This is a genomic window from Pseudomonas sp. NY15372 (genome assembly GCF_048068215.1).
In the GTDB taxonomy this organism is placed as follows: Bacteria; Pseudomonadota; Gammaproteobacteria; order Pseudomonadales; family Pseudomonadaceae; genus Aquipseudomonas; species Aquipseudomonas guariconensis_A.
Map to the genome: position 1 here is coordinate 1 of NZ_JBLUPY010000006.1, position 57199 is coordinate 57199.

Consider the following 57199-nt stretch of genomic DNA (forward strand, 5'->3'; position numbering starts at 1 on the left):
GGGCAAGCCCGCTCCCACAGGCCCTGTGTACGCTTGTTGCGGGAGGTCACCCAGCCCTTTGGGCTGCGCTGTCGAGCACAGAACAAACGGCCAGTGCTGACCCTCTGTGAGAGCCGGCTTGCCGGCGATTGGGTTGATACAGCGTTCGCCTCGAGTGTTAATAAATTTCTACATCGAAACCTTGAGCTGCTTGATATTTTCAACACTCAGCGCCTATGTTGTGCCCGACGAGCACACAACAACAAGGACAGCGTCATGAAGACCGAAGCCCCGCGCTCATTCGCCGAGCGCTTGACCGGCATCGACGAGATCGAATGTGTCACCCCCGACCTCAACGGCGTGCCCCGCGGCAAGGTGATGACCGCCGAAGGCTTTCTTGAAGGGCGCCGCCTGCAGATGGCGCGGGGCGTATTGCTGCAATGCATCATGGGCGGCTACCCGCCGGCGCGCTTCTATGGCAGCGACGATGGCGACCTGGCCTTGGTGGCCGACCCCGCCCAGGTTCACCGCCTGCCTTGGAGCGACGAGCCCCGGGCCTTGGCCATCTGCGATGCGGTCGAACTCGACGGCGTGCCGTCCGGGCTTTCCACCCGCGGCCAGCTCAAGGCCGTAATTGCCCGCTATGCTGCCCTCGGCCTGGCGCCGGTGGTGGCCACGGAACTCGAATTCTTCGTCTTCGCGCCCAATGCCGACCCAGGCCAGGCGTTCCTGCCGCCGGTGGGCAAGGACGGGCGCCGCGAACTCGGCCACTCGGCTTTCAGCGTCAGTTCCAACAATGGTTTGCGTCCCTTCTTCAACGAGGTCTACCAGTGCATGGCCGCCCTTGGCCTGCCCCGTGACACCTTCATGCACGAGATGGGCGTCAGCCAGTTCGAGATCAACCTTTTGCATGGCGACCCGCTGCTACTGGCCGACCAGACCTTCCTGTTCAAGCACCTGCTCAAGGAAGTGGCGCTCCGGCACGGCCTGACGGTGGTGTGCATGGCCAAGCCGTTGGCGCGGACCCCGGGTAGCTCCATGCACATCCACCAGAGCCTGGTGGAGATCGGCACTGGTCGCAACGTGTTCAGCGACGAAGCGGGACAGCCGACGGCGACCTTCCACCAGTTCATCGGCGGCCTGCAAGCGTGCATGGCCGACTTCACCGCGTTGTTCGCGCCCAACGTCAATTCCTACCAGCGCCTGTGCCACCCGTACGCCTCGCCCAACAATGCCTGCTGGTCCGAAGACAACCGTGCCGCCGGCCTGCGCATCCCGGCCAGTTCCCCCGTGGCACGGCGGGTGGAGAACCGCTTGCCTGGTGCCGATGCCAACCCGTACCTGGCCATCGCCGCGAGCCTGGCTGCCGGCCTGCACGGCATCGAGCAGGGCCTGCTGCCGACGCCTGCGATCCAGGGGGAATTCGACGTGCCGGAGCACCTGAGCCTGCCGTGTACGCTGCACGGCGCGTTGCAGCGGCTCAAGCGCAGTGCATTGGCGCGGGAACTGTTCGGCAGCGAGTTCATCGAAGGCTACATTGCCACCAAGACCCTGGAGCTGACCGATTTCCTCGACGAAATCACGCCCTGGGAGCGGCGGGTGCTGGCAGCACAGGCCTGATCGCGACACGACCGGCACTGGACGCGCCCCTGCTGCGCTATTTCGCCGTCAGGGGCCTGCGCCGCGGCAAATTTGCTTTTATGCTTGCCTGCAAGCCAACGCCATCTGACCCAAGGAGTTCGACGGGACGTATGCGCAACATCTGGAAGCCGTTTCAGTCGCTGTATTTCGCTGCCTTGATGATGCTGATCGGCTCGGGCCTGCTCAGTACCTACCTGGCCCTGCGCCTAGCCGCCGACCATGTGGACAGCCTCTGGGTCGGTGCCTTGATGGCCGCCAACTACTTCGGCCTGGCGGTGGGCGGCAAGATCGGCCACCGGCTGATCGGCCGAGTCGGGCACATACGGGCCTATGCCACGTGCGCCGGCATCGTCTGCGCAGCCGTGCTCGGGCATGGCATGACCAGTTGGTTGCCGGTCTGGGTAGGGCTGCGGATGATCGTCGGCCTGGGGATGATGTGCCAGTACATGGTCATTGAGAGCTGGCTCAACGAGCAGGCCGATGTGAAGCACCGCGGAGCGGTATTCAGCGGCTATATGATCGCCTCCTATCTGGGCCTGGTGCTCGGCCAGCTGATCCTGGTGGTGCACCCTGAGCTTGGCCCCGAGCTGCTGATGCTGGTCGCCATGTGCTTCGCCCTGTGCCTGGTGCCGGTGGCGATGACCCGGCGTATCCACCCGGCGCCGCTGCGGCCGGCACCGATGGAGCCCAAGTTCTTCATCAAGCGTGTCCCGCAGTCGTTGTCCACGGTGCTGGGTTCTGGCCTGATCGTCGGCTCGTTCTACGGGCTGGCGCCGCTGTATGCGGCCAACCAGGGGCTGACCACCGAGCAGGTCGGCCTGTTCATGGGTAGCTGCATTTTCGCTGGCCTGGTGGTGCAATGGCCGCTGGGCTGGTTGTCCGACCGCTATGATCGCGCAGTGCTGATTCGCAGTGCAGCCATCGGCCTGGCCCTGGCTTCGCTGCCGCTGGCGATATTGCCCAGTGTGCCGCTCGAGTTGTTGTTCGCCATCGGCTTTTTGATTTCGCTTTTGCAGTTCTGCCTGTATCCGCTGGCGGTGGCCTTTTCCAATGACCATGTGGAAAGCGAGCGGCGGGTGTCGCTGACCGCCATGCTGCTGGTGACCTATGGCGTGGGCGCCTGTATCGGGCCGTTGGCGGCGGGGGTGCTGATGAAAGCCCTCGGGCCGCAGATGCTGTATGCCTTCTTCCTGTTCTTCGCCTTGGTGCTGGTATGGCGTATCCGACCGAAGGCGGTCACCGGGTTGCATCAGGTGCAGGACGCGCCTCTGGGCCACGTGGCCATGCCGGCGGCCGGTTCGCCATTGTCGGCGGCGCTCGACCCGCGGGTGGATGAGGCGACCGTGCAGGAGGTGATGCAGGCGCCGGTGGCGGCGGAGGATACCGAGGCCGAGGAGCAGAAGACCAAGGCCGAGGAGGCCGAGCCGCAGGCTGAGGTCGATAAGTCGATCTAGGTGGCAGAGCCGCCGCAAAAACGAAAACGCCACCCGATTGGGTGGCGTTTTTCTTGCCCCTGCAAGGATCAATAATCGTCCTTGTCGAACCGCCGTGCTTCACGCTGCAACTGGTACACGAAGCTTTCGATCTTGCGCTGCAGTTGGCCGTTGAGGTTGTGGAAGCGTACCCCGGCAAAGGTGGTATTGGCGCGCTCCTCGAAGTGCAGGTGGCGCAGTTCCACCATCGCTTGCGGCATACCCAGCGGGGCTGCGGCGGCAAAGCGCTCGTAGACTTGGCCCAATTGCAGGCGATCTTCGACGTTACCCTCAAAGCGCAGCTTGCAACCGGTGGCGGAGATATCCAGCAGCTTGCCGCGCAGGGCGCCCTTGCCCTTGAGCTTTTCGCCGTCGAGCACGATATCGACCAACTGCGACAGCTTGAGCGCGGCGCGGAAGGCGTTGCGCCGCTGGTGGTAGGTCACTTCGCTGGGCAGGGCGCTGCGGTAGCAGCGGTGGCCGTTGATCTCGGTGATGGTCGGCGCGCTGTTGCATTCCCAGGCGATGCGCACCCCATCATGGAAACCTTCGATACGGAACGGTTCGCCGTTCTCGATGAATTTTTCCCCGTCTCGCGGAATCATCTCGTCCAACGCCAGGGTATTGCTGTCACGGTCCACGTGTACCACGTAGCTCTGGAACCGCTGGCTGCGCTCATGGAAGGTGATGATCAAGGGATCATGGCTATCTTGCAGCTGGCGCAGGTTGGCCGCGATCTCCAACGGTGTGGTCAGCACCTTTGGCGGTTGCGGGGCATCGGTCTCATTGAACACGGGTTCTCATTCTCCAGGCAAAAACGACACACGCAAGTAACGGCATTTTGCCAGTATGCTTCGTGCCTTGATAGCGGTAATCACACTTGGCTGATAGCCCGTGCCTTGGCCATGGGCGAAGTGGCGCCACGGCTGTCGTAGAGCGAGGGAGAATCGCCGCCATTGAGGATGCGGATTTGGTTGGCGGTGGCGAGCTGCTGCACCTGGATGATCCGGCCATTGGTCGCGTTGGCGGCCTGGCAGGCATCCATCAGTTGGGAGAGCGCGTCCAGTCGTTGCAGCAGGACCTCGCCAATGCTCGATTGTGCGGCCAGCGCCTGCACGCCCGCGCGATCAGCAGTGAAGCCGAGCTCGGTGAGCAGGTGATTACGACGCATACCTTGCTGTTCGAGCAAGACGATCAACGACTGCTTGCGTGCCAGGATCTGTTCCAGCAGCAGCATGTCGCGGCCATGCAGGGCGACGGTTTCCTTCTCGAGCAGCTCGAGCAGCTCCTGGGTAGGCGCGATGTCGTCTTCGATCAGTTGCAGCAGGGTGGTGTCGTGCATGGCTGGCTCTTGGCTCGTTGCGTCCCTTGAAGTCAGCGCCCCGAAGGGTTAGCGCTGGGCTTCGAAATCAAGCAGTTTGCTGGCGACCCGCTCGGCATCGACCTTGTAGCTACCCTCTGCGATGGCCTGCTTCAACTGGGCCACACGGGCGCTGTTGACTTCAGGTTGATCGCGCAGCTGGTCGCTGATCTTCTGCAACTGCTGGGCCTCCTGGCTGAGATGTACGGTTTCTCCGCTGGCGCTGGGCTTGCTCGCCTGGCCGGTTTCGCCGGCCTTTTCGGCGTTGCCGGTTGCGGTATTGCCGCGAACGCCACCCGTCACGGACGGCGCATTATTCAAACGACTGAAGTCGATGACCATGATTCAGAAACCTCTGGGAATTTGGACGCTTGCCTTGTTTTCGGCCAACCCGAAAAAAACTTTAGGCGCGAATTTGTCGGCGCCTGTGCGCAAGTTCACATAACCCGTTTTCTGACACAGTTTAGGAAAAGCGGTTCCTTGTCGCCAGCCTTCATGGCGTTTTCCTGGCAGGGCCAATCGCGGGGCCAGCCCACTCCTGCAGGGATGGGCCTTGCCAGGCAATGACAATATTACATGGCCACCTCGACCTGGCCCGGCCCGGTCACCCGCGCCTTGACCACTCGCTTGGAGTTGAGGTTGCGCACGCGTATCTGCTCCGACAGGCTGCCCTTGCTCAAGGCTTCGCCCGGCATGCGCACGCTCAGGCTGCCGCTGCGGGCGATGATCACCACGTGGTCGCCCTTGCGCACCACCTCGGCCTGTTCCAGGTGCTGTGGCGTGAGCACCTGGTCCAGTACCGTAGGGCGCAGCAGCTTCATGCCCAGGGCCTGGTCCAGGTCGGTAAGAAAGCCCTGGTTGAGCGTGCCCACGTCCCGTTCGCGCAGGCTCACGTCGCCTTCGCCGATGACGCTTTCGCGTTTGAGCGGGCGGGCCATCACCACCACATCGCGGAACAGGCGCACCTGGGCCGGGACGAACACCGTCCACGGCGCGCTGCCGGCGCAGCGCACCCGCACCGTGACCCGGCCCAGTGGTTGCGCCGGGCTTTCCAGCGAAGCGTCCAACTGCTGGCTGCATGCCGGCATGCGCAGGCGCGGGTCAAGGGGGTTGACCTGGATCTCGTAGCGGCCCGGCGTCTGGCTGGTGGCCAGGTAGTCTTCCACGGTGAATTCAAGAAACCCTTGGGTGACGCCGATAAGCTGTTCAGGCAAGGTAACCGCATCGGCCAGCGCCCGGTTGCCGGGGGCCAGCAGGCAGATCACGGCCAGCGAGCCGCCCAGCAGGCGCGTCAGACGTCGGAAAAATGTCGTTTTCATATACATGGCGCTCAAAAAAGCAAAGCCCGTGCCGATTCGGTGCATAGGCGAAAACTAGAGGAGTCTGGCATGGCTGGAGTCATGGATTCGGTCAACCAGCGTACGCAACTGGTGGGGCAGAATCGCCTGGAGCTGTTGCTGTTTCGCCTCAATGGCGAACAGCTCTATGGCATCAACGTGTTCAAGGTGCGGGAAGTGCTGCAGTGCCCGGAGCTGACCGTGATGCCCAAGTCCCACCCGGTGGTGCGTGGTGTGGCTAACATCCGCGGGGCGACCATTCCCATTCTCGACCTGTCGATGGCGACCGGGTTGCCCGGCCTGCGGGAAGAAACACGCAACAGCTTCGTGATCATCACCGAGTACAACACCAAGACCCAGGGCTTTCTGGTGCATTCGGTCGAACGCATCGTCAACATGAACTGGGAAGAGATCCACCCGCCACCCAAGGGTACCGGCCGCGACCATTACCTGACGGCGGTCACTCGTGTGGACAACCGCATGGTGGAGATCGTCGACGTAGAAAAGGTGCTGGCCGAGGTATCGCCGGCCTCCGAGGTGATTTCGGCCGGGGTGATCGATGCCGAGGTGCAGGATAAAGCGGTGATGCTGCGGGTGCTTACGGTCGACGATTCGTCTGTGGCGCGCAAGCAGGTCAGCCGTTGCCTGCAGGCCGTGGGGGTCGAGGTGGTGGCGCTCAACGACGGCCGCCAGGCCCTGGACTACCTGCACAAGCTGGTGGAAGAGGGCAAGCGCCCGGACGAGGAGTTCCTGATGATGATCTCCGACATTGAAATGCCGGAGATGGACGGCTATACCCTGACCGCGGAGATTCGCAGCGATCCACGCATGCAAAAGTTGCACATCGTGCTGCATACTTCGCTGTCCGGCGTCTTCAACCAGGCGATGGTCAAGAAGGTCGGCGCCGACGACTTCCTGGCCAAGTTCAAGCCGGACGACCTGGCCCAGCGGGTGGTCGACCGGATCAAGGCGACGCATTGAAACCGCCGGGGGCCTGCCCCCGGCACCAGTGATTGGAAAGAGGCGGCAGCATTGTCTACGGGTAATTTGGATTTCGAACAGTTCCGGGTCTTCCTGGAGAAAGCCTGTGGCATCTTGCTGGGCGAGAATAAGCAATACCTGGTCTCCAGCCGTCTCAACAAGCTGATGGAGCAGCAGGGCATCAAGTCGCTGGGCGAATTGGTGCAGCGTATCCAGAGCCAGCCACGGGGCGGTTTGCGCGAGCAGGTGGTCGACGCCATGACGACCAACGAGACCCTGTGGTTCCGCGATACCTACCCCTTCGAGGTGCTCAAGAACAAGGTCATCCCGGAGTTCATCAAGAACAACCCGGGCCAGCGCCTGCGTATCTGGTCGGCGGCCTGCTCTTCGGGGCAGGAGCCGTACTCGATCTCCATGGCCATCGACGAGTTCGAGCGCAGCAACCTGGGGCAATTGAAGATGGGCGCGCAGATCGTCGCCACCGACTTGTCCGGGTCGATGCTGACCAACTGCAAGACCGGCGAATATGACAGCCTGGCCATCGGCCGCGGCCTGTCCCAGGAGCGTCTGCAACGCTACTTCGATACCAAGGGGCCGGGCCGCTGGGCGGTCAAGGCACCGATCCGCAGTCGGGTGGAGTTCCGCTCCTTCAACCTGCTCGACAGCTATGCGGCGCTGGGCAAGTTCGACATCGTGTTCTGCCGCAACGTGCTGATCTACTTCTCGGCCCAGGTCAAGAAAGACATCCTGCTGCGCATCCACAGCACCCTCAAGCCCGGTGGCTACCTGTTCCTCGGCGCGTCCGAGGCGCTCAACGGGTTGCCGGACCACTACCAGATGGTCCAGTGCAGCCCGGGGATCATCTACCAGGCCAAATGAACGAAAGGGCAAGCCTAATACCGGTCAGTTAAGCCGTTTGGGCCATTTCATGGGGGCTGCTATGCAGCCCATCGCGGGACAAGCCCGCTCCAGAGCACTCGCCATTGGCAAGGTTTGCGTGACCCTGTAGGAGCGGCCTTGTGCCGCGAAAGGGCCGCAAGGCGGCCCCCGTTCGTTATTGGTCATTGCCGCTTTGCTGACGCCAAGCGGTAATCCATTGCCGCTTTTCTGGCATCCGGCTTTGCCGCCCACGCCCCAACCCCCGGTTTTACTGGGCCTCTGCCGCTTGGCACAAACCTTGCTCTAGCCTGCTCACGATTCTTCCGGTCAACCTTCGAAGGTTTCCCCGACATGAGCATCAGCTTCGACAAGGCGCTCGGCATCCATGAGCAGGCATTGAGCTTCCGCGCCCAGCGCGCCGAGGTGCTGGCCAACAACATCGCCAACGCCGACACGCCCAACTACAAGGCGCGTGACATGGACTTCTCGTCGGTGCTCGCCGCCGAGGCCGAAAAACAGCAGAACGGCCGCATCGCCCTGGACCGTACCAATACCCGGCACATTGAAGCCCAGGGCCTGGCCATGGGCGACGACACCCTCAAGTACCGCACGCCGATGCAGCCGTCGATCGACCAGAACACCGTCGACGCGCAGATGGAGCAATCGAACTACGCGGAAAACGCTATCGGCTTCCAGGCCAGCTTCACCCTGCTCAACAGTAAATTCAAAGGGCTGATTTCGGCCCTGCGCGGAGAGTGACCATGTCCCTTGCCAGTGTCTTCAACATTGCCGGTAGCGGCATGAGTGCGCAGAACACCCGCCTCAATACCGTCGCCTCGAACATCGCCAACGCCGAGACCGTTTCCTCGAGCATCGACCAGACCTACCGCGCACGCCATCCGGTGTTCGCCACCACCTTCCAGCAGGCCCAGGACGGCGCCGGACAGTCGCTGTTCCAGGACCAGGGCGAGGCGGGGCAGGGCGTGCAGGTGATGGGTATCGTCGAGGACCAGAGCAACCTCGAGGCGCGCTATGAGCCCAACCACCCGGCGGCGAACAAGGACGGCTATGTCTACTACCCGAACGTCAATGTGGTGGAGGAGATGGCCGACATGATTTCCGCCAGTCGCGCGTTTCAGACCAACGCCGAGCTGATGAACACCGCCAAGACCATGATGCAGAAGGTCCTGACCCTGGGTCAGTGATAGGACATCGACATGACCACGACCAATTCCACCACTGATGTCGGCAGCGCCTACCTGACTTCGCTGCAGAAGAAAGACACCAAGACCGACAGCAGTACCGGCACTGCCGGCAGTGCGCTGGGCAAGGATGCGTTCCTGCAGCTGCTGGTCACTCAGATGAAGAACCAGAACCCGCTGGACCCTCAGGAGAACGGCGAATTCGTCGCCCAGCTGGCGCAGTTCAGTAGCCTCGAAGGTATCCAGACGTTGAACCAGTCGGTCAACGGCATCCTCAGCGGCATGGGCTCTTCCCAGGCGCTGCAAGCGTCGTCCCTGGTCGGCCGTTCGGTGATCGTGCAGAACGATAAGGCGGTGGTCGACACCACCAAGAGCTTCACCGGCCAGGTGGTGCTGCCGCAGAACATCACCGAAGGCAAGGTCACCATCAAGGACAAGGACGGCAACGTGGTCAAGACCATCGAGCTGGGTGCGCAGAAAGCCGGTACCGCCGACTTCATCTGGGATGGCACCAACGACAAGGGCGAGAAAGTCGACCCGGGCAACTACACCTTCGCCGCCAGCACCACGGTTGATGGCAAGAGCGTGACGCTCGCCACGCTGCTGCCGGCGACGGTGAACAGTGTCAGCTTCCAGAACGGCGGCGAGATGATGCTCAACCTTGCTGGCATCGGCAAGGTCGGCATCTCCAAAGTAACTACCATCGGAATCTAACGCCGCGCAATCGGCAGAAGGAGCAAGTAAATGTCTTTCAATATTGGCCTGAGCGGGCTCTACGCGGCGAACAAGGCTCTGAACGTTACCGGCAACAACATCGCCAACGTGGCCACCACGGGCTTCAAGTCCTCCCGTGCCGAATTCGCCGACCAGTACTCGGCGTCCATCCGTGGCACCAGCGCCGGCAAGACCACGGTCGGTAGCGGTGTGAAGACCGCTGCGGTATCGCAGATGTTCACCCCGGGCAATATCAACGGCACTGGCCAGGCCCTGGACCTTGCCATCGACGGCAACGGCTTCTTCGCCCTGAGCGACAATGGCTCGAAGATCTACACCCGTGCTGGCGCTTTCTACAGCGACAAGGACGGCTACATCGTCAACGCCTCGGGCGCCAACCTGCAGGGCTATGCGGTCGATGCCGACGGTAAGATCGTTCAGGGTGTGTTGACCAACCTGCAGATCGACACCTCGAACCTCTCGCCGAACCCGACCGGTCGTATTTCCGAAACCGTCAACCTCAATTCCAGCGCCTCGACGCCGAGCGTGACGCCGTTCGATCCAACCAATGTCAACAGCTACAACTACACCTTCAACACCGACGTATTCGACAGCCAGGGCAATGCGCACCAGCTGAACCAGTATTTCATCAAGGACGCGGGCACCAACTCGTGGACCATGTACACCACCATCGACGGTCGTAATCCGACTGATCCAAGCCTTGATACGCCGCTGGTCAACAAACTGCCGTTCAAGTCCGACGGAACTCTGGACACCGCTGCCATGGCCTCGGGTGCCGTGCCCGGTGGCCTGGACATTGGCGATGACAAGACCTTCACCCTCAATGGCTGGGTGCCGGCGGAAAAGAACGCGGCGGGTGACTGGGTCGGCAACGGTGCTACCGCGCGCACGGGCGGCGTGACCCTGGACATGCTGGCGACCACCCAGTACAACGCAGCCTCCGCGACCACCGCCAAGAGCCAGGATGGCTATGCCACCGGTGAGCTCACCGGCCTGACCGTGGACCCGAGCGGCAACCTGTTCGCCAACTTCACCAATGGCCAAGACAAAGTGATCGGTCAGGTGGTGGTGGCCAACTTCGCCAACCTGCAGGGCCTCACGCCAGTGGGTGGCACCGCCTGGAAGGAGTCCTACGCCTCGGGCGTGCCGGTCATCGGCGAGCCTGGCACCGGTACCCTGGGCCAGATCGCGGGCGGTGCGCTGGAAGACTCCAACGTCGACCTCACTGGCGAGTTGGTCAACCTGATCAAGGCCCAGAGCAACTACCAGGCCAATGCCAAGACCATCTCCACTGAAAGCACCATCATGCAGACCATCATCCAGATGACCTGATGATTGGGCGGGTCTCTCTTGTGGCCCGATAGCGGGGCCCGCTCCCATGTTCTGTGGGGGCGGGCTTGTCCCGCGATTGGCCGCCGGGGGCTCGCTATCGAGGCGCCCTTGCCCATGAAAAAACTACTCCTGCTTGGTTTGTGCCTGTCCCTGCCGCTGTTCGCTGCCCCCGCGCCTTTCTACCAATGGCAAAGTCTGGCCACCGGTCGCTTCATGTGCTCGGCCAATAACCCGGGCGAAGGCTGGGTGCGTCACGCCGGCCCATACAACAATGCCGGTTGCCGTGACTACTGAGCAGTGCCTTGCCGCTGTCGGCAAAGATTCGCCGACAAACTGACGGTCAAGGTCGAGCCAGGCGCTACAGCCCCCGTAATCACTGGCTTGGCAACGTTGGTTCGATATTTGCTTATTCCTACTAAGCAAGCGCGCGGCAAGGGTGCGCGCAGAAGGAGAGACTGTGGACAAGATGCTTTACGTGGCCATGACCGGTGCCAGCCAGAACGCGCTGGCCCAGCGGGCCCATGCCAACAACCTGGCGAACGTTTCCACCAACGGTTTCCAGCGTGACCTGGAGCAGGCGCGCTCGATGCCGGTATTCGGTGACAGCTTTCCGGCGCGTGCCTTTGCCATGACCGAACGCCCGGCTACAGACTTTACCGCCGGTGCCTTGGTGGAAACCGGGCGCGAGCTGGACGTGGCGGTCAGTGGTGACGGCTTCATCGCCGTGCAGGCACCTGACGGCAGCGAAGCCTACGTGCGCACGGGCAGCCTGAACATTGACGCCCTCGGCGTATTGCGCGCCGGCAATGGCATGCCGGTGATCGGCAATGGCGGCCCGATCGCGATTCCGCCGGAGCAGAAGGTGGAGATCGGCGAAGACGGCACCATCAGTATTCGTGCCATGGGCGAAGACCCGCGAGTGATGGCCGAGGTCGATCGCATCAAGCTGGTCAACCCGGACACCAAGGGCCTGACCAAGGGCCTGGACGGCATGATCCACACCACCAGCGGGCAGCCGGCCGATGCCGACGTCAACGTCAAGGTGGTGTCGGGCTTCCTGGAGTCGAGCAACGTCAATGCCGTCGAGGAAATGACCTCGGTACTGGCCCTGTCCCGCCAATTCGAGTTGCACGTCAAGATGATGAACGCGGCCAAGGAAGGCGATGAAGCCATGGCTCGTGTTTTGCAAATCGGCTAATCACTTTTGAACGGGTGCCGTAAAACAGGCGCACGAGGAGAACACTAAATGCTTCCGGCTCTTTGGGTCGCTAAGACCGGCCTGTCCGCTCAGGACACCAACCTGACCGTCATCTCCAACAACCTGGCCAACGTCTCGACCACCGGCTTCAAGCGTGACCGCGCCGAGTTCCAGGACCTTCTGTACCAGATCAAGCGCCAGCCCGGCGCCCAGTCGACCCAGGACAGCGAGCTGCCTTCGGGCCTGCAGGTCGGTACCGGTGTGCGCATCGTCGGCACCCAGAAGAACTTCACCGCAGGCAGCCTGCAGACCACCGAGAACCCGCTGGACATGGCCGTCAACGGTCGCGGCTTCTTCCAGGTACTGCAGCCGGACGGCACCGTCTCCTATACCCGTGACGGTACCTTCCACCTGAACTCCGACGGCCAGATCGTCACCGCCAACGGTTTTGCCCTGGAGCCTGCGATCGTCGTGCCGCCGGATGCCCAGACCTTCACCGTCGGCCAGGACGGCACCGTGTCGATCACCACTGCCGGCAACCCGGCCGCACAGATCATCGGCAACATCCAGACCGCCGATTTCATCAACCCGACCGGCCTGCAGGCCATCGGCAACAACCTGTTCCTGGAAACCGCCGCCAGCGGTGCGCCGCAGATCGGTACCCCGGGCCTGAACGGCTTCGGCACCACCCTGCAGCAGACCCTGGAAAACTCCAACGTCAGCACCGTGGAAGAGCTGGTGAACATGATCACCACCCAACGCGCCTACGAGATGAACTCCAAGGTCATCTCCACTGCCGACCAGATGCTCTCGTTCGTCACCCAGCAGCTGTAAGCCCCAAGCCCGTTACACCGTGAGGTAAGCGTCATGAATCGTCTGTTGTCCGTCTTCGCCCTCGGGGGCGCGGTGTTGTTGGCCGGTTGCGTCGCGCCGACGCCAAAGCCCAACGACCCGTACTACGCGCCGGTGTTGCCGCGCACCCCGTTGCCTGCGGCGGCCAACAACGGTTCGATCTACCAGGCCGGTTTCGAGCAGAACCTGTACACCGACCGCAAAGCGTTCCGGGTGGGCGATATCATCACCATCACCCTCAACGAGCGCACCTCGGCGAGCAAGAACGCAGGTTCGCAGATCCAGAAGAACAGCAACGCCAACATCGGCCTGACCTCGCTGTTCGGCACCACCCCGAACACCAACAATCCGTTCGGCGGTGGTGACCTGTCGCTGGAGGCCGGCTATAGCGGCGAGCGCGCCACCAAGGGCGACAGCAAGGCGACCCAGGGCAACACCCTGACCGGTTCGATTACCGTCACCGTGGCCGAGGTGCTGCCCAACGGCATTATCGCCGTGCGCGGCGAGAAATGGCTGACCTTGAACACCGGCGAGGAGCTGGTGCGCATTGCCGGCCTGATCCGTGCCGACGATATCGCCACCGACAACACCGTGCCGTCCACCCGCGTGGCCGATGCGCGCATCACCTACTCGGGCACCGGCTCCTTTGCCGATGCCAGCCAGCCCGGCTGGCTGGACCGCTTCTTCATCAGCCCGCTCTGGCCCTTCTGAGTCGAATGACCATGTTCAACGTAAGGCAGCTGATCGCCGCGACCCTGCTCATGACCTGTGCCTTCGGCGCCCAGGCCGAGCGCCTGAAGGACATCGCCAGCATTTCCGGCGTGCGTACCAACCAGTTGATCGGCTACGGCCTGGTGGTAGGCCTGAACGGCACGGGTGACCAGACCACCCAGACCCCGTTCACCCTGCAGACCTTCAACAACATGCTCTCGCAGTTCGGCATCAAGGTGCCGCCAGGGTCGGGTAACGTGCAGCTCAAGAACGTGGCTGCAGTGTCGGTGCACGCCGACCTGCCGGCCTTCGCCAAGCCTGGCCAGGTGGTGGATATCACCGTCTCCTCGATCGGCAACTCCAAGAGCCTTCGCGGCGGTAGCCTGCTGATGACCCCGCTCAAGGGTATCGATGGCAACGTCTATGCCGTGGCCCAGGGCAACCTGGTGGTGGGCGGCTTCGACGCCGAAGGGCGGGATGGCTCCAAGATCACCGTCAACGTGCCGTCGGCCGGCCGTATCCCGGGCGGCGCCACCGTCGAGCGCGCCGTGCCGAGCGGCTTCAACCAGGGCAACAGCTTGACGCTGAACCTCAACCGCCCGGATTTCACCACCGCCAAGCACATCGTCGACAAGATCAACGAACTACTCGGCCCGGGTGTCGCCCAGGCTGTCGATGGCGGCTCGGTGCGCGTCACTGCGCCCATGGACCCGAGCCAGCGGGTGGATTACCTGTCGATCCTCGAGAACCTGGAGATCGACCCGGGCCAGGCCGTGGCCAAGGTCATCATCAACTCGCGTACCGGCACCATCGTCATCGGCCAGAACGTCAAGGTCTCGCCAGCGGCGGTGACCCACGGCAGCCTCACCGTGACCATCACCGAAGACCCGATCGTCAGTCAGCCTGGGCCATTCTCCAACGGCCAGACCGCCGTGGTGCCGCGTTCACGGGTCAACGCCCAGCAGGAAGCCAAGCCGATGTTCAAGTTCGGCCCGGGTACCACCCTGGACGAGATCGTCCGTGCGGTGAACCAGGTCGGCGCGGCGCCCAGCGACCTGATGGCGATCCTCGAAGCCCTGAAGCAGGCCGGCGCCTTGCAGGCCGACCTGATCGTGATCTGAGGACGCCTGCCCATGACTCCCAAGAGCCTGGTCTCCGGACACGCCGACAGCGGCGCCTATACCGACCTCAATCGCCTGAGCTCGCTCAAGCACGGTGATCGCGACAGCGACGCCAATGTGCGCAAGGTGGCCCAGGAGTTCGAGTCGCTGTTCATCAGCGAGATGCTCAAAGCCTCGCGCAAGGCCAGCGACGTGCTGGCCGACGACAACCCGATGAACTCCGAGACGGTCAAGCAGTACCGCGACATGTACGACCAGCAGTTGGCTGTGAGCATGTCGCGCGAGGGCGGCGGCATCGGTTTGCAGGATGTGCTGGTGCGCCAGCTGTCGAAGAACAAGGGCCCATCCGTCAATACCAGCCCGTTCCCACGCATCGAGGGGCACGCCCCTGCGTTGTGGGGTAACAAGGTGGCCGAGCCGGTGCACACCAGCGAATCGACGGCGACCCGCAATGACGTCGCGGCGCTCAATGCCCGCCGCCTGGCGTTGCCGGGCAAGCTTACCGACCGCCTGCTGGCCGGCATCGTGCCGTCGGCGGCCACCAGCAACACCGCCGCAGTGCCAGCCCGCGAAGGGCAGCAGGTCGCGCGCGCCTTCGCCGTGCCGGATAACGGCCTGCGCATTCTCGGCCGTGCCGTTGCCCAGCCACCGCTGGCGCCGAAGAAGGCCTTCGGCGACAGCGACGAATTCGTCGCCACCATGCTGCCGATGGCCGAGCAGGCGGCCAAGCGCATCGGCATCGACCCCCGCTACCTGGTGGCCCAGGCCGCCCTGGAAACGGGCTGGGGCAAGTCGGTCATGCGCAATGCCGATGGCACCAGCAGCCATAACCTGTTCGGCATCAAGGCCACGGGCAACTGGCAGGGTGGGCATGCGCGGGCGATCACCAGCGAATTTCGTGGCGGGCAGTTCGTCAAGGAGACCGCGGCGTTCCGCTCCTACGACTCCTACCAGGACAGTTTCCACGACCTGGTCAGCCTGTTGCAGAACAACGCGCGCTATCAAGATGCGGTGAAGGCGGCCGATAACCCGGAGCAGTTCGCCAGAGAGCTGCAGAAGGCCGGCTACGCGACCGACCCCGGCTACGCGCAGAAGATCATCAGCATTGCTCGGCAGATGCAGCCAACCCCGCAATACGCCATGGCTGGCAGAACCACGAATTTATAAGGATTGAAGCATGTCGAACCTGATTTCGATCGGCCTGAGCGGCCTGAATGCCAGCCAGGCGGCGTTGTCGGTTACCAGTAACAACATCGCCAATGCCGGCACCGCCGGTTATTCGCGCCAGCAGGCAATCCAGCATGCAGGGCCGGTGCAGAACATCGGCGCAGGCTTCCTGGGTACCGGCACGACCATTTCCGACGTTCGTCGCATCTACAGTGCCTACCTGGACAACCAGTTGCAGACCGCGACCTCGTTGCAGGCCGACGCGGTCGCCTACCAGGACCAGATCACGGCCGTGGACAAGCTGCTGGCTGACCGCGATACCGGTATCAGTTCGGTGCTCACCGCCTTCTTCTCGGCCCTGCAGACCGCTGCGGCCAAGCCTAGCGATGTAGCGTCCCGGCAATTGTTGCTGACCCAGGCGCAGACCCTGAGCAACCGCTTCAATTCGGTCTCTAGCCAATTGAGTCAGCAGAACGAAGTGATCAACTCGCAGCTCGACACCTTGGCCGGCCAGGTCAACAAGTTGACTGCCAGCATCGCCGAATACAACAAGCAAATCACCGAGCTGTCCGCCTCCGGCAACACACCCAACAGCCTGCTCGATGCCCGTAGCGAAGCTGTGCGCCAGTTGAACGAGCTGGTGGGCGTCACCGTGCAGGAGCGTGACGGTAACTACGACGTGTACCTGGGCACCGGCCAGTCGCTGGTCACCGGCTACCGTGCCAACACGCTGTCGGTCACCCCGGGCGTGGCGGACAAAAGCCAGTACGGTCTGCAGGTCAACTACGAAAACTTTAGCTCCGATGTTACCTCGGTGGTCAGTGGGGGGCAGATCGGTGGCTTGCTGCGCTATCGCAGCGATGTGCTGACGCCTTCGATGAACGAGCTGGGGCGCGTGGCTTTGGTTGTCGCTGACAGCATCAACAGCCAGCTGGGCCAGGGCCTGGACATCAACGGGCAGTTCGGCGGCGGCCTGTTCTCCAGCATCAACAGCGCCACGGCCATCGCCCAGCGCAGCCTGGCGTCTTCCAATAACAGCGCAGGCTCTGGCAACCTCGATGTGACCATCGCCGACAGCGGCGCGCTGACCACCTACGACTACGAAGTGAAGTTCACCAGCGGCACCCAGTACAGCGTGCGCCGCTCGGACGGCACCGACATGGGCAGCTTCGACCTCAATGCAGACCCGGCGCCGGTGATCGACGGCTTCAGCCTCAAGCTCAACGGCGGCAATCTGGCCGCTGGCGACAGCTTCAAGGTCATCCCTACTCGGGCTGCGGCCGGCTCGATCAGTACCGTCCTGACCGATGCCAACAAGCTGGCCTTCGCCGGCCCGATCAGCGCCACGGCTGGTAGCGGCAATGGCGGTACCGGCACCATCACCCAACCGGTGCTGGGCGACAACCTGGATATCTACGGCGGTGCCGACACCGCGCTGATCCAGAAGTCCATCCGCGATTCGATGCCGGTGCGCGTGGTGTTCCAGGCTGCCAGCGATGGGTCGCAGGGGTACGCGGTGTTCGACGCCAAGGGCACCCAGATCGGCACGGGCAGCATCGTCCCGGGGCAGGACAACGAACTGGCCATCGCCGTGCCCATGCTCGACAGTGCAGGTAACCCGATTATCGGCAGTGACGGCCAGCCGCGTTCGTTCACCGTGAACACGACCATTGGCGGCAATCCGACGGCTAATGACAGCTTCACCCTGTCGTTCAACGCCGAGGGCAAGTCCGATAACCGCAACGCCAATGCGTTGCTCGGCTTGCAAACCAAATCGACCGTAGGCACTGGCTCCGGTGGTGGCATCAGTTTCACGTCTGCCTACGCCTCGCTGGTCGAGCGGGTAGGGGCCAAGGCCAGTCAGGCCGGCATCGACAGCACGGCGACCGAAGCCGTGCTCAAGTCTGCCCGCGAAAGCCGCAGCGCCGTGTCCGGGGTCAACCTCGACGACGAGGCCGCCAGCCTGGTGAAATTCCAGCACTACTACACCGCGTCGTCGCAGATCATCAAGACCGCGCAAGAAACCTTCTCCACCTTGATCAACGCCCTCTGAAGGAGTAGCTGACCGTGCGTATTTCAACTGCTCAGTTCTATGAGACCAACGCCAACACCTACTCGAGGAACTTCTCCAGTACGGCCAAGACCATGGAGCAGATCACCTCCAAGTCGCGCATCCAGACCGCCGGCGATGACCCGGTGGGGGCTGCCCGCTTGTTGCTGCTGCAGCAGCAGAGCGCGCTGTTGGGCCAGTACAGCGCCAACATGACCACGGTGAACAATGCGCTGTTGCAGGAAGAGAGCGTGCTCTCGACCATCAACGACGCCCTGCAACGTGCCAGCGAACTGGCGATCCAGGCGGGTAACGGCGGCCTGAGCGACGCCGACCGCACCTCGATCAGCAAGGAGATCAAGGAGATCGAGGCGAACATCTTCGGCCTGCTCAACTCCCGCGACGCCAATGGCGACTACATGTTCGGCGGCTCCAAGACGTCCTCGCCACCCTATGTGCGCAACAGCGACGGCACCTACAGTTACCGCGGCGACCAGACCCAGCTCAGCCTGCAGGTGTCCGATACCTTGCACCTGGCCACAAACGACAGCGGCTATAGCATCTTCGACCAGGCCATCAACAACAGCCGCACCCAGTCGAACCTGGCCGCGCCGCTGCCCGACGACGGCCGTGTCGGTCTGTCCCAGGGGTTGCTGGGTTCGGTGAACACCTACAACGACAAGTTCGGAGCAGGGCAGCCGTACACCATTACCTTCAAGAGCGCCACCGAATACAGCGTCACCGACGCTATGGGCAACGACGTCACCAGCGAAACCCCGACCAACGGCAAGTTCGACCGTAACGCCGAAGGGGGCGATATCATTTCCTTGCGTGGTGTCGAGTTCGAGATCGACATCAATCTGCAGGAAGGCGACGACCCGGACACTGCGATCGCCAACCACAGCTTCATCGTCGAGGCCAAGCCCGACACGCTGACCGCCACCCGCAGCGCCGGTAACCCCTCGACGGTGCAGGTCACCGGTACCACCATCACCGATGGCGGCAAGTACCGCAGCACCTTCCCCAGTGACGGCGCGGTGATCAAGTTCACCAGCGACACTGAGTTCGCCCTGTATGCGCAACCGTATTCGGCCGACAGCAAGCCGGTGGCCACGGGTACTCTGGATGCGAGCAACAGCCTGACTGTGGCGGGTGTCACCTTCCAGCTCGACGGCCCGCCCGGCGAGGGCGACCAGTTCTCGGTCACCGCCAACACCCATCGCACTCAGAACGTGCTCGATACCCTGGGCCAGCTACGCAGCGCCCTGGAGCAGCCGGTGGACAGCCCCCAGGCGCAAGCCGCGCTCAAGTCGGCCACCGACTCGGCGATCTCCAACCTGGCCAGTGCCCGCGAGCGTATCGACATCACCCGCGGCTCCATCGGTGCGCGGGGCAACTCGCTGGAAATCCAGCTGCAGGAGAATACCAGCCTGGACCTGGCCAACAAGAGCACCCAGAGCGCCATCGGCGACACCGACATGGCCTCGGCCACCATCACCCTGACCTTGCAGCAGGCAATGCTCGAGGCCTCGCAGCTGGCCTTTGCGCGCATCTCCCAACTGAGCCTGTTCAACAAGCTCTGATTCAGCCGGCGCGCCCCTGTAGGAGCGGCCTCGTGCCGCGAAAGGGCCGCTCCGCGGCCCCGACGATATCCGTGGTGACGCTGAAAAGCCGGGGCTGCTACGCAGCCCTTTCGCGGCACAAGGCCGCTCCTACAGAGGCCGCATCTGCCCCTTGGCACGGCTTTCGTAGCATTTCAATGTGACTAATGAGTCAAAACGTTCATCTTCCCTGTATTCTATGCAGCAGCTGCTGCAGCATTTTGTTACCGGTGTGCGAGCGGCGTACCTGGTAGTCGGCCTGTCTCGAACCCACGGTGGCATCGCCCCGGTATTTGGCGCCCTCAATTCATCGAGTGGTGGTCTTTGGCTGTTTTCATTGGGAAGCCAGAATGATTGGCATCAAAAGCATCGCGAGTTACGTGCCCACCGCTGGCCTGGACAACTACGTCCAGGGTGCGAAGTTCGGCAAGGACGAAGCGTTCATGTTCGGCAAGATCGGTGCATCCTTCCTGCCGCGCAAGGATGAAGCGCAAGAAACCTCCGACCTGTGCGTCGAGGCCGCCAGGGCCCTGTTCGCCAACAATCCGGAGCTTGACCCGCAGTCGATCGATGTGCTGATCGTGGTCACCCAGAACGGTGACGAGGAAGGCCTGCCGCACACCGCCGCCATCGTCCAGGACAAGCTGGGCCTGTCCACCCGCGTGGCGGCCTTCGACGTGTCGCTGGGCTGCTCCGGCTATGTCTATGGTCTCTACGCCATCAAAGGCTTCATGCAGGCGACCGGCCTGAAGAACGGCCTGTTGATCACCGCCGACCCGTATTCGAAGATCGTCGACCCCGAAGACCGCAACACCACCATGCTGTTCGGCGACGCCGCCACCGCCACTTGGATGGGCGAGGACGCGGTCTGGCAGCTGGGCGAGGCCCGTTTCGGCACCGATGGTTCGGGTGCCGAGCACCTGAAGGTCAGCGATGGCACCTTCTTCATGAATGGGCGCCAGGTATTCAACTTCGCCTTGGTCAAGGTGCCGGCGCACTTGCACGAGCTGCTCGATGCCAGTGGCTTGAAGTCCGAGGACATCGACGCGTTCTGCATCCACCAGGGCAGCGCGGCGATCGTCGACGCCGTGGCGCGACGCTTCGAGGAAGAGAACCCCGAGAAGTTCGTCAAGGACATGCTCGAGACTGGCAACACTGTGTCCTCCAGCGTGCCGTTGCTGCTGCAGAAGCACATGTTCGATAGCACCTGGAAGCGCGTGGCCATCAGTGGCTTCGGTGTGGGTCTTTCGTGGGGGTCGGCGATTCTCTATCGCGACTGATCCCGGCTGTCGAAAAAAGCGCCTGGTGGGGTTTCCTGCCAGGCGCTTTTTTTATGCTTAGGGTTTTTCGGCCAAATCGCGGGACAAGCCCGCTCCCACAGGTTCACCGTTGGTCCTGAGGGGCGGTGAACCTGTGGGAGCGGGCTCGCCCCGCGATTGGCCGGCCCTGCCTCCGAGTCCTCATGCTTCTTCCCCATAACCCCCTGATTTTTCAGGGGTGGCACTGTAATGGCATTTTTTTTTGCAAAAAGCCCTCAAGCAACCGAGCCAGCCGACGATAACCATTACGAAGGTTCTCTAGGCCACACCCGGCGGTTGCCAAGGCCGGAAGCCGCTGTATCCATCCAACGAGGAATTCGTCATGGCTTTAACCGTTAACACTAACATCACTTCCTTGGGCGTTCAGAAGAACCTGAACCGTGCTTCCGACGCACTGGGTACTTCGATGTCCCGCCTGTCTTCCGGCCTGAAAATCAACAGCGCCAAAGACGACGCCGCTGGCCTGCAGATCGCCAACCGTCTGACCAGCCAGATCAAAGGCCTGAGCGTTGCCGTGAAGAACGCCAACGACGGCATCTCCATCGCCCAGACCGCTGAAGGCGCGATGCAGGAATCCACCTCCATCCTGCAGCGTATGCGCGAACTGGCCCTGCAGTCGGCCAACGGTTCGAACAGCGATGACGACCGTACCTCCCTGCAGCAGGAATTCACTGCCCTGTCCGGCGAGCTGACCCGTATCGCCAACACCACCACCTTCGGTGGCCGTAATATCCTGGATGGTTCGTTCCAGAACGTTGGCTTCCAGATTGGTGCCAACGCCAACGAAACCATCTCGTTTGGCATGAGCGACATCAGCGCTACTGGCCTGAAAGGTTCGTACAGCGAGGCGACTGTAGCGGGCACCGAAATGACTGGGCTGACTGCAACTGCTCTGGGTACCAAGCTCACTACTGGGCCAGCTGTTGCAACTGTAAATGTGGCTGCTACTGCTACCATGACCGGAGGCGTAGGTGCTGCCGATGATGGCAAAGGTTTTACTATTGCTGGTGAAGACGTAACGCTGACTACTGGTGATAAGGGCGCGGATATTGCCGCTAAGATCCAAAGCGCGCTCCGTACCGCTGGTGATGCAACTGCTACCGCTACGTACAACGATACTGATGGTTTGACCATTACGTCCAAAGCAGCATTTGCTCTTGCAGACGGTACAGGTACTCCAGCAGCTGGCGGTTTGGCACTCGTAGGCCTGACTGCTGGTAACAATGCTGTTGTTCCTGGTAGCGTAGGCGCGGCTACTGGCTCGACCACTATCGAGACGGATTTGCTGGCAAAAGATGGCGAGATTTCCGTTAACGGCACCAGTGTTAAGTGGAGCGCTGGTGATACTGTTGAAAGTGTCATTGATCAACTGGCAGGTGCTAATGGCGTAGCGAGCGCCAAAATCGCAGACGGTCGTATTAGCGTTACCTCGAAGGACGGAAGTGACGTTAAGTTGACAAACTCCCAGAGCGGATCGCTCGCTCAGTTGGGGTTGGCAGCTGGAACCTCCGAGGCTAAAACTAGCGAGGATACTTCAATCACTCTGAATGGCGTTGAAGTTAAGTTCGCCGCAGGCTCTACTGCTCAGAACGTTGTATCGGCCATCAACAGCGCCAGCACCGGTGTAACTGCCAGCCTGACTGACGATGGCAAGCTGTCGCTGTTCTCGGATAAAGACATCACCATTGCCGACGGTAGCGCTGGTACTGGGCTTGAGGCGTTGGGTCTGGATGGTGCTACCGCTGGTGCCAAGGCGATCGCGATGGAAACTACCGTTTCCAACCTGACTATCACTGACGCTAAAACATCTCAGGTCGCCATCCAGGCCCTGGACGCCGCCATCGCCCAGGTCGACAGCCAGCGCGCCCAGCTGGGTGCCGTTCAGAACCGTTTCGACAGCACCGTCGCTAACCTGAACAGCATCTCGGAAAACTCCACTGCTGCCCGCAGCCGTGTACAGGACGCCGACTTCGCTGCCGAAACCGCCGAGCTGACCAAGCAGCAGACCCTGCAACAGGCTTCCACCGCGATCCTGTCCCAGGCCAACCAGCTGCCGTCGTCGGTACTGAAACTGCTGGGCTGATCCTGATCGCTCGAGTAGTTGACGGAGGGGTGCGGCGACGCGCCCCTTTCGTCTTTTCATTCACAAGAGGTGCCAGACATGGACATGAGCGTGAAACTGGGCCTGTCCTACGCAACGCCTGCCGCAGCCGAGACATCGTCGGCCAAGCGCCAGGAGCCCGTCCAGCCCGCCCGCGAGCCGGACGACAAGCGAGACCCGCCTGCGGACCGTGCCGTCCTCGAGCAGGCCGTTAGTGCCATCCAGGAATTCGTGAAAGCCTCGGAGCGGCAACTCAATTTCTCGATCGATGACTCCACCGGCCAGGTGGTGGTCAAGGTCATTGCCCGTCAAAGCGGCGAAGTCATTCGCCAGCTGCCGTCCGAAGTGGCGTTGAAGCTGGCACAGAACCTCAAGGACGCCAACAGCCTGCTGTTCGATACCCAGGCCTGAGTTGGCACGGCTTTTGTTGTAAAGCAGCACGGACGCGTTTTCGTCGGAAACACGACGGTCACCGAAAAAGGAGAGTGAAGATGGCGAGCACAACCGTCAGTGGTATTGGTTCCGGGATCGACACCCAGGCCATCGTCAAGGCCCTGGCCGATGCCGAGAAGGCGCCCAAGCAGCAGCAGATCAATACCCAGACCACCACCGCCACCACCACGTTGTCGGCTATCGGCACCATTAAAAGTGCGCTGGAGACCTTCCGCGCGGCCATTGCCAAGCTCAATACCCAGGCGAGCTTCAACGGCCTTGCCGCGACGTCCTCGGATGACAAGGTGGCCAAGATCACCTTGGCCGACGGCGCTTCTGCCGGCAACTACGCCCTTGAGGTCACCCAGCTGGCAACCGCTTCGAAGATCGCCAGCAAGGTCTACAGCGGCACTTCCACCTCGGTGAACAGCTCGGGCGAGGCGCAAACCCTCACCATTGGCCAGGGCGATGCCACCTACAGCGTCAGCATCGCGGCCGGTGCGACCCTGCAGCAGGCGCGCGACACCATCAACGGGCAATTGCAATCGAAGGGCATCACCGCCAACATCGTCACCGATGCCAGCGGTTCGCGCCTGGTGTTCTCGTCCACCAAGATGGGGGAGGGGACCGACCTGACCCTGGGCGGGGATTCGGAGCTGGCGACTGAGACCCAGGTGATCGCCAAGCCGCAGAATGCCAAGTACACCCTCGATGGCTTGGCTTTGGAGTCGAAGTCCAACACGATCACCGGCGCCGTCAGTGGTGTGAACATCGAACTGGTCGCCGCCGGTAAATCCAGCCTTTCGGTGTCGACCAACAACGATACCCTCAAGGCGTCGGTGCAGTCGTTCGTGACCGCCTACAACGCCTTGATGACTGCCATCAATACGCAAACCAAGGTCACTACCGGCGCTAACGACGAAAGTGCCAAGGGTGCTACCTTGACCGGCGATTCGACCATGCGCTCGCTGGTCAATTCGATCCGCAGCGAAGTGTCCCGCAGCATGGGGTCCGGTGGCCTGCGTACGCTGTCGCAGCTGGGCATCAATACCGTGCAGAAGACCGGCTTGCTGGAGCTCGACGAGAAGAAGTGGGATGCCGCGGTCAAGACCTACGGCGCCGACATCAGCGGCCTGTTCACCGGCAAGGAAGGCTTGCTCAGCCGCATGACCGCCGCCACCGACGACTACACGAAGGCTGGTGGCATCCTCGCCACACGCCAGGACAGCCTGACCAAGCAGCTCAAGGAACTCGAAGAGTCCCAGGCCTCCCTGGATCGTCGCATCGAGACCCTGACCCAGACCCTGAGCAAGAAGTACAACGCCATGGACACCTTGGTCGCCCAGCTCAAAGGCACCAGCGACAGCGTGATGACCACGCTCAATGCCTTGAACAACCCTAACAAAGACCGCTAAAGAAAACCCGCGAACGGCCGATCCATTGGGTATCCGGCCTGTTCGCTGCCCCGTTCGATGAGGAACCACCATGCACCCGATGAGAGCCCTTCGTCAGTACCAGAAGGTCAATTCCCACGCCCAGGTTTCCGAGGCCACGCCGCACCGCCTGGTGCAGATGCTGATGGAGGGTGCGCTCGATCGCATGGCGCAGGCCAAGGGCGCGATCAGCCGGGGCGATGTGGCGCAGAAGGGGCTCTTGCTGGGCAAGGCGATCGATATCATTGGCGGTCTGCGTGAAGGCCTGGACAAGGAAAAGGCACAAGATCCGGCCGATGTGGAGCGTATCGACGCGCTCTACGAATACATGTCGACCCGCTTGACCCAAGCCAACCTGCACAGCGACCTGTCAATCATCGACGAAGTCGCGCAGTTGATGATCACCGTCAAGAGCGGCTGGGACGCCATCGCCAGCGCCGAGCAATAAGGCGAGAGGACACCGATATGAGCGCACTGCAGCGAATCGAAGCGACCCGCCAAGCCCTGGGCGAAGCCCTGCTGGCCCGAGACTGGGCGGTGATCGGCGAGCTGGACCTGGCTTGTCGGGACGCGGTGAATGAACTGCTGCAGGATGAGGTTGGGGAAGGGGGGGCGGTGCAGGAGGAGCTCGAAGCTTTGCTCGACGTCTATCGCCAACTAATTGAAATTGCAAGTGGTGAACGTCAATCGATAGTCGACGAGATGACTGCGATCACCCAAGCGAAGAGCGCCGCAAAGGTATACCATCTGTTCAGTTGACGCTGGACAGGTACAGAGAATCGCGCGCCATTAATTTGACTGTGCGCGGTTTTTTGACTTAACTAGTGACTGTTTTCGCAAATTCAGACGTCCGAGCACTGAATCATTTCAGTCGGAATGATGTCGAACACGCCCTTGGGCGTCGAAATGACTAGGGAAGTTGCTAACGCATGTGGCGTGAAACCAAGATCCTCCTGATCGATGACGACAGCGAACGCCGCCGCGATCTGGCGGTGGTCCTGAATTTTCTAGGCGAAGAAAACCTCTCCTGCTCCAGCCAAGATTGGCAGCAGGTGGTAGAGTCTTTGTCTTCGAGTCGTGACGTGCTGTGCGTGCTGATCGGGACCGTGAATGCTCCTGGCGGTGTGCTGGGGCTCCTTAAGACAGTGGCAACCTGGGATGAGTTCCTTCCGGTTCTGCTTTTAGGTGAAATTTCTTCTGCGGAGTTCCCGGAAGACCTGCGCCGTCGCGTTCTGTTCAACCTCGAGATGCCGCCGAGCTACAGCCAGTTGCTCGATTCGCTGCACCGTGCCCAGGTCTACCGCGAAATGTACGACCAGGCCCGCGAGCGCGGCCGCCAGCGCGAACCGAACCTGTTCCGCAGCCTGGTGGGGACCAGCCGGGCCATCCAGCATGTGCGGCAGATGATGCAGCAGGTGGCGGACACCGATGCCAGCGTGCTGATCCTCGGCGAGTCCGGTACCGGCAAGGAAGTGGTGGCGCGCAATCTGCACTACCACTCCAAGCGTCGTGAAGCGCCGTTCGTGCCGGTCAACTGCGGGGCGATCCCAGCCGAGTTGCTCGAGAGCGAGCTGTTCGGCCACGAGAAGGGGGCCTTCACTGGGGCGATCACCAGTCGTGCGGGGCGCTTCGAGCTGGCCAACGGCGGTACCTTGTTCCTCGACGAGATCGGCGACATGCCGCTGCCGATGCAGGTCAAGCTACTGCGCGTGTTGCAGGAGCGCACCTTCGAGCGGGTGGGCAGCAACAAGACCCAGAGCATCGATGTGCGCATCATCGCGGCGACCCACAAGAACCTCGAAACCATGATCGAGGAGGGTACTTTCCGCGAAGACCTGTACTATCGCCTGAATGTCTTCCCCATCGAGATGGCGCCGCTGCGGGAGCGGGTCGAGGATATTCCGCTGCTGATGAACGAGCTGATCTCGCGCATGGAGCACGAGAAGCGCGGTTCCATCCGCTTCAACTCGGCGTCGATCATGTCCCTGTGCCGCCATGGCTGGCCGGGTAACGTGCGCGAGCTGGCCAACCTGGTCGAGCGGATGGCGATCATGCACCCGTATGGGGTGATCGGGGTTTCCGAGTTGCCGAAGAAATTCCGCTACGTCGATGACGAGGACGAGCAGCTGGTCGACAGCCTGCGCAGCGACCTCGAAGAGCGGGCGGCGATCAACGGCCATGCACCGGGCTTCTCCAGTCATGCGATGCTGCCGCCTGAAGGGCTGGACCTCAAGGATTACCTGGGCAATCTCGAACAGGGGTTGATCCAGCAGGCATTGGACGACGCCAACGGCATCGTCGCGCGGGCCGCCGAGCGCCTGCGTATCCGCCGCACCACGCTGGTGGAGAAGATGCGCAAGTACGGCATGAGCCGCCGAGAAGGGGACGGCCAGGCGGAAGGTTGACGCCTGTTGCTTTTGCACAATCGGGGCTGCTTTGCAGCCCATCGCCGACAAGCCGGCTCCCACAGAGGCCGAACACGCCTAACCTTGTGGGGCCGGCTTGCCGGCTCCCACAGGGGCCGAACACGCTGAACCTTGTGGGGCCGGCTTGCCGGCTCCCACAGGGGCCGAACACGCTGAACCTTGTGGGAGCCGGCTTGCCGGCGATAGGGTCAGAGCAGGGTGTCCCGGGGACGCATACCCGGCACGCCTATTGCTACATCGCTGGCAACATACCGGTTTTATGACGGTCAGCCACGCGAGAGAGCACGATGCCCCAGGCCGCCCACATCTCCCGAATTCCCGACCCGCACGGGCGCAGCCCGGTCGAGCAGGCCAGCCGCCAGGGCCTGGAGCAGGCGTTTGCCTTGTTCAGCCAGGTGTCCAGCCAGCTCAGCGAGTCCTACAGCTTGCTCGAAGCGCGCGTCAGCGAGCTCAAGGGCGAGTTGGCGGTGGTCAGCGCCCAGCGCATGGCCGAGCTGGACGAGAAGGAGCGCCTGGCCAATCGCTTGCAGAACCTGCTCGACCTGCTGCCCGGCGGGGTGATCGTGATCGATGCCCAGGGCTACGTGCGCGAGGCCAACCCGGCCGCCTGCGAGCTGCTCGGCGAACCGCTGGTGGGTGAGCTGTGGCGGCAGGTGATCGCGCGCAGTTTCGCGCCGCGCAAGGATGACGGTCACGAAGTCTCCCTGCGCGATGGCCGACGCCTGTCCATCGCCACCCGTTCTTTGGATGCCGAGCCCGGGCAGTTGGTGTTGCTCAACGATCTGACTGAAACCCGTCGCCTGCAAGACCAGCTGGCGCGCCACGAGCGCTTGTCGTCCCTGGGGCGCATGGTCGCCTCCCTGGCCCATCAGATTCGCACGCCCTTGTCGGCGGCGATGCTCTATGCCAGCCACCTGGCCGATGGCGAGAAGGAGCTGCCGCAGGAAACCCGGCAACGCTTTGCCGGTAACCTCAAAGAGCGCCTGCATGAGCTTGAGCACCAGGTCCGCGACATGCTGGTGTTCGCCCGTGGCGAGCTGCCGCTGGGTGATCGCATCAGCCCCAAGGCCTTGTTCCAGGCCCTGCAACAGGCAGCTCAGGCCCATGTCCAGGGGCATGCGGTGCGCTGGCAGTGCGACAGCCATCTGGGTGAGCTGCTGTGCAACCGCGACACCCTGGTCGGTGCCCTGCTCAACCTGATCGAGAACGCCTTGCAGGCCAGCCAGGGTCCGGCGCGCCTCAAGGTCCACCTGTATCGCCGCGGGCAGGCCTTGCACCTGTGCGTCAGTGATGCCGGCAGCGGCATCGATGCCGACCTGCTGGCACGCCTGGGCGAGCCTTTCCTCACCACCAAGACTACCGGCACCGGCCTGGGCCTGGCGGTGGTCAAGGCCGTGGTGCGTGCGCACCAGGGCAACCTGGGTATTCGTTCGAAGGTCGGGCGCGGCACGTGCGTGCAGGTGGTCTTGCCGTTGATCGACGGTCGGCCAGGGGAGGTCGTGTGATGGCCGTGAAGGTCCTGCTGGTGGAGGACGACCGTGTCCTGCGCCAGGCGCTTGGCGATACCCTGGAAATCGGCGGTTTCGCCTACCGCGCCGTGGGCAGTGGCGAAGAAGCGCTCGAAGCGGTAGCCGGCGAGGCATTCAGCCTGGTGGTCAGTGATGTGAACATGCCGGGCATGGATGGGCACCAGTTGTTGGCGCAGCTACGCAGCCTGCATCCGCAGCTGCCGGTGCTGCTGATGACGGCCCATGCGGCCGTGGAACGGGCAGTCGAGGCGATGCGTCAAGGAGCCGTCGACTACCTGGTCAAACCGTTCGAGCCCAAGGCGCTGATCAGCCTGGTGGAGCGTCACGCTGCCGGCCGCGTGGGCGGTACGGACGAAGAGGGGCCGGTGGCCTGCGAACCGGCCAGCCGGCAGTTGCTGGAGCTGGCGGCGCGGGTGGCGCGCAGCGATTCCACCGTGCTGATCTCTGGCGAGTCCGGCACCGGCAAGGAAGTTCTGGCACGCTACATCCACCAGCAATCGCCCCGTGCGGCGCAGCCCTTCGTGGCGATCAACTGCGCGGCGATCCCCGACAACATGCTCGAGGCGACCCTGTTCGGCCACGAGAAGGGAGCTTTCACCGGTGCCATCGCCGCCCAGGCGGGCAAGTTCGAACAGGCCGACGGCGGCACCTTGCTGCTCGACGAGATTTCCGAAATGCCCCTGGGCCTGCAGGCCAAGCTCCTGCGTGTGCTGCAGGAGCGGGAGGTCGAGCGGGTGGGGGGGCGCAAGCCGATTACCCTGGACATCCGCGTGCTGGCCACTACCAACCGCGACCTCGAAGGCGAGGTGGCCGCCGGGCGCTTCCGTGAAGACCTCTACTATCGCCTGTCGGTCTTCCCGCTGGCCTGGCGCCCGTTGCGCGAGCGCAGCGCCGATATCCTGCCGTTGGCCGAGCGCCTGCTGGCACGTCACGTGGCGAAGATGAAACATGCCCCGGTGCGCTTGTCGGTCGAGGCGCGGGCCTGCCTGCAAGGGCATGCCTGGCCGGGCAATGTGCGCGAGCTGGACAATGCCCTGCAGCGGGCCTTGATCCTGCAGCAGGGCGGGGTGATCGAGGCGGCGGATTTCTGTCTGGCGGGTGTCATCCCCCTGTCGGCGCCCCTGCCTATTCCGACGCACGCCGTGAACGAAGCGCCTGCCGAGCCGGGCGGGCTGGGCGATGACATGCGTCGCCACGAATTCCAGATGATCATCGACACCCTGCGTGCCGAGCGGGGCCGGCGCAAGGAGGCCGCCGAACGGCTGGGAATCAGCCCGCGTACCCTGCGCTACAAGCTGGCGCAGATGCGTGATGCCGGGTTCGACGTCGAGGCCAGCCTGTACGGCTGAGCCATAAGCCGCAAGCAAGCACATTGGGGCTGCTACGCAGCCCAATCGCCGGCAAGCCGGCTCCCACGGGTGCAGTGCTGCCCTCGGAGTCGAGGAGGTTACTTGCAGCTTGCCGCTGGAAGTTTTGCAGGGCTGGCACTCTTGTTGCTAGTTCCAGCCCATTCGCTGCATGAGCGTCAAAAAAATGCGGCCGCCGGAGAGAGAAATCCATGACCCAAGGTGTTGAATTCAATCGTCTGATGCTGGACATGCGTGCCATGCAGGCCGAAGCCATGTCCCAGCCCAAGATCGCTGCCGCGCCGGAGCTGGCCCCGGGCCAGAGCAGCTTCGCCGACATGCTCGGCCAGGCCATCGGCAAGGTGCACGAGACCCAGCAGGCATCCTCGCAGCTGGCCAACGCCTTCGAGATCGGCAAGAGCGGTGTCGACCTGACCGACGTGATGATTGCTTCGCAGAAAGCCTCCGTATCGTTCCAGGCCCTGACCCAGGTGCGTAACAAACTGGTCCAGGCGTACCAGGACATCATGCAGATGCCGGTTTGAGGGCAGGGTGAGTCATGGCCGAAGCAGTCGTCGATAACGCCCCCGCCAAGAGCGGTCCGCCAGCGGCCAAGCCGCCGCTGTTCGGCATGGCGTTCCTGGAAAACATCTCGCAGATGCCCATGCTGCGTCAGGTCGGCCTGTTGGTCGGGCTGGCCGCCAGCGTGGCGATCGGCTTCGCCGTGGTGCTCTGGTCGCAGCAGCCGGACTACCGGCCGCTGTACGGCAGCCTGGCGGGCCTGGACGCCAAGCAGGTCATGGATACGCTGGCCTCGGCCGATATCGGTTACCGCGTGGAGCCCAACTCCGGTGCCTTGCTGGTCAAGGCCGACGACCTGTCCCGCGCGCGCATGAAGCTCGCGGCCGCAGGCGTTGCGCCCAGCGATGGCAACATCGGCTTCGAGATCCTCGACAAGGAGCAAGGCCTGGGCACCAGCCAGTTCATGGAGGCCACCCGCTACCGCCGTGGCCTGGAAGGCGAACTGGCGCGTACCGTCTCGAGCCTGAACAACGTCAAGGCCGCTCGCGTGCACCTGGCAATCCCCAAGAGCTCGGTATTCGTGCGTGACGAGCGCAAGCCCAGCGCATCGGTACTGGTCGAGCTGTACCCAGGCCGTGCCCTGGAAGCCGGGCAGGTAATGGCCATCGTCAACCTGGTCGCCACCAGTGTGCCGGAGCTGGACAAGTCCCAAGTTACCGTGGTCGACCAAAAGGGCAATCTGTTGTCCGAACAGTTGCAGGACACTGCCCTGACCATGGCCGGCAAGCAGTTCGACTACAGCCGCCGCATGGAAGGCATGCTGACCCAGCGTGTGCACAACATCCTGCAGCCGGTGTTGGGCAACGACCGCTACAAGGCCGAGGTGTCCGCCGATGTCGACTTCAGCGCGGTGGAGTCCACCTCCGAGCAGTTCAACCCCGACCAGCCGGCCCTGCGCAGCGAGCAGTCGGTGAACGAGCAGCGCACCAGCAGCCAGCCGCCGCAAGGTGTGCCGGGTGCCCTGAGCAACCAGCCGCCAGCCGGTGCCGCGGCCCCTGAAAACGCCACGGCCGCCGCACCGCCTGCGGGCGCGATCCAGCCTGGGCAACCGCTGGTCGATGCCAATGGCCAGCAGATCATGGACCCCGCCACCGGCCAGCCGATGCTCGCGCCGTACCCGGCCGACAAACGTCAACAGACCACCAAGAACTTCGAGCTGGACCGTTCCATCAGCCATACCCGCCAGCAACAAGGGCGCCTGACCCGCTTGTCGGTGGCGGTGGTGGTGGACGACCAGGTCAAGGTCGATGCCGCTACCGGCGAGACCACCCGTGCGCCCTGGGGCGCCGAAGATCTGGCGCGCTTCACTCGCCTGGTGCAGGACGCGGTCGGCTTCGATGCCAGCCGCGGCGACAGCGTGACCGTGGTCAACGTGCCGTTCTCCGCCGACCGTGGCGTGGAGCTGGCCGACATTCCGTTCTACTCGCAGCCGTGGTTCTGGGACATCGTCAAGCAGGTGCTGGGCGTGGTGTTCATCCTGGTGCTGGTATTCGGCGTGCTGCGCCCGGTGCTCAACAACATCACCGGCGGTGGCAAGCAGGCCGCCGCCACCGACAGCGACATGGAGCTGGGCGGGATGATCGGTCTGGATGGCGAACTGGCCAACGACCGCGTCACCCTCGGTGGCCCGCAAAGCATTCTGTTGCCTAGCCCCAGCGAGGGCTACGAAGCACAGCTCAACGCAATCAAGGGCCTGGTGGCCGAAGACCCGGGCCGCGTGGCCCAGGTCGTGAAAGAGTGGATCAACGCCGATGAGTGACAACCGAGCCGTTACCGCCAAGCTGAGCCGCGTCGACAAGGCGGCGATCCTTCTGCTGTCCCTGGGCGAGACCGACGCCGCCCAGGTGCTGCGTCACATGGGGCCAAAGGAAGTGCAGCGGGTCGGTGTAGCCATGGCGCAGATGGGCAACGTGCACCGTGAGCAGGTCGAGCAGGTGATGAGCGAGTTCGTCGAGATCGTCGGCGACCAGACCAGCCTGGGCGTGGGTTCGGACGGCTACATCCGCAAGATGCTCAACCAGGCCCTGGGCGAGGACAAGGCCAACGGCCTGATCGACCGCATCCTGCTCGGTGGCAACACCAGCGGCCTGGACAGCCTCAAGTGGATGGAGCCGCGTGCCGTGGCCGACGTCATCCGCTACGAGCACCCGCAGATCCAGGCGATCGTGGTCGCCTACCTGGACCCCGACCAGGCCGGCGAGGTGCTGAGCAATTTCGACCACAAGGTGCGCCTGGACATCATCCTGCGCGTGTCTTCGCTCAACACGGTGCAGCCGGCGGCGCTCAAGGAGCTCAACCAGATTCTCGAGAAGCAGTTCTCCGGCAACTCCAACGCCGCGCGCACCACCCTGGGCGGCATCAAGCGGGCGGCCGACATCATGAACTTCCTGGACAGCTCCGTGGAAGGTCAGCTGATGGACTCGATCCGCGAGATCGATGGCGATCTGTCCGAGCAGATCGAAGACTTGATGTTCGTCTTCAACAACCTGGCCGACGTCGACGACCGTGGCATCCAGGCGCTGCTGCGCGAGGTGTCCTCCGACGTGCTGGTGGTTTCGCTCAAGGGCGCCGACGAGAAGGTCAAGGACAAGATCTTCCGCAACATGTCCAAGCGTGCTTCGGAGCTGCTGCGCGACGATCTGGAGGCCAAGGGCCCGGTGCGGGTCAGCGACGTGGAAACGGCGCAGAAGGAGATCCTCACCATTGCACGACGCATGGCCGAGGCGGGCGAAATCGTGCTCGGCGGCAAGGGCGCCGAGGAAATGATCTGATCCAGCCCCCTGTAGGAGCGGCGCGAGGCCGCTCCTACACAGGATTGCGTTGCTCGTTGATGAGTATCTGAAGAACATGCCCACCAAAGAATCCCACCCCAGCGACCTGATCCGCGCCCGTGACCTCGAGGGCGTCGATGTCTGGGCGTTGCCCAGCTTCGATCCGGAGCCGGACCCTGAACCGGAACCCGAGCCTGAACCTGAGGCCGTCGAGGAAGAAATCGAGGAAGTGCCGCTGGAGGAAGTCCAGCCGCTGACCCTCGAGGAACTCGAGGCCATTCGCCAGGAGGCCTACAACGAAGGCTTCGCCACTGGCGAGCGCGAGGGCTTTCACAGCACTCAGTTGAAGGTACGCCAGGAGGCCGAAGCAGCCCTGGCGGCCAAGCTGGAAGGCCTGGAGCGGCTGATGGGCCACCTGCTCGAGCCGATTGCCGAGCAGGACGAGCAGATCGAAAAGAGCCTGGTTCACCTGGTGGCGCACATGGTGCGGCAGGTGATCGGCCGTGAGCTGCGCATCGATTCGAGCCAGATCACCCACGTGCTGCGCGAGGCGCTTAAGCTATTGCCGATGGGCGCCGAGAACATCCGCATCCACCTCAATCCTCAGGACTTCGAGCAGGTCAAGGCCCTGCGCGAGCGTCACGAGGAGCGCTGGAAACTGCTCGAGGACGAGGCCCTGCTGCCAGGGGGGTGCCGCATCGAGACGCTGCACAGCCGCATCGACGCGACCATGGAAACGCGTACCGAGAAAGCCTTGGCGCAATTGTTCGACCAGTTGCACGAGCAAGGTCTGCACCCGGCCGCGCCGGACCTTTCGGTCGACCTGGAGCACGGCGATGCGTCTTGAACGCACCAGCTTCGCCAAGCGCCTCGGCAGCTATGCCGGGGCGGTGAAGCTGCCGGACCAGCCGATCGTGGAAGGCCGCCTGTTGCGCATGGTCGGCCTGACCCTGGAGGCCGAGGGCCTGCGCACGGCCGTGGGCGGGCGTTGCCTGGTGATCAACGATGACAGCCATCACCCGGTCCAGGTCGAGGCCGAGGTGATGGGCTTTGCCGGTTCGAAGATTTTCCTCATGCCGGTCGGCAGCGTCGCCGGCATCGCCCCGGGCGCCCGTGTGGTGCCGTTGGATGACGGTGGTCGCCTGCCCATGGGCATGAGCATGCTCGGGCGGGTGCTCGACGGTGCTGGCCGCGCCCTGGACGGCAAGGGCGGGATGAAGGCCGAGGACTGGGTGCCGATGGACGGCCCGATCATCAACCCGCTCAACCGCGACCCGATCAGCCAGCCGCTGGACGTGGGCATTCGCAGCATCAACGGCCTGCTCACCGTCGGCCGAGGCCAGCGCCTGGGCCTGTTCGCCGGTACCGGCGTCGGTAAATCCGTCCTGCTGGGGATGATGACCCGCTTCACCGAAGCCGAGATCATCGTGGTCGGCCTGATTGGCGAACGGGGCCGCGAGGTGAAGGAGTTCATCGAGCATATCCTTGGCGAAGAAGGGCTCAAGCGCTCGGTGGTGGTAGCCTCGCCCGCCGACGATGCGCCTTTGATGCGCCTGCGCGCAGCCATGTACTGCACGCGTATCGCCGAGTACTTTCGCGACAAGGGCAAGAACGTGTTGTTGCTGATGGACTCGCTGACCCGTTTCGCCCAGGCGCAGCGGGAAATCGCCCTGGCCATCGGCGAACCGCCAGCCACCCGCGGCTACCCGCCGTCGGTGTTCGCCAAGCTGCCCAAGCTGGTGGAGCGGGCAGGTAACGGCGAGCCCGGGGGCGGTTCGATCACCGCGTTCTACACCGTATTGTCCGAAGGCGACGACCAGCAGGACCCCATCGCCGACTCGGCGCGTGGAGTGCTTGATGGCCACTTCGTGCTGTCCCGGCGGCTGGCCGAAGAAGGGCATTACCCGGCCATCGATATCGAGGCTTCGATCAGCCGGGTCATGCCCCAGGTGGTCGATGCCGAGCACCTGCGCGAGGCGCAGAAGTTCAAGCAGCTGTGGTCGCGCCTGTCCCAGAGCCGCGACCTGATCAGCGTGGGGGCCTATGTCGCCGGCGGTGACCCGGAAACCGACCAGGCCATCGCCTTGCAGTCGCGGTTGGTGGGCTTCCTGCGCCAGGGCTTGCAGGAAGATGTCGGCATGACACAGAGCCGCGAGCAGCTTCACGGCATCTTCGCCGCGCCCGTGGGAGGCTGATAGATCATGGGCCTGCCCAGTCGAGCCGCGCGTCTGGCACCGGTGGTGAACATGGCCGAGGAGGCCGAGCGCAAGGCCGCTCAGCGCCTGGGGCATTTCCAGCAGCAGGTGGCGTTGGCCCAGGCCAAGCTGGCCGAGCTCGAGCGTTTTCGCGAGGACTACCAGCTGCAGTGGATTGACCGCGGTGGGCAAGGAGTGAACGGCAACTGGCTGGTCAACTACCAGCGCTTCCTGGGCCAGCTGGAAACCGCCATGACCCAGCAGCGCCAGAGCCTGACCTGGCACCAGAACAACCTCAACAATGCCCGCGACACCTGGCAACAGGCCCATGCCCGGGTGGAAGGCCTGCGCAAGCTGGTGCAGCGCTACCACGACGAGGCCCGACGCGCCGAGGACAAGCGTGAGCAGAAGTTGCTGGATGAGTTGTCCCAGCGCTTGCCGCGCGAGCGGCATCTGTAACGCGTTTCGGCCCCATCGCGGGACAAGCCCGCTCCCACAGAATTTCGCAGCCCGCCAAGGCGGCTGAGCACCTGTGGGAGCCAACTGTCTTGAGTTGCTTGCCCCGGTCCTATCGCTGGCAAGCCAGCTCCCACAGGTACGGCGGTGTCACTGAAAACAGCGCAGGCCTGGTGGGAGCGGGCTTGTCCCGCGATGGGGCCCGCAAGGCCCCCGCAAACCCAACTTGCGGACACCAGGCCCGGCTGCTACACCTTCTAGGATCGTATTCGCCATCTTCATCGAAGGAATCGCTGGCATGGCTGTGGAGTCCGATTTTTCACAGGACGAGAAAAAACTGACGATCAAGGTCAAGGGCCGTTTCGATTTCGGCAGGCATCAGGAGTTTCGCAATGCCTACGAACGCCAGCCCGTGCGGCCGCATTCGGTGGTCGTCGATCTCAGGGAAGCCACCTACCTCGATAGCTCCGCCCTGGGCATGCTGTTGTTGCTGCGTGACCACGAAGGCGGCGAAGATGCCTGCATCAGCGTGATCAACACCAGCCCTGACGTGCGCAAGATCCTCGCCATCTCCAACTTCGAAAAACTGTTCGATATCAGCTGAGCCCATCATGCCGGCCGAACGGGCGCTGAGCGTGTTGGTTGCCGAGGACGGCGCGGCGGACCGGCTTTTGCTGGCGCAGATCGTCCGGCGCCAGGGGCATGAAGTCTTCACCGCGCAGAATGGCGCCCAGGCCGTGGCAATGTTCGCCGAGCAGCGTCCCCACCTGGTGTTGCTCGATGCGCTGATGCCGGTCATGGATGGCTTCGAAGCGGCGCGGCAGATCAAGGCACTCGCCGGCGAGGCCTTCGTGCCGATCATCTTCCTCACCTCGTTGAACGAAGAAGACGCGCTGGTGCGCTGCCTGGAAGCCGGTGGCGACGATTTCATGGCCAAGCCCTACAGTGCAGTGATCCTGGGTGCCAAGATCCGCGCCATGGATCGCTTGCGTCGCCTGCATGCCACGGTGCTGGAGCAACGTGACCAGATCACCCGGCATCACCATCACCTGCTCAACGAACAGCGCGTGGCCAAGGCCGTGTTCGACAAGGTAGCCCATTCCGGTTGCCTGCGTGCGCCCAACATCCGTTACCGGCAGTCGCCCTACGCCTTGTTCAACGGCGACCTGCTGCTGGCCGCCTATACCCCTTCCGGTGACATGCAGGTGCTGCTCGGCGATTTCACCGGCCACGGCCTGCCTGCGGCGATCGGTGCGATGCCGCTGGCCGAAGTGTTCTATGGCATGAGCGCCAAGGGCTATGGCGTGGCACACACCTTGCGCGAGATGAACGCCAAGCTCAAGGGCATCTTGCCAGTAGACATGTTTTGCTGCGCAGTAATGCTCAACCTGAGTTTCGAGCGCGGCCGGGTGGAGGTGTGGAATGGCGGCATGCCGGACGCCTACCACCTGTCGGCCACCGGTGAGGTATTGGCGCCGCTGGTGTCCCGTCACCTGCCGTTGGGGATCCTGGCGCCTGATCGGTTCGACGACAGTACCGAGGTGTTGCCGCTGGCGGTCGGCGAGCGATTGCTGTTGCTGTCTGACGGCGTGGTCGATACGTGTGACGACCAGGACCAGCTGTTCGGGGTGTCGCGCCTGCAGCAGGTCATGGCGGGCAAGGGTGACTCGGCTCGCCTGCTCGATGACATCATGCAGGCCCTGGAGCGTTTCGGCGGGCGCCCGCGGGACGATATCAGCCTGTGCGACATCGGCATGATCGAGCCGCAGCGGCACGGGCCGATACCGGCGGACTACGCCGACAATGGCCATGGCAGCCCGCTGAATTGGTCGCTGCACTTCGAGTTGCAGGCCGAGAGCTTGAAACGTTTCAATCCCGTGCCATACCTTGTGCAGCTGCTGCAGGAAGTCCATGGCTTGCGGCCAAGCGGCGGGCTGTTGCATACCGTGCTCAGCGAACTGTACGCCAATGCCTTGGAGCATGGCGTGCTGGGCCTGGATTCACGGCTCAAGCGCAACGCCCAGGGTTTCGCCGAGTATTACCGCCAGCGTAACCTGCGCCTGGGGCAACCGCTGGATGGCTTCGTACGCATCGACCTGGAAGTTGAACCCTTGCCTGAAGGTGGGCGTCTGACGGTAGAGGTACGCGACAGTGGCGCGGGTTTCGACGTGGCGCGGGTGATGTCCCTCCAGCCTGCCGAGCAAGGGCTGAGTGGGCGAGGCGTACAACTGGTGCGCAGCCTCTGCCAGGGCGCCGAATGGCTGGAAGGCGGTCGTTGCGCGCGAGTGGTATTCTGCTGGTAAGTGTTCGGCGCGGGCCCTGCGCACGCTACAATCGAGCTTGATCAAGGAGTGAACAAGTGACTGACATGCACATCGATCAGAAGATCCTCGCGGATCTGCAAGAGGTCATGGAGGATGGTTACCTGCAACTGCTGGAGACCTTCCTCGAGGATTCCGAGCGGCGCCTTAACCAGCTGCATGGGGCCAGGAGCACCGAGGAGCTGGGCCAGGCCGCGCACAGTTTCAAGGGTAGCAGCAGCAACATGGGCGCTGTTGGGCTCGCTGAACTGTGCCGCGAGCTCGAGGAACGGGTGCGGCAGCGGCCCTTGTACGGGATCGAAGACCTGATCAACCGTATCGACCAGGAATACCTGGAGGTGCAGCGCTTCTATCGCGGTGAGCGACAACGTATTTCCGCCGGCTGAACAAACCTGGCGCGAGTCTTGCCTGTCTTTGCCTGGACGATTCCACGATTTCCGGCGCGGAGACCTTTCAATGCCTGTCGCACCCAACCCACTGTTGCAAGCCAATGCCCTGGCCAAACCGACGCGCGCCAGCGCTGCAGCGGCCGACAAGCCGCAATTGGCGGGCAATCAGGGGGCAGGCTTCGACCAGGTCATGGCGCGCCAAGGGCATGATGACAAGGCAGCCCAGGCCAAGCCGAAGGACAAGCGTGACGATGCCGCTGGCGGCAATGTACAGCCCAAGGAAGCGCAACCGGTTGCCGAAGCCGGCAATAGCTTGCCAACTGCCGGCTCGGCGCAAGACACGGCCGATAGCAGTTCCCTCGATGCCAGCCTGGTGGCTGGTCAGGTCACCGACGCGCAGCCCGGTGCGCAGTTGATCCAGGCCCAGGCCGAAGCGGTGGCGCCAGTACTGCAGGCGGCTGCGCAGTTACCGGCGCAGCCGTTGCCCGAAGAGCAAGCGGATGCCCAGCCGTTCGATCCCGAGGCAGACCCACTGGCCAACCTGCCGACCCTGCGCCTGGCCCTGGAACACACGGCCCAGGCCAAGGGTACGACATCCGCCCATGCTGCCACCCCAGGCGATGCGGCCCAGGCCGAGGATGGCCAAGCCTCCGTCAATACCTTGGCGAACCTGGTCGACCCGGTGGAGGCCGAGCGCGGGCAGTCACAGCCGGGTGACAAGGCGTTCGGCGAATTGCTCGAAGATGGCCTGACGGACATCAAGGGTGCCGGCAGCGACACCCGCGTCGATGACTTTGCCGACCGCCTGGCCAGCCTGACCCAGGCCGCCACGCCGAAAACCGCCAATGCCGTGCCGGCCAGCCCGCTGCACCAGCCGCTGCCGATGAACCAGAACGCCTGGGCCGAAGGGCTGGTGAACCGGGTTATGTACCTGTCCAGCCAGAACCTGAAGTCCGCTGATATCCAGCTCGAGCCCGCCGAACTCGGCCGCCTGGACATCCGCGTCAATGTCGCGACGGACCAGTCCACCCAAGTCACCTTCATCAGTGGCCATGCAGGTGTGCGTGATGCCCTGGACAGCCAGGTGCATCGCCTGCGCGAACTGTTCGCCCAGCAAGGGCTGGCGCAGCCGGATGTGAATGTCGCCGACCAGTCTCGGGGGCAGCAGCAACAGTCGGGGCAGCAGGACGGTTCGAACCTGTCCGGGGTCGCGGCGCGACGGGCCATGGCCGGTGGCGGGGAGGAGGGTGAGGTGGCCGAAACGTCGCGGCCTGTCGAGCAGCAGGTGGTCATCGGCGACAGTGCGGTGGACTACTACGCCTGACATTCCTTCCAGGCTCGATCCGGCGCAATCGCCGGCAAGCCGGCTCCACTGGTGCAGCGCCAACCACACCCTGTGGGAGCTGGCTTGCCAGCGATTGGGCCGGACCTGCCATCCGCCGGATAGGCACCGCATCAAATCTGGCATAACACTTGCTCAACCCCCGTCATCCTCCCTTGAAACCCCGATGGACGACGGATTATTGGCATGGCGAAAAGCGAAGCAGTCAAAGACCCCGCCACAAAAGGCAAACTCAAGCTGATCCTGCTGTTGGTGCTGGCCCTGCTCCTGGCGGTCGGCCTCTCCGTGGGCGCCACCTGGTTCGTCATGCACAAGAGCGAGTCGGCCCCCGAGGCCGATCCCGCCCAGGCCAACGCCAAGCCAGCGGCGATCTATGAGCCCCTGGCCCCGGCCTTCGTGGTCAACTTCAACCAGAACGGCCGCCAGCGCTACATGCAGGTGAGCATCACCCTGCAGGGCCGCAACCAGGCCGACCTGGATGCCCTCAAGGTGCACATGCCGGTCATTCGCAACAACCTGGTGATGATGTTCTCCGGTCAAGGCTTCGACACCCTGGCCGCCAGCTCGGTGGGCCAGGAGATGCTGCGCCAGAAGGCCACCGCGGTGGTCCAGGAAGTGGCACAGAAGGAAGTCGGCAAGCCGGTCATCGACCAGTTGCTATTCACCAATTTCGTATTGCAGTAGGAGCCCCAGATGGCCGTGCAGGACCTGCTGTCCCAAGATGAAATCGACGCCCTTTTGCATGGCGTCGACGATGGGCTGGTACAAACCGAAAGCGCCAGCGAACCCGGCGGCGTCAAGAGCTACGACCTGACCAGCCAGGACCGGATCGTCCGCGGACGCATGCCGACCCTGGAGATGATCAACGAGCGCTTCGCCCGCTACACCCGCATCAGCATGTTCAACCTGCTGCGTCGCTCCGCCGACGTGGCGGTCGGTGGCGTGCAGGTGATGAAGTTCGGCGAATACGTGCATTCGCTGTATGTGCCGACCAGCCTGAACCTGGTCAAGATCAAGCCCCTGCGCGGCACTGCGTTGTTCATCCTCGACGCCAAGCTGGTGTTCAAGCTGGTGGACAACTTCTTCGGCGGCGACGGGCGTCACGCCAAGATCGAGGGGCGCGAGTTCACCCCGACCGAGCTGCGCGTGGTGCGCATGGTCCTGGATCAGTGCTTCGTCGACCTCAAGGAAGCCTGGCAGGCGATCATGCCGGTCAACTTCGAGTACATGAACTCCGAGGTCAACCCGGCCATGGCCAACATCGTCGGCCCCAGCGAGGCGGTGGTGGTGTCGACCTTCCACATCGAGCTTGACGGCGGAGGCGGTGACCTGCACGTGACCATGCCGTACTCGATGATCGAGCCGGTGCGCGAGATGCTCGACGCGGGCTTCCAGTCCGACCTGGATGACCAGGACGAGCGTTGGGTCAAGGCTCTGCGCGAGGACGTGCTGGACGTCAGCGTACCGCTGTCGGCCACCGTGGCCCGTCGCCAACTGAAGTTGCGCGACATCCTGCACATGCAGCCCGGCGACGTGATCCCGGTCGAGCTGCCCGAGCACCTGGTGCTGCGGGCCAACGGTGTGCCGTCGTTCAAGGCGCGCCTGGGCTCGCACAAGGGCACCTTGTCGCTGCAGATCATCGACCCGATCGAACGCCGCTGACGGCGTGCCGGTCGCTAATTCCGAATTGAATGCCTGTCGAGGACATCATGGCTAACGAAAACGAGATCACCTCCCCGGAGGAACAGGCCCTGGCCGATGAGTGGGCTGCTGCCCTGCAGGAGACCGGCGACGCCGGCCAGGCCGACATCGATGCGCTGCTGGCGGCCGACAACGGCAAGCCAGGCGCTGGCCGCCTGCCCATGGAAGAATTCGCCAGCTCCCCGCGGCCCAGCGACAACGTCAGCCTCGAAGGGCCGAACCTGGACGTGATCCTGGACATCCCGGTGAATATCTCCATGGAAGTGGGCAGCACCGAGATCAGCATCCGTAACCTGCTGCAGCTCAACCAGGGTTCGGTGATCGAGCTCGACCGTCTGGCGGGCGAGCCGCTGGACGTGCTGGTCAACGGCACCCTGATCGCTCACGGCGAAGTGGTGGTGGTCAACGAAAAGTTCGGCATCCGCCTGACCGACGTGATCAGCCCTAGCGAACGCATCAAGAAGCTGCGCTGAGTGAAAGGCGCGATGCGGGGCCTGACGGCCCTCGGTACCTTGCTGGCCAGCGAGGCGGTGATCGCGGCAGCCCAGCCTGCCGCGCCGACGCCGGCCAGCCCTGGCAGCCTCGGTGGGCAACTGGCGCAGATGGTCTTCGGCCTGCTGCTGGTGGTCGGCCTGATCTTCTTCCTCGCCTGGCTATTGCGCCGTATGCAAGGCGCGACGCCGCGCGGCACCCAAGTGATCGATATCGTCGGCAGCCGCGCCATCGGCCCGCGTGACCGTCTGCTTCTGGTGCAAGTGGGCAAGGAACAGATTCTCATCGGCCATACCCCCGGCAGCATCGAGGCGTTGCATGTGCTGGCAGAACCGGTGGAGGTGCCCGCCAGTGCCCGCCCGGCCACGCCGGAGTTCGCCCAGCGGCTGCTCGAGCTGATGGGCAAGGACCAGAAGGACAAGACGTGATGAGTGGCGCTCTGCGCATCCTGTTGAGCACTTTGTTGCCGATTGCGCTGCTGCTGGCTGCGCCGTTGGCGGTGGCCGCCGACCCGTTGTCGGTGCCGGCCATCACCCTGTCCAGCGGCCCGGACGGGCAGCAGGAGTATTCGGTCAGCCTGCAGATCCTGCTGATCATGACGGCGCTGAGCTTCATCCCGGCGTTCGTCATCCTGATGACCAGCTTCACTCGGATCATCATCGTCTTTTCCATCCTGCGTCAGGCCCTGGGCCTGCAGCAGACACCCTCCAACCAAGTGCTCACCGGGATGGCGTTGTTCCTGACGCTGTTCATCATGGCCCCGGTGTTCGACCGGGTGAACCAGGATGCCCTGCAGCCCTACCTGAACGAACAGCTCACTGCCCAGCAGGCCATCGACAAGGCCCAGGGGCCGTTGAAGGACTTCATGCTGGCGCAGACCCGGCAAAGCGACCTGGACCTGTTCATGCGCCTGTCCAAGCGCACCGACATCGCCAGCCCCGACCAGGCGCCGCTGACCATCCTGGTGCCAGCTTTCGTCACCTCGGAGCTCAAGACCGCATTCCAGATCGGCTTCATGATCTTCATTCCGTTCCTGATCATCGACATGGTGGTCGCCAGCGTGCTGATGGCCATGGGTATGATGATGCTGTCGCCGCTGATCATCTCGCTGCCGTTCAAGATCATGCTGTTCGTCCTGGTCGATGGCTGGGCGCTGATCATGGGCACCCTGGCCGGCAGTTTCGGTGGCGTGTGACGCCGTCAAGGAGAGCCTTGCATGACACCTGAAGTGGCCGTAGACCTGTTTCGCGACGCCCTCTGGCTGACCACCCTGATGGTCGCGGTGCTGGTGGTGCCGAGCCTGTTGGTCGGCCTGGTGGTGGCGATGTTCCAGGCCGCCACGCAGATCAACGAGCAGACCCTGAGCTTCCTGCCGCGCCTGCTGGTGATGCTGGTGACGCTGATCGTCGCCGGCCCTTGGCTGGTGCAGAAGTTCATGGAGTACTTCATCGGCCTGTACACCAGCATTCCGCAACTGATCGGTTGAGGCCTTCATGCTGGAGCTGACCGACACGCAGATCGGCACCTGGGTCGCCACCTTCATCCTGCCGCTGTTCAGGGTGGCTGCCGTGCTGATGACCATGCCGATCTTCGGCACGCGCATGCTGCCGATGCGCATTCGCCTGTACGTGGCCCTGGCGATCACGGTGGTGATCGTTCCGGGGTTGCCGCCGTTGCCCGAGATCGACCCGTTAAGCCTGCGCGGCGTGCTGCTGTGTGGGGAGCAGATCATCGTCGGTGCGTTGTTCGGCTTTGCGTTGCAGTTGTTGTTCCAGGCCTTCGTCGTGGCCGGGCAGATCATCGCGGTGCAAATGGGCATGGCCTTCGCGTCCATGGTCGACCCGGCCAACGGGGTCAACGTGGCGGTAGTCAGCCAGTTCATGACCATGCTGGTGAGCATTCTGTTCCTGGTGATGAATGGCCACCTGGTGGTGTTCGAGGTGCTGACCGAAAGCTTCACCACCTTGCCGGTGGGCAACGCCCTGGTGGTCAATCATTTCTGGGAAATGGCCGGGCGCCTGGGTTGGGTGTTCGGCGCCGGGCTGTTGCTGATCCTGCCGGCGATCACGGCGCTTTTGGTGGTCAACATCGCCTTCGGCGTGATGACCCGGGCGGCACCGCAACTGAACATCTTCTCCATCGGCTTCCCGCTGACCCTGGTGCTGGGCATGGGCATCTTCTGGGTCGGCCTTGCCGATGTACTTTCCCATTACCAGGCATTGGCCAGCGAAGCGCTGCAATGGCTGCGTGAACTGGCACGGGCGCGCTGATCATGGCAGAGAGCGAAAGCGGTCAGGACAAGACAGAAGAACCCACCGACAAACGCAAGCGCGATGCGCGCGAAAAAGGTGAGATCGCCCGTTCCAAGGAGCTCAACACCGTGGCGGTGACCCTGGCGGGCGCTGGCGGTTTGTTGGCGTTCGGTGGCTACCTCGGGGAGACGTTGCTGGACCTGATGCGCCTGAACTTCAGCCTGCCCCGCGAAGTGCTGGTGGATGAAAGCGCCATGGGCGTGTTCCTGCTCACCTCTGGCAAGATGGCGATCTGGGCGGTGCAGCCGGTCTTGATCCTGTTGTTCGTGATTGCTCTCCTCGCACCGGTTGCCCTGGGCGGGTTCCTGTTCTCCGGGAGCCTGTTGCAGCCGAAGTTCAGCCGCATGAACCCGTTGTCGGGGATCAAGCGCATGTTCTCGATGAACTCGTTGACCGAGTTACTCAAGGCCCTGGCCAAGTTCTTCGTGATTCTCGTGGTGGCCCTGCTGGTGCTGGCCAATGACCGCCAGGCGCTGCTGGCAATCGCCAACGAACCAATGGAGCAGGCCATCATCCACAGTGCCCAGGTGGTGGGCTGGAGTGCGTTGTGGATGGCGGCCGGTTTGCTGTTGATCGCTGCGGTGGATGTGCCGTTCCAGCTGTGGCAGACGCACAAGAAGCTGAAGATGACCAAGCAGGAAGTCCGCGACGAGTACAAGGACTCGGAGGGCAAGCCTGAGGTCAAGCAGCGCATCCGCCAATTGCAGCGGGAGGTGTCGCAGCGCCGGATGATGGCCGCGGTACCGGATGCCGATGTGATCATCACCAACCCCACCCATTATGCCGTGGCACTCAAGTACGACCCGGAGAAGGGCGGGGCGGCGCCGTTGCTGCTGGCCAAGGGGACCGACTTCATTGCCCTGAAGATCCGCGAGATCGGCGTCGAGCATAAGGTGCAGATTCTCGAGTCGCCGGCCTTGGCGCGGGCGATCTACTACTCCACGGAGCTCGAGCAGGAGATTCCGGCGGGGCTGTACTTGGCAGTGGCGCAGGTGCTGGCCTATGTGTTCCAGATTCGCCAGTACCGGGCGGGCAAGGGCAAGGCGCCGGAACCGCTCAAGCCTGATTTGCCGATTCCGCCTGATTTGCGGCGGGATAGCTGAGGGGCGGCAGGGTATAGGGCGGTAGGGCGTCAGCGCCGTCCAGCGCCGCCCGCGCGGCGCTGGATTTCATTGGCGCCGATTATTTCAAGACGAATCTCAACTGCCTTCAATCCAAAGTTGGAAGGCTTCTTGCAAAGCCACCGCCAAACCGTCCAATTGCGTCAAAGTTTTGCTTCATAGAGGACTCCCGGTGGATCGCACCCAGCTCATCAACAGCGCCCGAAACAACCTGGCCGGCCTCGGTCGGGGCAACATCGGCGTGCCGCTGTTGCTGTTGGTGATGATGGCAATGATGATGTTGCCCATCCCTCCGTTCCTGCTCGACGTCTTCTTCACCTTCAACATCGCCCTGTCGATCGTCGTCCTGCTGGTGTGCGTCTACGCCTTGCGCCCGCTGGACTTCGCCGCGTTCCCCACCATCCTGCTGGTGGCCACGCTGCTGCGCCTGGCGCTGAACGTCGCCTCCACGCGCGTGGTCATGCTTCATGGCCACGAAGGTCACCAGGCCGCGGGCAAGGTGATCCAGGCCTTCGGTGAGGTGGTGATCGGCGGTAACTACGTCGTTGGTGCCGTGGTCTTCGCCATTTTGATGATCATCAACTTCGTCGTGGTGACCAAGGGTGCCGGCCGTATCTCCGAGGTCAGTGCGCGCTTTACCCTCGACGCCATGCCCGGCAAGCAGATGGCCATCGATGCCGACCTCAACGCCGGCCTGATCGACCAGGGGCAGGCCAAGGCCCGCCGCGCCGAGGTCGCCCAGGAAGCCGAGTTCTACGGCTCCATGGACGGCGCCAGCAAGTTCGTGCGTGGCGACGCCATCGCCGGCCTGTTGATCCTGTTCATCAACCTGATCGGCGGCATGCTCATCGGCATGCTGCAGCATGGCATGCCCGCAGGCGAGGCCGGCAAGGTGTATGCGCTGCTGACCATCGGTGACGGTTTGGTGGCGCAGCTGCCATCACTGCTGCTGTCCACCGCTGCCGCGATCATGGTCACCCGTGCCTCCAGTTCCGAGGACATGGGCAAGCTGATCAATCGGCAGATGTTCGACTCGCCCAAAGCCCTGGCGGTTTCGGCTGCACTGATGATCGTCATGGGCCTGGTCCCGGGCATGCCCCACGTCGCCTTCCTCGGCCTTGGCGGGTTGGCCGCCGGTGGCGCCTACCTGGTCTGGCGCAAACAGCAGCAGGCCAAGCTCAGGGCCCAGGAAGAAGCGCAGCGCCAGCAGGACCTGCTGCCCTCACCGCAGCGCGCGTTGGAAACCAAGGAGCTGGGCTGGGATGACGTGACGCCCATCGACATGATCGGCCTGGAAGTAGGCTATCGCCTGATCCCGCTGGTCGATCGCAACCAGGGCGGGCAGTTGCTGGCGCGGATCAAGGGCGTGCGCAAGAAACTGTCCCAGGACCTGGGTTTCCTCATGCCTACCGTGCACATCCGCGACAACCTCGACTTGCAGCCCAGTGCCTACCGCCTGACGCTGATGGGGGTGATCCTCGCCGAAGCCGAGATCTATCCGGACCGCGAGCTGGCCATCAACCCCGGCCAGGTGTTCGGCACGCTCAACGGCATCGCCGCGCGCGACCCGGCGTTCGGCCTGGAGGCCGTGTGGATCGATGTCGGTCAGCGCGCCCAGGCGCAGTCGTTGGGCTACACAGTGGTCGATGCCAGTACCGTGGTGGCTACCCACCTCAACCAGATCCTGCAGAAGCACTGCCATGAACTGATCGGCCATGAAGAGGTCCAGCAATTGTTGCAGGTGCTGGCCAAGGGTTCGCCTAAACTTGCTGAAGAACTGGTGCCGGGTGTCATTTCCTTGTCGGGCTTGCTCAAGGTCCTGCAGGCGCTGCTGTCCGAGCAGGTTCCGGTACGTGACATCCGCAGTATCGCCGAGGCGATCGCCAACAATGCGGGCAAGAGTCAAGATACCGCCGCGCTGGTCGCGGCAGTGCGCGTCGGATTGTGTCGCGCCATCGTGCAAAGCATTGTCGGCGTTGAGTCGGAGCTTCCTGTGATTACCTTGGAACCAAGGTTGGAACAGATCTTGCTCAATAGTCTGCAAAGGGCCGGGCAAGGCCAGGAAGACGGTGTTCTCCTGGAGCCGAGCATGGCCGAGAAGCTGCAGCGCTCGTTGATCGAGGCGGCTCAGCGCCAGGAAATGCAAGGCCTGCCGGCCATCCTCCTGGTTGCCGGCCCGATCCGCGCCATGCTGTCGCGATTCGGCCGCCTGGCTGTACCGAATTTGCATGTTCTGGCGTATCAGGAAATACCTGACAACAAGCAAGTCACCATCGTTGCCACCGTGGGCCCCAATGGCTGAGGTAGTGGGTTATGCAAGTTAAGCGTTTTTTCGCCGCCGATATGCGTCAGGCCATGAAGCTGGTCCGCGATGAGCTGGGCGCCGACGCCGCCATCATCGGCAACCGGCGCATCGCCGGCGGTGTCGAGTTGACGGCCGCGCTGGACTACAAGCTGTCCGCCCTGGCCCCGCGTGTGCCGAACATCGAGCTCGAGGACGAACTGCGCAAAACCCAGTCGCGCATCGCCACCGCACAGGCCGAGCTGAGCAGCCGCCACGAAGGCGACGAGGGCAACCGGCAATTGTTTGCCGGCCTCTCGCTGACCGCCTCCGAACCGCTGGTCGAGCCCCATGTCGATGCGCCTGTCCCGGCTGCCGCGCCTGCGCCCGCGCCGGTCGACCCGCGCCTGTTCGATGCTATGCGCTCGGAGCTCTCGGGCCTGCGCGAACTGCTCGAAGTGCAGCTCGGATCCCTGGCCTGGAACCAGCTGCAGGGCAACAAGCCGCAGCAGGCCAACCTTTGGCGCCGCCTGCAGCGCATCGGTTTGTCGGGCCCCATCGCCCGCGAAGTGCTCGAACTGACCGGCGAGATCGAAGCGCCTCGCCAGGCCTGGCGCATGGTCCTGGCGCACCTGGCGCGGATGATCCAGGTACCCGAGGTGGAGCCGCTCGAGGAGGGCGGGGTGATCGCCATGGTCGGCCCGGCCGGCATGGGCAAGACCACCACCCTGGCCAAGCTCGCCGCGCGCTATGTGCTCAAGTACGGCGCCCAGCAACTGGCGCTGGTGAGCATGGACAGCTTCCGCATCGGTGCCCAGGAGCAGCTCAAGACCCTGGGCAGGATCCTCAATGTGCCGGTGACCTATGTCGACCCCGGCCAGTCCCTGGCCCAGGCTCTGGAGCCACTGCTGCGCAAGCGTGTGGTGCTGATCGATACCGCGGGTCTTCAGGCCAGCGACCCGGCCCTGCGCATGCAGCTGGAGACCCTCGCCGGGCGCGGCATCGCCGCCAGGAACTACCTGGTGCTGGCGACCACCAGCCAGAAGCAGGTGCTCACCGCCGCCTACCACAGCTACAAGCGTTGTGGCCTGGCCGGGTGCATCCTGACCAAGCTAGATGAAACGGCCAGCCTCGGTGAAGTACTGAGCCTTGCCATCAGTCATGAATTGCCAGTGGCCTATCTGACCGACGGGCCGCGTATTCCTGACGATCTGCAGTTGCCGCGCAAGCACCAGTTGGTCAGCCGCGCGGTCAGTGTGCAGTTGCAGGACGAGCCCAGCGAGGAGGCAATGGCCGACATGTTCGCTGATCTCTACCACAACCCTGGCAAACGTGCGGGTTGACGAATGGACATCGCAAAGTACCTACACGAAAGGGGCGCTGTTCGACCCCTTGTGTGGCCTGGGCCCCGAGACAAGGTAAAGAACAAACATGGGTAGCATGCATCCCGTACAGGTGATCGCCGTGACCGGCGGCAAAGGCGGCGTCGGCAAGACCAACGTTTCAGTTAACCTGTCCCTGGCCCTGGCTGACCTGGGGCGGCGGGTCATGCTGCTGGATGCCGACCTGGGCCTGGCCAATGTCGACGTATTGCTGGGCCTTTCGCCCAAGCGCACCCTGGCCGATGTCATCGAGGGGCGTTGCGAACTGCGCGACGTGCTGCTGCAGGGACCGGCAGGCGTACGCATCGTGCCGGCGGCCTCCGGTACCCAGAGCATGGTGCACCTGGCGCCGGCGCAGCATGCCGGCCTGATCCAGGCATTCAGCGAAATCGGCGACAACCTCGACGTGCTGGTGATCGACACCGCCGCCGGGATCGGCGATTCGGTGGTCAGCTTCGTCCGAGCCGCCCAGGAGGTGCTGCTGGTGGTGTGCGACGAGCCTACGTCCATCACCGATGCCTATGCCCTGATCAAGCTGCTCAACCGTGACTACGGCATGAATCGCTTCCGCGTTCTGGCCAACATGGCGCAGAGCCCGCAGGAAGGGCGCAACCTGTTTGCCAAGTTGACCAAGGTCACGGATCGGTTCCTGGACGTCGCCCTACAATACGTCGGTGCCGTGCCTTACGACGAATGCGTGCGCAAGGCGGTGCAGAAGCAGCGGGCGGTCTATGAGGCCTTCCCTCGGTCCAAGTGTGCATTGGCCTTCAAGGCCATCGCGCAGAAGGTCGACAGCTGGCCGCTGCCTGCCAACCCGCGCGGGCACCTTGAGTTCTTCGTCGAGCGCCTGGTGCAACCCACCAGTGCAGGGCCGGTACTATGAATGCAAGTGGTTACAAGATGTACAGCAGGGCGGCGCGCGATGCCCAGTATGAACTGGTCGAGCGTTATGCCCCGCTGGTCAAGCGCATCGCCTATCACCTGCTGGCACGCTTGCCGGCCAACGTGCAGGTCGAGGACCTGATCCAGGCGGGCATGATCGGCCTGCTGGAAGTGGCCAACAAGTACGACGCCAGCAAGGGCGCCAGCTTCGAGACCTACGCCGGCATCCGCATCCGTGGCGCCATGCTCGACGAGGTGCGCAAGGGGGATTGGGCGCCGCGTTCGGTGCACCGCAATACCCGCATGGTCAGCGATGCGATCCGTGCCGTTGAAGCCAGAACCGGTCGTGACGCTAAAGATCATGAAGTTGCTGCCGAACTCCAATTGAGTCTCGATGATTATTACGGGATCTTGAACGACACCCTGGGCAGTCGCCTGTTCAGCTTCGACGACCTATTGCAGGACGGCGAACACGAAGGGCTGCACGAGGATGGCGCCAGCGGCCAGCAGGAGCCGGCGCGGGACCTGGAGGACGAGCGCTTCCAGGCCGCCCTGGCCGAGGCGATCGCCAACCTGCCGGAGCGCGAACGCCTGGTCCTGGCGCTGTACTACGACGAGGAGCTGAACCTCAAGGAAATCGGTGAGGTGCTTGGGGTCAGCGAGTCGCGCGTCAGCCAGCTGCATAGCCAGTGCGCGGCGCGCCTGCGCAGCCGCCTGGGAGAATGGCGCGCGCGTTGAGCCAGGGTTCGCCGCAGTCGTTGTACGTTGTACCGAATTGATTGAATGCGCGCTCGGGGGGCCGGGCGCGTTAAAGACTGCTTGGAGGTCTAATTGAACAAAGACATGAAAATCCTCATCGTTGACGACTTCTCGACGATGCGGCGGATCATCAAGAACCTGTTGCGTGACCTGGGCTTCACCAACACCGAAGAAGCCGACGACGGCACCACGGCGCTGCCGATGCTGGAAAACGGCCATTACGACTTCCTCGTGACCGACTGGAACATGCCTGGCATGTCCGGCATCGACCTGCTGCGCAAGGTCCGCGCCCACGACCGTCTCAAGGGCATGCCAGTGCTGATGGTCACCGCCGAAGCCAAGCGTGACCAGATCATCGAAGCCGCCCAGGCCGGGGTCAACGGCTACGTGGTCAAGCCTTTCACGGCCCAGGTGCTCAAGGAAAAGATCGAGAAGATCTTCGAACGCGTCAACGGCTGAGTCACGTCAGGGGGCGCCATGGAGCAAATGAATACATCGCTCGGGGAGTTCGAGACGACCCTGAAGAAGCATGCCCAGGAACTGGTCGAGAGCCTCGAGCGCGGCCGGTTCGGCGAGGCGGTGCAGCTGATTCACCAGCTGAACCAGACCCGCGACCGTGGCCTGTACCAGGAAGTCGGCAAGCTCACCCGCGAGCTGCACAGTGCAATCGTCAGCTTCCAGATCGACCCGCGCATGCCGCAGGCCGAGGAAGTCTCGCAGATCACCGACGCCACTGAACGCCTGTCCTATGTGGTCAAGCTGACCGAGGGCGCGGCCAACCGGACGATGGACCTGGTCGAGGCCGGCACCCCGGTGCTCAACGACCTGGTGGCCGAGGCCCAGAGCCTGAGTGCCGACTGGCAGCGCTTCATGCGCCGCGAAGTCGCAGCGCCCGAGTTTCGCGAGCTGGTCAAGCGCGTCGACAGTTTCCTGACGCACAGTGCCGAGGGTAATCGCAAGGTCGCCGGCCACCTCAACGATATCCTCCTGGCGCAGGACTATCAGGACCTGACCGGCCAGGTGATCAAGCGCGTGACCGCGCTGGTCACCGAGGTGGAAAGCAACCTGCTCAAGCTGGTGCTGATGGCCAGCCAGGTGGACCGTTTTGCCGGTATCGAACACGACCACCAGCAACTGCGCGCTGAAAAAGATCAAGAAAAACATCCGACTCGGGGTGAAGGTCCGCAGATTCATGCCGATAAGCGTGAAGATGTCGTGTCCGGTCAGGACGACGTCGACGATTTGCTGTCCAGCCTGGGTTTTTAAGGAGCACGTTCAATGAGCTTCGGCGCCGATGAAGAAATCCTCCAGGATTTCCTGGTAGAGGCCGGCGAAATCCTCGAGCAATTGTCCGAGCAGCTGGTCGAGCTGGAAAGCCGACCCGAAGATGCCGACTTGCTCAACGCGATCTTCCGTGGTTTTCACACTGTAAAAGGGGGCGCCGGTTTCCTTCAGCTCAACGAGCTGGTGGAGTGCTGTCATATCGCCGAGAACGTGTTCGACATCCTGCGCAAAGGTGAGCGCCGGGTCGATGCGGAACTGATGGACGTGGTCCTCGAAGCGCTGGACACGGTCAACAGCATGTTCGGCCAGGTGCGCGAGCGCAGCGACATCACCCCGGCCACGCCAGAGCTGCTGGCGGCCTTGTCGCGCCTGGCTGAGCCTGCCGGTGCCGACAGCGCCGCGCCCGTCGTCGAGGCGCCGGTGGCGGCCGTGGCCGAAGCGCCAGCGGCCGAGCCGGACATCACCGACAGCGAATTCGAGCAGTTGCTCGATTCCCTCGACGCGGTCAAGGCCCAGGCAGAGGCCGCCGAGCAGATGCAGGGTGAGGTCGTGGGCGGCGAGGGTGACGAGATCAGCGACGCCGAATTCGAATCGCTGCTCGACCAACTGCATGGCAAGGGCCAGTTCTCCCCTGAAGTCGTGGCCGCCACCCCGGCGAGCAGTACTTCGGCGCCTGCGGCATCCGACGAAATCACCGACGACGAATTCGAAGCGCTGCTCGATCAACTGCACGGCAAAGGCACCTTCGCCGCCGATGCGCTGGCGTCTGCGAGCGCGTCTGGCGCCCCGGCAGCACCCGCCGAGGCGGGCGGCGAGCACATCACCGATCATGAATTCGAAGCCCTGTTGGACCAACTGCACGGCAAGGGCAAATTCTCCAGCGATGCGCTGGCCACCCAGGCGCCTGACGCACCTGCCGCTGTGGCCAGCGCCGCACCGACCAAGGCCGACAGCAAACCGGCTGCCAAGCCTGAGTCGGCCCCGGCCGCGAAACCTGCCGCCGCCAAGCCCACTGCCCCGACCCGTGCCGCGGCCCCGGCGGCCGACAAGCCGGTGGTCAGCGAGGCGGAAACCACCGTGCGGGTCGACACCGCGCGCCTGGACGAGATCATGAACATGGTCGGCGAGCTGGTGCTGGTGCGTAACCGCCTGGTGCGCCTGGGCCTGAACAGCGGCGACGAGGCCATGTCCAAGGCTGTGTCCAACCTCGACGTGGTCACCGCCGATCTGCAGACCGCAGTCATGAAGACCCGCATGCAGCCGATCAAGAAGGTCTTCGGCCGCTTCCCGCGTCTGGTCCGCGACCTGGCCCGCCAGCTCAAGAAGGAAATCAACCTGGAGCTGGTCGGCGAAGAGACCGACCTGGACAAGAACCTCGTCGAAGCCTTGGCCGACCCACTGGTGCACTTGGTGCGCAACGCCGTCGACCATGGCATCGAGATGCCCGACGAGCGCGAAGCCTCTGGCAAGGCGCGCACCGGCCATGTGGTGTTGTCCGCCGAGCAGGAGGGTGACCACATCCTGTTGTCGATTTCCGACGACGGCAAGGGCATGGACCCGAACGTGCTGCGTGCCAAGGCGGTGGAAAAGGGCCTGATGGACAAGGACGCCGCCGAGCGCCTGAGCGAGTCGGACTGCTACAACCTGATCTTCGCCCCCGGCTTCTCCACCAAGACCGAGATCTCCGACGTGTCCGGTCGCGGCGTGGGCATGGACGTGGTCAAGACCAAGATCGCCCAGCTCAACGGTTCGATCAACATCTTCTCGGCCAAGGGCCAGGGCTCGAAGATCGTCATCAAGGTGCCGCTGACGCTGGCGATCATGCCGACCCTGATGGTGATGCTGGGCAACCAGGCGTTCGCCTTCCCGCTGGTCAACGTCAACGAGATCTTCCACCTGGACCTGTCGCGCACCAACGTGGTCGACGGCCAGGAGGTCGTGATCGTGCGCGACAAGGCGCTGCCGCTGTTCTACCTCAAGCGCTGGCTGGTTCAGGACCAGGTGCACGAGGAGCAGCGTGAGGGCCATGTGGTGATCCTCTCGGTCGGCACCCAGCGCATCGGCTTCGTCGTCGATCAGTTGGTGGGGCAGGAGGAAGTGGTGATCAAACCGCTGGGCAAGATGCTGCAGGGCACCCCGGGCATGTCCGGCGCGACCATCACCGGCGACGGTCGCATCGCGTTGATCCTCGACGTACCGAGCATGCTCAAGCGTTACGCCGCGCGGCGTTATTGATTTCGGTGGCGCACCCTGGCGGTGGCGCCGCCTAATGGAGTGTTTATGGCAGTCAAGGTCCTGGTGGTGGATGATTCCGGTTTCTTCCGCCGCCGCGTCTCGGAAATTCTCTCGGCCGACCCGACGATCCAAGTCGTCGGCACTGCGACCAACGGCAAGGAAGCGATCGACCAGGCGCTGGCGCTGCGACCGGATGTCATCACCATGGACTACGAAATGCCCATGATGGATGGCATCACCGCAGTGCGGCACATCATGCAGCGCTGCCCGACCCCGGTATTGATGTTCTCCTCGCTGACCCACGAAGGCGCCCGGGTCACCCTTGACGCACTGGACGCCGGCGCGGTGGACTACCTGCCGAAGAACTTCGAGGACATCTCGCGCAACCCGGATAAGGTCAGGCAGTTGCTGTGCGAGAAGGTCCACACCATTTCCCGCAGCAACCGCCGTTTCGGCGGCTATGCCACGGCCATCCCGACGCCAGCGCCTGCACCGGCCAGCCAAGCCCCGGCCAGCAGCCTGGGTAGCGCTGCGCCGGCCCGCAGTGCCGTACCGGCTGCCCCGGTGACGCGCAGCGCGGCTGGCACCAGCCACTCACCCGCGCCCAAGCGCAAGCCCTACAAGCTGGTGGCCATCGGTACTTCCACCGGCGGCCCGGTGGCGCTGCAACGGGTGCTCACCCAGCTGCCGGCCAGCTTCCCTGCGCCGATCGTGCTCATCCAGCACATGCCGGCGGCGTTCACCAAGGCCTTCGCCGAGCGCCTGGACAAGCTGTGCAAGATCAGCGTCAAGGAGGCCGAGGACGGCGATGTGCTGCGCCCGGGCCTGGCCTTGCTGGCCCCAGGTGGCAAGCAGATGATGGTCGACGGCCGTGGCACGGTGAAGATTCTGCCGGGTGACGAACGCCTGAACTACAAGCCGTGCGTAGACATTACCTTCGGCTCGGCGGCCAAGTCCTATGGCGACAAGGTGCTGTCGGTGGTGCTCACCGGCATGGGCGCCGATGGCCGCGAAGGTGCGCGCCTGCTCAAACAGGGCGGCAGCACCGTGTGGGCCCAGGATGAAGCCAGCTGTGTGATTTATGGCATGCCCATGGCCATCGTCAAAGCCAACCTGGCCGATGCCGTTTACAGCCTGGACGAAATCGGCAAGCACCTGGTCGAGGCGTGCATCTGATGGACGTGCTGAGCCTGATCGGCCTGATCCTCGCCTTTGTCGCCATCGTCGGCGGTAACTTCCTCGAGGGCGGCCATGTCGGGGCCTTGATCAACGGCCCGGCGGCCCTGATCGTGCTGGGTGGTACCTTGGCTGCAGCGCTCCTGCAATCGCCGTTGCCGGCGTTCAAGCGGGCCTTGCAGATCCTGCGCTGGATCTTCTTCCCGCCCCGGGTGGACCTGCCAGGTGGCATCGACCGGGTCGTCAACTGGAGCCTGACCGCACGCAAGGAAGGCCTGCTGGGCCTGGAAGGGGTGGCCGATGCCGAACCCGACCCCTATGCGCGCAAGGGTTTGCAGTTGCTGGTCGACGGCGCCGAGCCCGAGGCCATCCGCAGCATCCTCGAGGTCGATTTCCTGACCCAGGAAAGCCGTGATATCCAGGCAGCCAAGGTGTTCGAGAGCATGGGCGGCTACGCGCCGACCATCGGCATCATCGGTGCGGTCATGGGCCTGATCCATGTGATGGGCAACCTGGCCGACCCGTCGCAATTGGGCAATGGCATCGCCGTGGCGTTCGTCGCCACTATCTATGGCGTGGCCAGCGCCAACCTGATCCTGCTGCCGGTCGCCAACAAGCTCAAGGCCATCGCCCTGCGCCAGTCGCGCTATCGCGAGATGCTCCTTGAGGGCCTGCTGTCGATCGCCGAAGGGGAGAACCCACGCTCGATCGAGCTGAAGCTGCAAGGCTTCATGGAGTAGACCATGGCCCGTCGTCGCCCTACCGAGGAACACGAGAATCACGAACGCTGGCTGGTGTCGTATGCCGACTTCATCACGTTGTTGTTCGCTTTCTTCGTGGTCATGTACTCGATTTCCTCGATCAACGAGGGCAAGTACAAGGTCATTTCCCAGGCGTTGATCGGCGTGTTCAACGACCCTGAGCGCAGCATGAAGCCGATCCCCATCGGCGACGAACGCCCATTGACCATCAAGCCAGCCGAGCCGTTGGTCAAGGACAGCGAGCAGACCGATGCAGGCCTGGCGCAGAGCAGTGTGGACCCATTGCAAAGCATCGCCGATGACGTGCGCGAGGCGTTCGGCGACCTGATCAAGTCCGACCAGATGACCGTGCGCGGCAACGAACTGTGGGTGGAAATCGAGCTCAACTCGTCGCTGTTGTTCGGCAGTGGCGATGCCATGCCGAGCGACATGGCCTTCAACCTTATCGAAAAGGTGGCCAACATCCTCAAACCGTTCGCCAACCCGGTGCACGTGGAAGGCTTTACCGACAACCTGCCGATTCGCACGGCCCAGTACCCGACCAACTGGGAGC

57 protein-coding genes (1 of these 57 cut by a window edge) are annotated in these 57199 nt (G+C 63.4%); 53 read left to right on the plus strand and 4 right to left on the minus strand.

What is annotated here, in order from left to right; translation table 11 throughout:
- The first annotated feature begins 357 nt into the window (after positions 1-357).
- The gene (locus ACNFG0_RS06600; protein ID WP_416764383.1) at positions 358-1599 is read left to right on the plus strand and encodes a glutamine synthetase family protein; all 1242 of its coding nucleotides are present in this window, start codon (positions 358-360) and stop codon (positions 1597-1599) included.
- 131 nt (positions 1600-1730) lie between these two features.
- Positions 1731-3074 (plus strand): MFS transporter, encoded by a 1344-nt coding sequence (locus ACNFG0_RS06605; protein ID WP_196144957.1) that lies wholly within the window; start codon positions 1731-1733, stop codon positions 3072-3074.
- A gap of 68 nt (positions 3075-3142) precedes the next feature.
- On the opposite strand, the gene ACNFG0_RS06610 is transcribed toward ACNFG0_RS06605, so the two are convergent.
- The 4 genes from ACNFG0_RS06610 to flgA all read right to left on the minus strand — a co-directional run bounded on the left by ACNFG0_RS06610 (position 3143) and on the right by flgA (position 5777).
- Entirely contained in the window at positions 3143-3886 is a 744-nt protein-coding gene (locus ACNFG0_RS06610) for a flagellar brake protein (protein ID WP_416764328.1), read from the minus strand.
- Positions 3887-3966: 80 nt separating this feature from the next.
- A complete protein-coding gene (locus ACNFG0_RS06615; RefSeq protein WP_196144955.1) occupies positions 3967-4434 on the minus strand; it encodes a flagella synthesis protein FlgN in 468 nt (155 codons plus the stop codon).
- Positions 4435-4482: 48 nt separating this feature from the next.
- Positions 4483-4794: a flagellar biosynthesis anti-sigma factor FlgM gene (gene flgM, locus ACNFG0_RS06620; protein WP_196144954.1), complete on the minus strand. Its 312-nt coding sequence runs from the start codon at positions 4792-4794 to the stop codon at positions 4483-4485.
- 230 nt (positions 4795-5024) lie between these two features.
- Positions 5025-5777, minus strand: a complete 753-nt coding sequence (flgA, locus tag ACNFG0_RS06625; RefSeq protein ID WP_416764329.1) for a flagellar basal body P-ring formation chaperone FlgA — start codon at positions 5775-5777, stop codon at positions 5025-5027.
- Positions 5778-5840: 63 nt separating this feature from the next.
- On the opposite strand from flgA, the gene ACNFG0_RS06630 reads away from it, so the two are divergent.
- The 51 genes from ACNFG0_RS06630 to motD all read left to right on the plus strand — a co-directional run.
- Positions 5841-6770, plus strand: coding sequence for a chemotaxis protein CheV (locus tag ACNFG0_RS06630; RefSeq protein ID WP_196144952.1), 930 nt, complete (start codon positions 5841-5843; stop codon positions 6768-6770).
- A 51-nt stretch (positions 6771-6821) separates the two neighbouring features.
- Positions 6822-7649, plus strand: a complete 828-nt coding sequence (gene cheR, locus ACNFG0_RS06635) for a protein-glutamate O-methyltransferase CheR (protein WP_084858256.1) — start codon at positions 6822-6824, stop codon at positions 7647-7649.
- 351 nt (positions 7650-8000) lie between these two features.
- Positions 8001-8408 (plus strand): flagellar basal body rod protein FlgB, encoded by a 408-nt coding sequence (gene flgB / locus ACNFG0_RS06640; RefSeq protein WP_196144951.1) that lies wholly within the window; start codon positions 8001-8003, stop codon positions 8406-8408.
- 2 nt (positions 8409-8410) lie between these two features.
- The gene (flgC, locus tag ACNFG0_RS06645; RefSeq protein ID WP_084858254.1) at positions 8411-8854 is read left to right on the plus strand and encodes a flagellar basal body rod protein FlgC; all 444 of its coding nucleotides are present in this window, start codon (positions 8411-8413) and stop codon (positions 8852-8854) included.
- 12 nt (positions 8855-8866) lie between these two features.
- On the plus strand, positions 8867-9565 hold the full coding sequence (gene flgD, locus ACNFG0_RS06650; RefSeq protein WP_196156520.1) for a flagellar hook assembly protein FlgD: 699 nt from the start codon (positions 8867-8869) through the stop codon (positions 9563-9565).
- 30 nt (positions 9566-9595) lie between these two features.
- Positions 9596-10918, plus strand: a complete 1323-nt coding sequence (flgE, locus tag ACNFG0_RS06655) for a flagellar hook protein FlgE (RefSeq protein WP_416764330.1) — start codon at positions 9596-9598, stop codon at positions 10916-10918.
- A 114-nt stretch (positions 10919-11032) separates the two neighbouring features.
- A complete protein-coding gene (locus ACNFG0_RS06660; protein ID WP_416764331.1) occupies positions 11033-11212 on the plus strand; it encodes a hypothetical protein in 180 nt (59 codons plus the stop codon).
- 163 nt (positions 11213-11375) lie between these two features.
- Entirely contained in the window at positions 11376-12116 is a 741-nt protein-coding gene (gene flgF, locus ACNFG0_RS06665) for a flagellar basal-body rod protein FlgF (RefSeq protein ID WP_084858250.1), read from the plus strand.
- Between the two features lie 48 nt (positions 12117-12164).
- Positions 12165-12950 carry a flagellar basal-body rod protein FlgG gene (gene flgG, locus ACNFG0_RS06670; RefSeq protein WP_196156517.1) on the plus strand — a complete coding sequence of 262 codons (786 nt, stop codon included), beginning with the start codon at positions 12165-12167 and terminating at the stop codon, positions 12948-12950.
- Between the two features lie 33 nt (positions 12951-12983).
- The gene (flgH, locus tag ACNFG0_RS06675) at positions 12984-13679 is read left to right on the plus strand and encodes a flagellar basal body L-ring protein FlgH (protein ID WP_196144946.1); all 696 of its coding nucleotides are present in this window, start codon (positions 12984-12986) and stop codon (positions 13677-13679) included.
- 11 nt (positions 13680-13690) lie between these two features.
- The gene (locus tag ACNFG0_RS06680; protein ID WP_416764332.1) at positions 13691-14800 is read left to right on the plus strand and encodes a flagellar basal body P-ring protein FlgI; all 1110 of its coding nucleotides are present in this window, start codon (positions 13691-13693) and stop codon (positions 14798-14800) included.
- A gap of 12 nt (positions 14801-14812) precedes the next feature.
- A complete protein-coding gene (gene flgJ / locus ACNFG0_RS06685; RefSeq protein WP_196156515.1) occupies positions 14813-15967 on the plus strand; it encodes a flagellar assembly peptidoglycan hydrolase FlgJ in 1155 nt (384 codons plus the stop codon).
- 10 nt (positions 15968-15977) lie between these two features.
- Positions 15978-18020, plus strand: coding sequence for a flagellar hook-associated protein FlgK (gene flgK, locus ACNFG0_RS06690; protein WP_196156514.1), 2043 nt, complete (start codon positions 15978-15980; stop codon positions 18018-18020).
- A gap of 14 nt (positions 18021-18034) precedes the next feature.
- The gene (locus ACNFG0_RS06695) at positions 18035-19600 is read left to right on the plus strand and encodes a flagellar hook-associated protein 3 (RefSeq protein WP_416764333.1); all 1566 of its coding nucleotides are present in this window, start codon (positions 18035-18037) and stop codon (positions 19598-19600) included.
- Between the two features lie 368 nt (positions 19601-19968).
- The gene (locus tag ACNFG0_RS06700; RefSeq protein ID WP_196156512.1) at positions 19969-20898 is read left to right on the plus strand and encodes a ketoacyl-ACP synthase III; all 930 of its coding nucleotides are present in this window, start codon (positions 19969-19971) and stop codon (positions 20896-20898) included.
- 361 nt (positions 20899-21259) lie between these two features.
- A complete protein-coding gene (locus ACNFG0_RS06705) occupies positions 21260-23020 on the plus strand; it encodes a flagellin (protein ID WP_416764334.1) in 1761 nt (586 codons plus the stop codon).
- 78 nt (positions 23021-23098) lie between these two features.
- Complete coding sequence (locus ACNFG0_RS06710; protein WP_416764335.1) at positions 23099-23449, plus strand: flagellar protein FlaG; 351 nt, start codon at positions 23099-23101, stop codon at positions 23447-23449.
- Between the two features lie 80 nt (positions 23450-23529).
- Positions 23530-24885, plus strand: a complete 1356-nt coding sequence (fliD, locus tag ACNFG0_RS06715; RefSeq protein ID WP_196156509.1) for a flagellar filament capping protein FliD — start codon at positions 23530-23532, stop codon at positions 24883-24885.
- 70 nt (positions 24886-24955) lie between these two features.
- The gene (gene fliS, locus ACNFG0_RS06720) at positions 24956-25351 is read left to right on the plus strand and encodes a flagellar export chaperone FliS (protein ID WP_196156508.1); all 396 of its coding nucleotides are present in this window, start codon (positions 24956-24958) and stop codon (positions 25349-25351) included.
- A 17-nt stretch (positions 25352-25368) separates the two neighbouring features.
- Positions 25369-25662 (plus strand): flagellar protein FliT, encoded by a 294-nt coding sequence (locus ACNFG0_RS06725; RefSeq protein WP_196156507.1) that lies wholly within the window; start codon positions 25369-25371, stop codon positions 25660-25662.
- A gap of 170 nt (positions 25663-25832) precedes the next feature.
- Entirely contained in the window at positions 25833-27308 is a 1476-nt protein-coding gene (fleQ, locus tag ACNFG0_RS06730; protein WP_416764336.1) for a transcriptional regulator FleQ, read from the plus strand.
- A gap of 308 nt (positions 27309-27616) precedes the next feature.
- Positions 27617-28834 carry a sensor histidine kinase gene (locus tag ACNFG0_RS06735; protein ID WP_416764338.1) on the plus strand — a complete coding sequence of 406 codons (1218 nt, stop codon included), beginning with the start codon at positions 27617-27619 and terminating at the stop codon, positions 28832-28834.
- The gene (locus ACNFG0_RS06740) at positions 28834-30207 is read left to right on the plus strand and encodes a sigma-54-dependent transcriptional regulator (protein ID WP_416764339.1); all 1374 of its coding nucleotides are present in this window, start codon (positions 28834-28836) and stop codon (positions 30205-30207) included. Before ACNFG0_RS06735 ends, ACNFG0_RS06740 begins: the two co-directional genes overlap by 1 nt.
- Positions 30208-30416: 209 nt before the next feature.
- On the plus strand, positions 30417-30749 hold the full coding sequence (fliE, locus tag ACNFG0_RS06745; protein ID WP_416764340.1) for a flagellar hook-basal body complex protein FliE: 333 nt from the start codon (positions 30417-30419) through the stop codon (positions 30747-30749).
- A gap of 14 nt (positions 30750-30763) precedes the next feature.
- Positions 30764-32545 carry a flagellar basal-body MS-ring/collar protein FliF gene (gene fliF, locus ACNFG0_RS06750; protein ID WP_196144931.1) on the plus strand — a complete coding sequence of 594 codons (1782 nt, stop codon included), beginning with the start codon at positions 30764-30766 and terminating at the stop codon, positions 32543-32545.
- Positions 32538-33557, plus strand: coding sequence for a flagellar motor switch protein FliG (fliG, locus tag ACNFG0_RS06755; RefSeq protein WP_196144930.1), 1020 nt, complete (start codon positions 32538-32540; stop codon positions 33555-33557). Before fliF ends, fliG begins: the two co-directional genes overlap by 8 nt.
- 76 nt (positions 33558-33633) lie before the next feature.
- On the plus strand, positions 33634-34404 hold the full coding sequence (gene fliH, locus ACNFG0_RS06760) for a flagellar assembly protein FliH (RefSeq protein WP_416764341.1): 771 nt from the start codon (positions 33634-33636) through the stop codon (positions 34402-34404).
- The gene (gene fliI / locus ACNFG0_RS06765) at positions 34394-35752 is read left to right on the plus strand and encodes a flagellar protein export ATPase FliI (RefSeq protein ID WP_196147012.1); all 1359 of its coding nucleotides are present in this window, start codon (positions 34394-34396) and stop codon (positions 35750-35752) included. Before fliH ends, fliI begins: the two co-directional genes overlap by 11 nt.
- 6 nt (positions 35753-35758) lie before the next feature.
- Positions 35759-36211, plus strand: coding sequence for a flagellar export protein FliJ (fliJ, locus tag ACNFG0_RS06770; protein WP_196147011.1), 453 nt, complete (start codon positions 35759-35761; stop codon positions 36209-36211).
- A 295-nt stretch (positions 36212-36506) separates the two neighbouring features.
- Positions 36507-36812, plus strand: a complete 306-nt coding sequence (locus tag ACNFG0_RS06775; protein WP_196147010.1) for an STAS domain-containing protein — start codon at positions 36507-36509, stop codon at positions 36810-36812.
- Between the two features lie 7 nt (positions 36813-36819).
- Entirely contained in the window at positions 36820-38511 is a 1692-nt protein-coding gene (locus ACNFG0_RS06780) for an ATP-binding SpoIIE family protein phosphatase (protein WP_416764342.1), read from the plus strand.
- A gap of 56 nt (positions 38512-38567) precedes the next feature.
- Positions 38568-38915 carry an Hpt domain-containing protein gene (locus tag ACNFG0_RS06785; protein WP_196147008.1) on the plus strand — a complete coding sequence of 116 codons (348 nt, stop codon included), beginning with the start codon at positions 38568-38570 and terminating at the stop codon, positions 38913-38915.
- Between the two features lie 70 nt (positions 38916-38985).
- The gene (locus ACNFG0_RS06790) at positions 38986-40242 is read left to right on the plus strand and encodes a flagellar hook-length control protein FliK (RefSeq protein ID WP_416764343.1); all 1257 of its coding nucleotides are present in this window, start codon (positions 38986-38988) and stop codon (positions 40240-40242) included.
- Between the two features lie 204 nt (positions 40243-40446).
- Positions 40447-40944, plus strand: a complete 498-nt coding sequence (gene fliL, locus ACNFG0_RS06795; RefSeq protein WP_196144825.1) for a flagellar basal body-associated protein FliL — start codon at positions 40447-40449, stop codon at positions 40942-40944.
- A 9-nt stretch (positions 40945-40953) separates the two neighbouring features.
- Positions 40954-41922, plus strand: coding sequence for a flagellar motor switch protein FliM (fliM, locus tag ACNFG0_RS06800; RefSeq protein ID WP_084858225.1), 969 nt, complete (start codon positions 40954-40956; stop codon positions 41920-41922).
- Positions 41923-41969: 47 nt separating this feature from the next.
- On the plus strand, positions 41970-42434 hold the full coding sequence (fliN, locus tag ACNFG0_RS06805; protein WP_196144824.1) for a flagellar motor switch protein FliN: 465 nt from the start codon (positions 41970-41972) through the stop codon (positions 42432-42434).
- A 12-nt stretch (positions 42435-42446) separates the two neighbouring features.
- A complete protein-coding gene (gene fliO, locus ACNFG0_RS06810) occupies positions 42447-42881 on the plus strand; it encodes a flagellar biosynthetic protein FliO (RefSeq protein WP_196156181.1) in 435 nt (144 codons plus the stop codon).
- Positions 42881-43648 carry a flagellar type III secretion system pore protein FliP gene (gene fliP, locus ACNFG0_RS06815; protein ID WP_196144823.1) on the plus strand — a complete coding sequence of 256 codons (768 nt, stop codon included), beginning with the start codon at positions 42881-42883 and terminating at the stop codon, positions 43646-43648. The genes fliO and fliP overlap by 1 nt, the downstream gene beginning before the upstream one ends.
- Before the next feature lie 21 nt (positions 43649-43669).
- Positions 43670-43939: a flagellar biosynthesis protein FliQ gene (gene fliQ / locus ACNFG0_RS06820; protein ID WP_196144822.1), complete on the plus strand. Its 270-nt coding sequence runs from the start codon at positions 43670-43672 to the stop codon at positions 43937-43939.
- Positions 43940-43946: 7 nt separating this feature from the next.
- The gene (gene fliR, locus ACNFG0_RS06825) at positions 43947-44723 is read left to right on the plus strand and encodes a flagellar biosynthetic protein FliR (protein ID WP_196144821.1); all 777 of its coding nucleotides are present in this window, start codon (positions 43947-43949) and stop codon (positions 44721-44723) included.
- Positions 44724-44725: 2 nt separating this feature from the next.
- A complete protein-coding gene (gene flhB, locus ACNFG0_RS06830; RefSeq protein WP_196166831.1) occupies positions 44726-45868 on the plus strand; it encodes a flagellar biosynthesis protein FlhB in 1143 nt (380 codons plus the stop codon).
- A gap of 190 nt (positions 45869-46058) precedes the next feature.
- Positions 46059-48188: a flagellar biosynthesis protein FlhA gene (gene flhA / locus ACNFG0_RS06835; RefSeq protein WP_196156172.1), complete on the plus strand. Its 2130-nt coding sequence runs from the start codon at positions 46059-46061 to the stop codon at positions 48186-48188.
- Between the two features lie 11 nt (positions 48189-48199).
- Entirely contained in the window at positions 48200-49510 is a 1311-nt protein-coding gene (flhF, locus tag ACNFG0_RS06840) for a flagellar biosynthesis protein FlhF (RefSeq protein ID WP_196144818.1), read from the plus strand.
- A gap of 88 nt (positions 49511-49598) precedes the next feature.
- Positions 49599-50432 carry a flagellar synthesis regulator FleN gene (gene fleN, locus ACNFG0_RS06845; RefSeq protein ID WP_196144817.1) on the plus strand — a complete coding sequence of 278 codons (834 nt, stop codon included), beginning with the start codon at positions 49599-49601 and terminating at the stop codon, positions 50430-50432.
- Positions 50429-51169, plus strand: coding sequence for an RNA polymerase sigma factor FliA (fliA, locus tag ACNFG0_RS06850; protein WP_196144816.1), 741 nt, complete (start codon positions 50429-50431; stop codon positions 51167-51169). Before fleN ends, fliA begins: the two co-directional genes overlap by 4 nt.
- Positions 51170-51274: 105 nt before the next feature.
- Positions 51275-51649: a chemotaxis response regulator CheY gene (locus tag ACNFG0_RS06855; protein WP_011534888.1), complete on the plus strand. Its 375-nt coding sequence runs from the start codon at positions 51275-51277 to the stop codon at positions 51647-51649.
- Between the two features lie 18 nt (positions 51650-51667).
- The gene (locus tag ACNFG0_RS06860; RefSeq protein WP_196144815.1) at positions 51668-52456 is read left to right on the plus strand and encodes a protein phosphatase CheZ; all 789 of its coding nucleotides are present in this window, start codon (positions 51668-51670) and stop codon (positions 52454-52456) included.
- Positions 52457-52468: 12 nt separating this feature from the next.
- Positions 52469-54709 carry a chemotaxis protein CheA gene (locus tag ACNFG0_RS06865; protein WP_416764344.1) on the plus strand — a complete coding sequence of 747 codons (2241 nt, stop codon included), beginning with the start codon at positions 52469-52471 and terminating at the stop codon, positions 54707-54709.
- A gap of 45 nt (positions 54710-54754) precedes the next feature.
- Complete coding sequence (locus tag ACNFG0_RS06870; RefSeq protein WP_196156170.1) at positions 54755-55885, plus strand: protein-glutamate methylesterase/protein-glutamine glutaminase; 1131 nt, start codon at positions 54755-54757, stop codon at positions 55883-55885.
- Entirely contained in the window at positions 55885-56625 is a 741-nt protein-coding gene (locus tag ACNFG0_RS06875) for a flagellar motor protein (protein WP_084858213.1), read from the plus strand. Before ACNFG0_RS06870 ends, ACNFG0_RS06875 begins: the two co-directional genes overlap by 1 nt.
- A gap of 3 nt (positions 56626-56628) precedes the next feature.
- A protein-coding gene (motD, locus tag ACNFG0_RS06880) for a flagellar motor protein MotD (protein ID WP_196144812.1) crosses the window boundary here: on the plus strand, positions 56629-57199 show its 5' portion. It continues 287 nt past the right edge of the window; only the first 571 of its 858 coding nucleotides appear in the window; the start codon lies at positions 56629-56631; its stop codon lies off the right edge, out of view.

Coding starts and splice junctions, on each gene's coding strand:
- flgB (WP_196144951.1), top strand. CDS start 8,001: ATGAGCATCAGCTTCGACAAGGCGCTCGGCATCCATGAGCAGGCATTG.
- ACNFG0_RS06780 (WP_416764342.1), top strand. CDS start 36,820: ATGCCGGCCGAACGGGCGCTGAGCGTGTTGGTTGCCGAGGACGGCGCG.
- flgH (WP_196144946.1), top strand. CDS start 12,984: ATGAATCGTCTGTTGTCCGTCTTCGCCCTCGGGGGCGCGGTGTTGTTG.
- ACNFG0_RS06680 (WP_416764332.1), top strand. CDS start 13,691: ATGTTCAACGTAAGGCAGCTGATCGCCGCGACCCTGCTCATGACCTGT.
- ACNFG0_RS06740 (WP_416764339.1), top strand. CDS start 28,834: ATGGCCGTGAAGGTCCTGCTGGTGGAGGACGACCGTGTCCTGCGCCAG.
- ACNFG0_RS06605 (WP_196144957.1), top strand. CDS start 1,731: ATGCGCAACATCTGGAAGCCGTTTCAGTCGCTGTATTTCGCTGCCTTG.
- fliE (WP_416764340.1), top strand. CDS start 30,417: ATGACCCAAGGTGTTGAATTCAATCGTCTGATGCTGGACATGCGTGCC.
- ACNFG0_RS06865 (WP_416764344.1), top strand. CDS start 52,469: ATGAGCTTCGGCGCCGATGAAGAAATCCTCCAGGATTTCCTGGTAGAG.
- ACNFG0_RS06600 (WP_416764383.1), top strand. CDS start 358: ATGACCGCCGAAGGCTTTCTTGAAGGGCGCCGCCTGCAGATGGCGCGG.
- flhF (WP_196144818.1), top strand. CDS start 48,200: ATGCAAGTTAAGCGTTTTTTCGCCGCCGATATGCGTCAGGCCATGAAG.
- flhB (WP_196166831.1), top strand. CDS start 44,726: ATGGCAGAGAGCGAAAGCGGTCAGGACAAGACAGAAGAACCCACCGAC.
- ACNFG0_RS06860 (WP_196144815.1), top strand. CDS start 51,668: ATGGAGCAAATGAATACATCGCTCGGGGAGTTCGAGACGACCCTGAAG.
- fliO (WP_196156181.1), top strand. CDS start 42,447: ATGCGGGGCCTGACGGCCCTCGGTACCTTGCTGGCCAGCGAGGCGGTG.
- fliS (WP_196156508.1), top strand. CDS start 24,956: ATGCACCCGATGAGAGCCCTTCGTCAGTACCAGAAGGTCAATTCCCAC.
- fliP (WP_196144823.1), top strand. CDS start 42,881: ATGAGTGGCGCTCTGCGCATCCTGTTGAGCACTTTGTTGCCGATTGCG.
- fliH (WP_416764341.1), top strand. CDS start 33,634: ATGCCCACCAAAGAATCCCACCCCAGCGACCTGATCCGCGCCCGTGAC.
- flgM (WP_196144954.1), bottom strand. CDS start 4,794: ATGGTCATCGACTTCAGTCGTTTGAATAATGCGCCGTCCGTGACGGGT.
- flgA (WP_416764329.1), bottom strand. CDS start 5,777: ATGTATATGAAAACGACATTTTTCCGACGTCTGACGCGCCTGCTGGGC.
- fliI (WP_196147012.1), top strand. CDS start 34,394: ATGCGTCTTGAACGCACCAGCTTCGCCAAGCGCCTCGGCAGCTATGCC.
- ACNFG0_RS06700 (WP_196156512.1), top strand. CDS start 19,969: ATGATTGGCATCAAAAGCATCGCGAGTTACGTGCCCACCGCTGGCCTG.
- ACNFG0_RS06660 (WP_416764331.1), top strand. CDS start 11,033: ATGAAAAAACTACTCCTGCTTGGTTTGTGCCTGTCCCTGCCGCTGTTC.
- ACNFG0_RS06710 (WP_416764335.1), top strand. CDS start 23,099: ATGGACATGAGCGTGAAACTGGGCCTGTCCTACGCAACGCCTGCCGCA.
- ACNFG0_RS06705 (WP_416764334.1), top strand. CDS start 21,260: ATGGCTTTAACCGTTAACACTAACATCACTTCCTTGGGCGTTCAGAAG.
- ACNFG0_RS06735 (WP_416764338.1), top strand. CDS start 27,617: ATGCCCCAGGCCGCCCACATCTCCCGAATTCCCGACCCGCACGGGCGC.
- flgK (WP_196156514.1), top strand. CDS start 15,978: ATGTCGAACCTGATTTCGATCGGCCTGAGCGGCCTGAATGCCAGCCAG.
- ACNFG0_RS06790 (WP_416764343.1), top strand. CDS start 38,986: ATGCCTGTCGCACCCAACCCACTGTTGCAAGCCAATGCCCTGGCCAAA.
- fliF (WP_196144931.1), top strand. CDS start 30,764: ATGGCCGAAGCAGTCGTCGATAACGCCCCCGCCAAGAGCGGTCCGCCA.
- flgD (WP_196156520.1), top strand. CDS start 8,867: ATGACCACGACCAATTCCACCACTGATGTCGGCAGCGCCTACCTGACT.
- ACNFG0_RS06855 (WP_011534888.1), top strand. CDS start 51,275: ATGAAAATCCTCATCGTTGACGACTTCTCGACGATGCGGCGGATCATC.
- ACNFG0_RS06775 (WP_196147010.1), top strand. CDS start 36,507: ATGGCTGTGGAGTCCGATTTTTCACAGGACGAGAAAAAACTGACGATC.
- fliN (WP_196144824.1), top strand. CDS start 41,970: ATGGCTAACGAAAACGAGATCACCTCCCCGGAGGAACAGGCCCTGGCC.
- fleN (WP_196144817.1), top strand. CDS start 49,599: ATGGGTAGCATGCATCCCGTACAGGTGATCGCCGTGACCGGCGGCAAA.
- fliJ (WP_196147011.1), top strand. CDS start 35,759: ATGGGCCTGCCCAGTCGAGCCGCGCGTCTGGCACCGGTGGTGAACATG.
- ACNFG0_RS06630 (WP_196144952.1), top strand. CDS start 5,841: ATGGCTGGAGTCATGGATTCGGTCAACCAGCGTACGCAACTGGTGGGG.
- fliL (WP_196144825.1), top strand. CDS start 40,447: ATGGCGAAAAGCGAAGCAGTCAAAGACCCCGCCACAAAAGGCAAACTC.
- flgE (WP_416764330.1), top strand. CDS start 9,596: ATGTCTTTCAATATTGGCCTGAGCGGGCTCTACGCGGCGAACAAGGCT.
- fliQ (WP_196144822.1), top strand. CDS start 43,670: ATGACACCTGAAGTGGCCGTAGACCTGTTTCGCGACGCCCTCTGGCTG.
- fliR (WP_196144821.1), top strand. CDS start 43,947: ATGCTGGAGCTGACCGACACGCAGATCGGCACCTGGGTCGCCACCTTC.
- flgC (WP_084858254.1), top strand. CDS start 8,411: ATGTCCCTTGCCAGTGTCTTCAACATTGCCGGTAGCGGCATGAGTGCG.
- fliM (WP_084858225.1), top strand. CDS start 40,954: ATGGCCGTGCAGGACCTGCTGTCCCAAGATGAAATCGACGCCCTTTTG.
- ACNFG0_RS06615 (WP_196144955.1), bottom strand. CDS start 4,434: ATGCACGACACCACCCTGCTGCAACTGATCGAAGACGACATCGCGCCT.
- ACNFG0_RS06725 (WP_196156507.1), top strand. CDS start 25,369: ATGAGCGCACTGCAGCGAATCGAAGCGACCCGCCAAGCCCTGGGCGAA.
- flgJ (WP_196156515.1), top strand. CDS start 14,813: ATGACTCCCAAGAGCCTGGTCTCCGGACACGCCGACAGCGGCGCCTAT.
- fleQ (WP_416764336.1), top strand. CDS start 25,833: ATGTGGCGTGAAACCAAGATCCTCCTGATCGATGACGACAGCGAACGC.
- fliD (WP_196156509.1), top strand. CDS start 23,530: ATGGCGAGCACAACCGTCAGTGGTATTGGTTCCGGGATCGACACCCAG.
- flgG (WP_196156517.1), top strand. CDS start 12,165: ATGCTTCCGGCTCTTTGGGTCGCTAAGACCGGCCTGTCCGCTCAGGAC.
- fliA (WP_196144816.1), top strand. CDS start 50,429: ATGAATGCAAGTGGTTACAAGATGTACAGCAGGGCGGCGCGCGATGCC.
- ACNFG0_RS06870 (WP_196156170.1), top strand. CDS start 54,755: ATGGCAGTCAAGGTCCTGGTGGTGGATGATTCCGGTTTCTTCCGCCGC.
- fliG (WP_196144930.1), top strand. CDS start 32,538: ATGAGTGACAACCGAGCCGTTACCGCCAAGCTGAGCCGCGTCGACAAG.
- ACNFG0_RS06875 (WP_084858213.1), top strand. CDS start 55,885: ATGGACGTGCTGAGCCTGATCGGCCTGATCCTCGCCTTTGTCGCCATC.